Consider the following 56,319-nt stretch of genomic DNA (forward strand, 5'->3'; position numbering starts at 1 on the left):
AGCTCGGCGGCTCGCTCGACATGCGGATCAAGCAGGAGACCGCCAACATCACCGACGAGGCCGAGAAGGCGGCGAGGATCGAACAGATCACGGCCGACGTCGAGCGTTTCCGCGATCTCGTGCTGAACGCCGAGGAGAGCGTCGAGATCGAGCCGGCCAAGGGCAGCAAGCCGGCCAAGACGATCAAGAAGCCCGGCGGCCTCTATATCATCGGCTCCGAGCGGCATGAATCCCGCCGCATCGACAACCAGCTGCGCGGCCGCTCCGGCCGTCAGGGCGATCCCGGCCGTTCCAAGTTCTTCCTGTCGCTGGAAGACGACCTGATGCGGATCTTCGGTTCCGATCGCCTCGATTCCATGCTGACGCGGCTCGGCCTCAAGGAGGGCGAAGCCATCATCCATCCCTGGATCAACAAGGCGCTGGAAAAGGCGCAGCAGAAGGTCGAGGCGCGCAACTTCGACATCCGCAAGAACCTGCTGAAATTCGACAACGTCCAGAACGACCAGCGCAAGGTCATCTTCGACCAGCGCGTCGACCTCATGAAGGACGAAAGCGTCGCCGAGACCGTGGCCGACATGCGCCACGCCTTCATCGAGGACCTCGTCGCCAAGCACGTGCCCGAGCACGCCTATGCCGAGCAGTGGGACGTCACAGGCCTCAAGGAGGAACTGAAGCGGGTGCTCGACCTCGAGCTGCCGGTCGATGAATGGGCCAAGGAAGAGGGCATCGCCGAGGAAGAACTGCTGACGCGCATCGAAACGCGCGCCGACGAGCACATGGCGGCCAAGGTCGCGCAATGGGGCCCCGAGGTCATGCGCTACGTCGAGAAGACGATCCTTTTGCAGACGCTGGATCATCTCTGGCGCGAGCACCTGATCATGCTCGACCATCTGCGCCAGGTGATTGGGCTGCGCGGCTACGGCCAGCGCGATCCGCTGCAGGAATACAAGACGGAAGCCTTCAACCTCTTCCAGGAGATGAGCGCGCACCTGCGCGAGGCGGTCGCGGCCCAGCTGATGCGGGTCGAGATCGTCCCGCCGGAAGAGCAGCGGCCCGTCCTGCCGCAGATGGAGGCGCACAAGCTCGATCCGAACACCGGGGAGGACGAGATGGCGTTCGCCAGCGCCTCCCTGGTGTCGCACGCCAATCCCGCCGAGCGCGATCCCAGGAATCCCGCGACCTGGGGCAAGGTCGGCCGCAACGAGGATTGCCCCTGCGGCTCGGGCCGCAAGTACAAGCACTGCCACGGCAAGTATGCGTGAGGCGGCGGCGTCGCGTCCTTCGATCGCGACGCTCGTTCTTGGCTTGGTGCTTGGTCGATCGCGACGTGTCCCGGCGAACGCGGACACGAACATCGCGACGCCTATCGGGAATATTGGTGATGCGCGCGTGAGGTAAGGCGCAGCCGACCGACGCTGCGGTTACTTGAACGCGGAGAAGCGGCTCTCGAACGAGTTCGCGGGCACGATCGGCGCGGCGCCGGAGAGCTGCCCTTCCTTCTTGTCAGTGGTCGCGGCGGCGTTATCGGTCACCGAAGGCTTGAGTGACGGACGCGCGGCGACCTGCCTCGTCTCCGACCTGCTCGCGGCTGCGGGCCTCGATTCCGCCGGATGCGCGGCGACAACCGTCCTTGGCGCCGGCTGGGTATCGGCTGCCTTAGGCCTCGCCGGGGCGGTTGCCGCGGCCGGCTGTGAGGTGGTGGCGGTCGTATCCGCAGAGCCCAGTCCGACCTTGCGGGCGAAGCTGCTGAAGATGCTTTCGGACTGATTGCCCTGGCTCACTGCCGCAACCCGCGTGGCCGCAGCCCGCGTGCTCGGCGGGGGTGCCGTCGACGCCGCGACCGCCGGCTGATCCGGCGTCGAGAGGTCCGGCATCTTCGGTGGGTTGACGTGAGAGGGGATCGTGCCCGGCGCACGCGACATGGCGAGCAGCGACATGCCCTCGCTGCCCTCCGACAGTCCGGTGTTGCCGTTGGGAATCCTGGAGGCGAACACCTTGTTCATGCCGCCGTCGACTCCGGTATTGAGACGCGCGACCGGCGTGCCCTTGGCGACCAGCCTGGCGTATTCCACCTCGTCCTTCTGCTGCTTCTCGCGCAGCGCCTGCGCGATGTCGTCGGGAATCACGTAGGCCGGGCACTTGGCCGAAGCATCGAACACCGGATCACGCCTGGCATCTGCCGGCTTGGCCGCGTCGAAGACGTACTTCTTCTCGCAGAAGTCGACCTTCGGCTCCTGTCGCGTCACCTCGAAATGATCGTAGCCTTCCTTGATCATCTTCCAGAAAGGCATGTTCGGGTTGTTGCGGTGCTTGGCCATGTTCAGCGGCGTCATCCGGAACGGATAGGCCTGAAGCTGGAAGGCCTTCTGGCCGCCGAAGAAGGATTCGCGCCCCAGCGAATAGATCTCCGCGATCTGCTCGTCGGTCATGGCGTAGCAGCCGCGCGAGGAGCAGTCGCCGTGCACCATCAGCTGCGAGCCGGTGCGTCCGAGCGCACGGTCGAAAGCGTTGGGATAACCCGTGTTGAAGGATAGATAGTAGGCCGACTGAGGATTCATCTGCCCGGGGTTGATGGAATAGAAGCCTTCCGGCGCCTGGCGGTCGCCCTCGCGCACCTTCGGTCCGAGGTCGCCCGACCAGCGGCAGATCGGATAGGTCTTGAGCAGCGCGAACTGGCCGGAGCGGGTCTGCTTCCAGACCTCGAGTTCGGCCTCCTGCTTGAACAGGCGGACCAGGATCGGCGACTGCAGATCCATGTCCTTCTCGTTCATCTCGGCGATGAGCTTGGGCGGAACGGGCTGGTTGGCCTTGGCATTGGTCGCGAGTGAAATGTCATCGGTATTGCAGCCGGCCAGCACAATGGCGCCGGTCAGCACGACGGAAGTCAGCAGCCCGCGCGCATGCGACCTCAAATTCAAGGCAGAGCTCCAAACCCCGTCGGGCAACTGTCGCAACCCCATTCGTTCAAGCGTGATCCAACCGAAAAGCGTCTTCGTCCGGAATCACACTCCAGCGTTATGCCCTGAAGCCATTGACTAAAATCTTACTCTTTGGGTTCCTTGCCCGCAACCGGATCACGGTTGCAGAACCGGCCCCCCAAAGGGCATGGTCAACCACTGATTAAACCGCCCCCTCTGGGCCTAATTGCGGCCGAAATCGGTGGCTGCGGCCAAAATGGCCGGTGTGACGGGTGAGCTGGCCCCGAAAGGGCCCCGTCAGCTCAGTTTCCGGCCGATTTCGAGGAATTTCGCGCGCCGCTGCTTGCGGATCGCATCTGCATCCAGGCCCGCCAGCTCCTTGAACGCGTGGGCGACCGCCTCGCCGGTGGTCGCGATCATGGCGGCCGGGTCGCGATGGGCGCCGCCGACCGGCTCCTTCAGGATGACATCGATCACCCCGAAGCGCAGCATGTCCTGGGCGGTGATCTTCATGCTGTTGGCGGCCTCCTGGGCCTTGGTGCCGTCGCGCCACAGGATGGAGGAGGCGGCCTCGGGCGAGATGACGCTGTAGATCGCGTGCTCGAGCATCAGGACCCGGTTCGCCGTGGTAATGGCGATCGCCCCGCCCGACATGCCCTCGCCGGTGATGATCGCGACATTGGGCACCCCCAGCGACAGGCAGGCGTCGGTCGAACGCGCGATCGCCTCGGCCTGGCCGCGCTCTTCGGCGCCGATGCCGGGATAGGCGCCGGCCGAATCCGCCAGCGTCAGCACCGGGATGCCGAAACGTTCGGCCATTTCCATTAGCCGCACCGCCTTGCGGTAGCCTTCCGGGCGCGCCATGCCGAAATTGTGCTTGATGCGGGATTCGGTCGAATCGCCCTTTTCCTGGCCCATCACGCAGACGCTCTCGCCGCGGAAGCGGCCGAAGCCGCCGACCAGCGCCTCGTCCTCGCCGAACTTGCGGTCCCCGGCGAGCGGGGTGAAATCGGTGATCAGGCCCCTGATGAAGTCGGAAAAATGCGGCCGCTGCGGGTGCCGGGCGACCAGCGTCTTCTGCCACGGAGTCAGGTTGGCATAGAGCTCGGCGAGCGATTGCGCCGCCTTGACCTCGATGCGCGAGATCTCTTCACCGATATCGGTACCGGCGGCCGCCAGCGTGCGCAGCTCATCGAGCTTGGAGTCGAGCTCGGCGACGGGCTTTTCGAAATCGAGGTAGCTGCGCATGGGGTCCGATATCAATTCACTGTAATGAAACTCTGCTTTCGGGCGAAGCGGATTTTCAGATCATGGCAAGAAGTTCTGCTTCTTCAATGATTTGGCGCAAATCCGGCGAGGAGGCACGCCCCTTGTGGGCAGGAGAGGGCTCTTTCTGCGGAGAAGCGACGGAAGTCAAGGCGGATGCTTTCCGGGAATGATGACGGCGTCACTTCTCCGCCAGCGGATGGAGGTCGCGGACCAGGCTCTTCAGCCGTTCTTCCACCACATGGGTGTAAATCTGGGTGGTCGAGATGTCGGTATGTCCCAGCAGGGTCTGCACGATGCGCAGGTCGGCGCCGTTATGCAGCAGATGGCTGGCAAAGGCATGTCGCAGCACATGCGGTGATACCAGCCGCGGCGGCAGGCCCGCGGCAGCCGCCAGCTCCTTCAGGTCGCGCGCGAAATGCTGCCGCGTCAGGTGCCCGCTTTCGCCGAAGGACGGAAACAGCCATTTCGAGGCCGCGGTAACGTTCTTCCTGTTCCCTTTCGCGGCGTCCATGGCCGCGAGGTAATCCGCCATCGCCTGGCGCGAAGCCTCGTTCAGCGGCACCAGCCGTTCCTTGTTGCCCTTGCCCCGCACCATGATCATCCGCGCATCGCGCTGTGCCGCCGAGCGCGGCAACGACACCAGTTCGGAGACGCGCAAGCCGGTGGCGTACAGCACTTCCAGAAGACAATAGAGCCGCAACGCCCGCAGCCGCTGCGACGGCGAGGCCTCCTGTGCCTGCGTCAGTTCCTTCGCGCGGCTGAGCATGCGGTCGACATCGGCGATCGACAGCACCTTCGGCAGCGCCCGCCCGCGCTTCGGCCCTGACAGGATCGCAGCCGGATCGTCGCTGCGGATCCGTTCGTTCAGCGCGAAGCGGAACAAATGCCGGATGGCCGACAGGCGCCGCGCGACGCTGGAGGATTTGAAGCCGCGTGTATCGAGATCGGCAAGATAATCCCGCAGGTCCTGCGTCGCGGCCCTGGCAAAGCCGCTGCCCCTCTTGCCGAGAAATTCGGAGAAATCGGTGAGGTCGCGCCGGTATGCATCCAGCGTATTGCTGCCTGCCCCTTGTTCCGCCGCGAGCATGTCGAGGAACAGGTTGGTCAGCTTCGCATCTGAGGTCTTTGACCGCATGCCGGAAGGCTAGTGCCTATCTCTTGAGAAACTTGTCTGGGGGGATGGTCACCGTCATTTCACGTGGCTTCGGATTGACGAAGTTCGCCAGTGCGAAGATTGCGCCATAGGCTACCCCGGCGATCACGGCGACGACCGTCAGGAAGCGGAACAGACTGGGCATGTTCTAAGTCTCAGGCGACGAATTAACCAATCAAATCATCCAACATGTTCGCCCTTTCGTGGCAAGAGTCTCTGGCGAGCTGATCGGCGGGGGTAGTATAGGTGGCACGGAACGCCGCATTCTGCGGCCAAAGAGCGGAGAGAATGTCCGAGACCGCCCCACAGGCGCCTGCCAGTGCTCCCCCCGAAGCCGACATCGCGGCGGCCCTGGGTGCGCGCTCGATCGTGCTTGTGGGCATGATGGGCGCCGGAAAGTCCACGATCGGTCGCCGGCTGGCCGCGCGTCTGCATCTGCCCTTTGTCGACGCCGACACCGAGATCGAAGCGGCGGCCGGCATGAAGATACCGGAGATCTTCGAGCTTCATGGCGAGCCACATTTCCGCGACGGCGAGGCTCGGGTGATCGCCCGCCTGCTGGAAGGGGGCCCTGCCGTGCTCGCCACCGGCGGCGGCTCCTTCATGCGCGAGGAGACCCGCCAGCGCATCAAGGCCAAGGCGGTCTCGATCTGGCTCAGGGCGGATGCTGAGGTCATCATGCGCCGCGTGCGCCGACGGTCCGACCGCCCGCTATTGCAGACCGCCGATCCCGAAGGAACCGTCGCGCGGCTCCTGAGCGAGCGCGAGCCGGTCTACCAGAACGCCGATCTGACCATTTCCTCGCGCGATGTGCCGCATGACAAGATCGTCGAGGAATGCATCGAGGCGCTGCGCAGCCATCTCTGCGGCACCGGTGCCGCGCAAGAGCAATCCGACGTGGTGAGTGCTTCACGATGACCGTGCCCTCCAGACATGCCGAACCGGCGATCGTCGCCGTCTCGCTCGGCGATCGCGCCTACGAGATCGTCATCGGTCGTGACGTATTGCGGTCGCTCGGCGAGCGGATCGCCGAGTTGCGTCCGGGCGCACGCACCGCGATCGTCACCGACCGCAACGTCGCAAAGTACTGGCTGGAGAAGGCCGAAGCCTCGCTCGCCGCCGCCGGCATCGCTTCCTCGCGCATCATCGTCGAGGAAGGCGAGATCTCGAAAACCTATGCGGGCCTGGAGCAGGTCAGCGAGGCGCTGATCGCCGCGAAAATCGAGCGCAACGATCTCGTGGTCGCGCTCGGCGGGGGCGTCGTCGGCGACCTTGCCGGCTTCGCCGCGGCGATCCTGCGTCGCGGCGTCGATTTCGTGCAGGTGCCGACTTCGCTGCTCGCGCTGGTCGATTCATCGGTCGGCGGCAAGACCGGTATCAACTCGCCGCAGGGCAAGAATCTGCTGGGGGCTTTCCACCAGCCGGTGCTGGTCATCGCCGACACCGCGGTCCTCGACACGCTGTCGCCCCGCCACTTCCGCGCCGGCTATGCCGAAGTCGCCAAATATGGCGTGCTCGGCGACAAATCGTTTTTCTCATGGCTCGAGAAGAATCACGGCGAGGTCTTCGCGGGTGGGGCCGCGCGCGAGCATGCCATCGCGACCTCCTGCCGTGCCAAGGCCGCGATCGTGTCGCGTGACGAGCGCGAGACGGGCGAGCGCGCCCTCCTCAATCTCGGTCACACTTTCGGCCATGCGCTGGAAGCGGCGACCGGCTTTTCCGACCGCCTGTTCCATGGCGAAGGCGTTGCGATCGGCATGGTGCTGGCGGCGGAGTTCTCCGCCGAGCTCGGCATGATCGCGGATGCGGATGCGGCGCGGATCAAGCGCCACCTTGCCGAGGTTGGCCTGCCGACCCATCTGCAGGATATCGCGGGATTTGCGCAGGAAGGTCTTGCCGATGCCGACGCGCTGATGGCGCTGATGGCGCAGGACAAGAAGGTCAAGCGCGGCAAGCTCAACCTCATTTTGCTTCGTGGGATCGGCCAGGCCACGATCGTGGAAGACGTCGATCCTGCGAGCATCCGCGCCTTCCTTCAACAGAAGTTGGCGCAATGACAGCGACGTCGTGAGGGCAGCATCTCAGGGAAAGCGTCGCCCAGAGCAGTCGCGAGGCGGACATGAATTCGATCGCTGTCAATCTGTCACTGGCTATTCTTCTGCTCGCCGCCAACGCGTTCTACGTGGCGGCCGAGTTCGCCTTGGTGAAGAGCCGCGGGTTTCGCGTCAAGGCCATGGTCGAGCAGAAGCGTTTCGGCGCGCGTTTGCTGCAAGAGATGATGAGCAATATTGAAGCTTATCTCGCGTGTTGCCAGCTCGGCATAACCATGGCATCGCTCGGCCTCGGCTGGGTCGGCGAACCGACAGCTTCGGCGTTGCTCGGTCCGGTTCTCGAACCGCTCGGGTTGTCGGAGCCCGCGTTGCACTTCACGTCCTTCCTCGCCGGTTTCCTGGTGTTCTCCTCGCTGCACATCGTCATCGGCGAGCAGGTGCCGAAGACGCTCGCGATCAGAGAGCCGGTGCCGGTCTCGCAATGGATCGCGTATCCGCTTCAGGTGTCTTACCTGGTACTCTACCCGCTCAACTGGTTGCTCAACAGCGCGTCGCGCGCGATTTTGCGACTGGTCGGCGTACAAGAATCCTCGCAGCATGAAATCCTTACCGACATCGAAATCGAAGGGCTCGTGGAGGAATCGGCCGTTCACGGCAAAATCGAAAGCGGTGAGGCCGAATACATCCATAATGTCTTTCGCTTTGGTGACTTGGCCGTGTCCGACGTCATGGTCCACCGCACCGCGATGGTGATGATCAATGCCGACCTGCCGCCCGAGGAACTGGTGCGGGAGGTGTTGGCCACCGAATACACCCGGATTCCATTGTGGCGCGAAAAGCCGGAAAACATCATCGGCGTGCTGCACGCCAAGGACCTCTTGCGCGCGCTTCGTGCCAACGAGGGCGACGCGTCGAAGATCGACGTCTCGACCATCGCGCTGCCGCCATGGTTCGTGCCGGAGATGCGGCCGTTGTCAGAACAGCTCAAGGCGTTTCGCCGCCGCAAGACCCACTTTGCGCTCGTCGTGGACGAGTACGGTGAAGTCGAAGGCATGGTGACGCTGGAGGACATCCTGGAGGAGATCGTCGGCGATATCGCCGACGAGCATGACATCGTGGTGGCCGGCGTCCGCACCCAGCCCGACGGCTCGGTCGTGGTCGATGGCTCGGTGCCGATCCGCGATCTGAACCGCGCCTTGGACTGGCATCTGCCCGACGAGGAGGCGACTACGGTGGCGGGCCTGGTCATTCACGAGGCGCGCTCCATCCCCGAACGAGGTCAGAGCTTCACCTTCCATGGCTTCCGCTTCCGCGTGCTCCGCCGCGAGCGCAACCGCATCACGGCGTTGCGCATCTCGCCCGTGGCCCGCGATGCCGACATCGAGGACGCCAAGCCGAAAAGGGCTGGAACTGCGTTCTGAGCCTCATGCTCAACCCCCACGCTGAGGAGGCGCGTAAGCGCCGTCTCCGGACGTTGCTTCGCATCGCCAGTAGAACCAGGAGCGGCCTTCATTCTTCGAGACGCGCACCATGCGCTCCGCCGGAGAAGGGTCAGACCAGTGATCCGGCGCAAGTTCTTAGAACTTTCCTAGCCTTCCCCCGGCGCCTTGGCATGGATCGCCAGTGCATGTACCGAGCCGGAGAGTTCCCCCGCCAGCGCCCCATTAATCATGCGGTGGCGCTCGACTCGGCTCTTCCCTTTGAAGGCGGGCGATACGATATAAACTCGGAAATGCGTCCCGCCGCCCGGGCGATGGCCGGCGTGACCTTCATGCAAATGTGATTCATCGATCACCTCTAGGCTTTCAGGGGTGAAAGCTTCGCGCAACCTGTTCGTGATAACGTCGGTGGTGGCCATGTGCGGCCATTAACGACGCCAATCGCCTTTCGTCAATGCCGGGAGCCGCGCTATTCGCAATGTCAAGACTTGAAGCTTTTCGCATTGCGTAGTCAAAGTCAGTCATGCCGAACGATTCATCCAAGTTCTTCGACTCCATCCGCATCAAGCCGACCAAGGCGAAGCAGGACGCGCGGGTGCGCGAGACCGCCGTCAATTGCGAATGGCCCGATTGCAAGAACAAGGGCGCTCACCGTGCTCCCAAGGGGCGCACGCGGGAGTACTGGCATTTCTGCCTGGATCACGTGCGTGAATACAACCAGGCGTACAATTACTTCTCGGGCATGAATCCGGAAGCGGTCGCGCGCTATCAGAAGGATGCGCTGACCGGCCATCGTCCGACCTGGAAGATGGGCGCCAATGTCGGTTCCAAGGGCGCGGGGGCCGATATCGACGGCGCCTTCGATCCGTTCAGCATGTTCAGCGAGATCAACGGCCGCGCGCGCTGGCGCCAGGGTCCCGAGGCCCAACCCAAGCCCGAGACGCGCAAGGTGATGAACGCCGAGCGCAAGGCGCTGCAGGTGATGGGGCTGGGCCCCGACGCCACGCTGGAACAGGTCAAGATCAAGTACAAGGCCCTGGTCAAGCAGCACCATCCCGACGCCAATGGCGGAGACCGCTCGACCGAAGACCGCCTGATCGAGATCATCAAAGCGTACAATTATCTGAAGACCGTGGTGCGGGCGGGCTGAGCCCGCTTGTCCCGGCAATACCGGGACAAAGGCTTGCGCATTCCTCGCGGATCAGGCGACGCCGGGCCTTGGCCCGACATAGGAAGACTCGGCCTGATCAGCCGCCGGTGCGTTACTGCTCGACCGGCTTTGAATCTCCACCAGGCTTCCCCGGATTTTCTACTCTGAAAGGCCCGCGGCACGGCGGCGTCGGCGTCAAAAACGCGCTCGTCGGCTGGAGCGAAGTCAGCCCGAACAGCGGCTACGCTTGGAAATTTTCACGACAGCAACAGGCTTGTGCCCTGGCTAGTTCCACCGGCCCGGAAGGACAGCCATTGCGAGAAAGCCCAATCCAACCAAAATGCTTGGAAGAGCCAACATCGCTGCAAGAATGGTTGCCAGGGTTTCGTGGGCTCCGGCCCGCAACGCGAAACTCCCCCCCAGCACGCCAGCGACAACAAGAAACATCAGGAGCCAGAGACCGGAATTGTCCGAAGAAACGGAGCCATCCGATAACCCGATGACAAGAAATACAAGTAGCAAAAGCGCGACGATGAGATCGACGCCCCAGGGAATCCAGAAATACATTACGCTTTCTCTTTAAACCTGTCTCATGTGGAGAGCGAAGCTTTCAGTTCGAATTCACGGGTCAAAGAAAACAAGTGCGCGTTCATCGATGGCAAATCCCGCCTTGTTCTCGACGCACCATGCCTCAAGTTCGTCTCTAAGGACAGGCCACAAATCTCGTGCCCATTCGGGCGCCTTGTTGTGCCAGGCTTGCTCTGAAGGCAGGCATGCGGACGGCTTCCCCATGTAGAATTCGATAATGAATCTGCCGCCGCCACCAGAGCACACAAGCTCTTCCTTCCATCGCGGGTTAAATGAGAAGGTACTCATGGCTTCCTCTGAGTGAAGGGGACGTGGGAATCGAGCGACAGCGCGGTGCGCCCGGGCGCGGCCGGGTGACCAACGGCTTGTGACGGCTACTGCGTCTCGCTGGTGCGCGGGCTTACAACCTCTTTGCCATGGCGGCGACGAATGATCCATATCGCAACTCCGAAGGTCAGCGCGCCTCCGAGCACGGCAAAAATCCAGAGGTGCTTGCCGACATGCTGATCATGCGGCAGGCCGGCATAGGCATGGAGGGCGGAGACCGCTGCGACCCCCGGCAGCACATGGGCCAACGCCCACAGTACGATCGCCGGAATGTTCACGGCGTAGAAGCGCGAGGGCGGCATCCCCAGCGCGCCGGCGGTCATCGGCACGAAGGCGCGGATCGGCGGTACAAAGCGCGCGAAAAACACCGCCCAAATTCCCCAGCGACGGAAAAACGCTGCGCTCTCCGCGAGCATGCGGGGGTAGGTGGTCAGCGGCCAGCTGTTCAGGATCTGCTGTTGGCTGCGGTGGCCGGCCCAAAAAGCCGAGCCGTCCCCGAGTACCGCCCCAGCGATTGCTGCCAAAAGCACTCCCTGCAGCGCCAGTTCACCGCCCGGGACGAGCGCGCTCAGCGCCAGGATGATGGTCGAACCCGGGACGACCGACCCGACCACCGGTACGGCCTCCAGCAGCGCCGCGAGGAAGAGCACGAGATAGCCGAGCCACGCGTGTGCCGCGACGAAATTGATCAGCGGGTCGAGGAAGGAGGTCACGGAATCCCTGAACTGGCTTGGCCGGAGCTGACCCAAGCATAGCAGGACAGGGGTCGAAGATACCGCTCCGGCAGCCTATCTTGACCCGCTGGTAAATTTCGGCGCCATTTGCAGGGCAGCCTTTCAAAAATGTCGTTCCTTGCCTATCTAGATGACAAGACAACGGAACTTTGATTGGGCCGCGGGCTTCTGCCAACCGTTCGTCTCTGATAGGTTCCTTACAGCACCCAGCCGCAGCCAAAGTGCCAAAACCGGTCTCGGGACGCCCCCGAACCTCGGAGGATTGATGACGACCGCCGCAATGCCCAAAATTGAGGAAGTCGCCGGCTTGCCCGACATGAAGGTGTCTGTCCGGCAAGTGTTCGGGATCGACACCGATCTCGAGGTGCCTGCCTATTCGGAAGTTGATCCGCACGTGCCGGAGGTCGACTCCGACTACCGATTCGATCGCGCCACCACGCTCGCGATCCTGGCCGGCTTTGCCAAAAACCGCCGCGTCATGGTCACGGGCTATCACGGCACCGGAAAATCGACTCACATCGAGCAAGTCGCCGCCCGCCTCAACTGGCCCTGCGTCCGCGTCAACCTCGACAGCCACATCAGCCGCATCGATCTGGTTGGCAAGGACGCCATCGTCGTGAAGGATGGCAAGCAGGTCACCGAATTCCGCGACGGCATCCTGCCCTGGGCACTGCAGCACAACGTTGCGCTGGTGTTCGACGAATACGACGCCGGCCGTCCCGACGTGATGTTCGTGATCCAGCGCGTGCTGGAAGTCTCCGGCCGCCTGACGCTGCTCGACCAGAACAAGGTGATCAAGCCGCACCCGGCGTTCCGCCTGTTTGCGACTGCCAACACGATCGGTCTCGGCGACACGTCGGGTCTCTATCACGGCACCCAGCAGATCAACCAGGGCCAGATGGACCGCTGGTCGATCGTCACCACGCTGAACTACCTCAGCCACGACGAGGAGGTGGAGATCGTGCTGGCGAAGGCGCGCCACTATCGCACGACAGAGGGGCGCGACATCGTCAACAAGATGGTGCGTCTCGCCGATCTCACCCGCAACGCGTTTGCCAATGGCGACCTGTCCACGGTGATGAGCCCGCGCACGGTCATCACCTGGGCGGAAAATTCCGAGATCTTCGGCGACATCGGCTTTGCCTTCCGCGTTACGTTCCTCAACAAGTGCGACGAGCTGGAGCGGCCACTTGTCGCCGAGTTCTATCAGCGCTGCTTCAATGCGGAATTGCCCGAATCGGCCATTAACGTAGCGCTCAGCTGACCCATGACCTCCATCACCGTCGAGCGCAGCATCGGGAAGACCAGGAAGGCGGTGCTCGACGGACTTATCGCTTACAATACCGAGCGGATGGGGAAGCAGAAGTACAAGCGCCTCGCTGTTTCACTGCGAGAGCGCGGCCGAATCGCAGGCGGGATTGTCGGGGAGGTCTGGGCCACGGTACTGTTCATCCAGTTCTTCTGGATCGACCAGAAACTTCGCGGCAAGAACTATGGAACAAAGCTGATCGGGACGATTGAGGACGAAGCAAGACGGTTTGGTGCCACGCGCTCCTATGTGGACACGATGAGTTTCCAGGCTCCGGGCTTCTATCGCGCCTGCGGGTATACAGAGTTCGGTTCGATTGAGGGCTATCCCGGCGGCGTGACCCGCCATTGGTTTGCGAAGTCGCTATGAGCATATCCAATTCCAAGTTTCGCGGGACCAAGGAAGCGCCGACCGAGCCGTTCAAGCGCGCGGTGACCGGCTGCCTGCGTGCGATCGCAAGGGCTCCGGAGCTGGAAGTTTCGTTCGCCGCCGAGCGCCCCGGTCTTGCGCCAGGCAAGGCGCGCCTGCCGGAGCCGGCCCGCAAGATGAGCAAGCGCGATGCGGCGATCGTGCGCGGCCATTCCGATTCGATCGCGCTCAAGCTCGCCTGTCACGATCCCAAGGTTCATCGCAAGCTGATGCCGGGAAATCCGCAGGCGCGCAGCGTGTTCGAGGCGGTGGAGCAGGCCCGCGTCGAGGCGATCGGGGCGCGCCGCATGTCCGGCGTCGCCAAGAACCTCGCCGCGATGCTCGATGATCATTTCCATCGCGGCAAGTTCGACGAGATCACCGACCGGGCCGATGCCCCGCTCGGGGACGCGCTCGCCATGCTGGTGCGCGAGCGCCTGACCGGGCTTGCGCCGCCGGCCGCCGCCAAGAAGATGGTCGATCTCTGGCGCCCCATCCTGGAAGGCAAGATCGGCACGCGCCTCGACCGGCTCGATCGGCTCGTCGAGGATCAGACCCGGTTCGGCGATGCCGTGCACGACTTGCTGTCGGCACTCGATCTCGGCGATGAGCGCAACGCCGAGGCGGATGAGGACTAAAACCAGGACGACAACCGCGACGGCGATAACGACCAGTCGGGCGCCGAAGGCTCGCCCGACAGCGACGCCGCGCAGGAGATGTCCGCCGACCAGGCGCAGGCGACGACGGAGGAGATGAGCGAGAGCGCTATGGAAAGCGCGCAGGCCTCCACCAGCGACACCTTCGACGACGGCGAGCTCGGCGACGACGAGACGCCGGGCGAAGCGACCAGGCCGAACAGCCGCGGCGCCAACGAACCGCGCGGGCCGGAATATCACGCCTTTGCGCCGCGCTTCGACGAGGTCATCGCGGCCGAGGATCTGTGCGATCACGACGAGCTGGAACGGTTGCGCGCCTATCTCGACAAGCAGCTTGCGCACCTGCAGGGCATCGTCGCGCGGCTCGCCAACCGCCTGCAGCGCCGGCTCATGGCGCAGCAGAACCGTGCCTGGGAGTTCGACCTCGAGGAAGGCATTCTCGACCCGGCGCGGCTGTCGCGCGTGGTGGTCGATCCCTATCACCCGCTGTCCTTCATGCGGGAGAAGGAAGCGACTTTCCGCGATACCGTAGTTACGCTGCTGCTCGACAATTCCGGTTCGATGCGCGGACGTCCGATCACCGTGGCGGCGACCTGCGCCGATATCCTGGCGCGGACGCTCGAGCGTTGCGGCGTCAAGGTGGAGATCCTCGGCTTCACCACCCGCGCCTGGAAGGGCGGCCAGTCGCGCGAAGCCTGGCTCGCTGCCGGCAAGCCGGCCAATCCGGGACGGCTCAACGACCTGCGGCACATCATCTACAAGGCGGCGGACGCGCCGTGGCGGCGTGCGCGCAAGAATCTCGGCCTGATGATGCGCGAAGGCCTGCTCAAGGAAAACATCGACGGCGAGGCGCTGGACTGGGCGCACAAGCGCCTTCTGGCCCGCGCCGAGCAGCGCAAGATCCTGATGATGATCTCCGACGGCGCGCCGGTCGACGACTCCACGCTCTCGGTCAATGCCGGCAACTATCTGGAGCGGCACCTGCGCTTCGTCATTGAGGAGATCGAAACCCGCTCGCCGGTGGAGCTCATCGCGATCGGGATCGGTCACGACGTGACGCGCTATTATCGCCGAGCGGTGACCATCGTCGACGCCGAGGAACTCGGCGGCGCAATCACCGAAAAGCTCGCCGAACTTTTCAGCGAGACCAGCGGCGCGCCCGCGGTGAGCCGGCCGCCCCGCAAACTGCATTCGTGAACCAGCCTCATTCCCGACGCCGCTTCCTTGCCTGCGCGGCGGCGGGCCTCTCCGCGGCCGCGCTGACGCGTGTCGCTCATGCCCAGCTCGCGACCCAGCCGCCGCCGAAGCTTCCCGCGGAAGACGAGCATTCCGTCACCGCACCGGTCTCGATCGATGTCAATGCGCGCCCGATCCCGTCATTCGATCCGCGCGATCGCTCGCATGTGCGCTTTGGGGCACTCGAGTACAGAAGCGGGCTTGTGCTGACTTCCTCGTATCGGGGGTTCGGCGGCCTGTCGGGGATGAGGCTGGACAAGAACGGCGAGCGCTTCATCGCCATTTCCGACAAGGGCGGCTGGTTCACCGGGCGCATCGTCTATCGCGGCCGTGAGATGGTCGGGCTCGACGACGTCGAGGCTTCGCCCATTCTCGGTCCCGACGGCCGGCCGATCACCGCGCGCGGCTGGTACGATTCCGAATCCATCGCGCTCGACGGCTCCTTCGTCTATGTCGGGCTCGAGCGCGTCAACCAGCTCCTGCGCTTCGATTTCGCCAAAGGCTTTACCCGGGCGCGCGGCGAGCTGATGACATTGCCGTCGGCCGCCAGGCGCCTTCCCAACAACAAGGGGCTGGAAGGGCTCGTCGTCGTGCCGAAAGGTTTGTCGCTCGCCGGCACGCTGATCGCATTCTCCGAGCGCGGGCTCGACCGCGACGGCAACCTGATCGCCTTTTTGATCGGCGGGCCGCGAGCGGGCCAGTTCGCTATTCGCCGCAGCGAGAATTTCGATGTCGCCGACGCCGTGCTCCTGCCCTCCGGCGAGCTGTTGATCCTGGAGCGGAAGTTTTCCTGGCTCGGCGGCGTCGCCATCCGCATTCGCTCGCTGCCGCTCAAATCGGTCGCGCCCGGCGCGATCGTCGACGGGCCAGCAATCTTCCATGCCGATCTCGGCCAGGAGATCGACAACATGGAGGGCATCGACGCACATGTGAGCGCGGATGGCGAGACCGTGCTGACGCTCGTTTCCGACGACAATTTCTCGATGCTCCAGCGGACCCTGCTGTTGCAGTTCGCGCTCGTGGACTGACTTGACCTCTTGATGGGCTTTGCCATGACAACCATCGAGTTGCATGGCGAGGCGCGGGGCTATGCCAAGGCGGCGGCTAGCAATTTCCATTGCGCCGACTAAGCTTCTTTTCTCGTCCCTGTCGCATTCATCCCCGGAACTCGCATGAGCGCCCTGTTTTCTCCGATCGAATTGCGCGGCCTGAAGCTGAAGAACCGCATCATGGTATCGCCGATGTGCCAGTACTCGGCCGTCGACGGCGTCGCTAACGACTGGCACTTCACCCACATCAATTCGCTGGCGCTGTCCGGCGCCGCGATGTTCTGCATCGAGGCCACCCATGTGGAAGCCATCGGCCGCATCACGCCCGGCTGCCTCGGGCTCTACGACGACGCCTGCGAGGCGGCGCTCCGGCCCATCATCGCTTCGGCGCGAAAGCATTCCAAATCGGCGATCGCGATGCAGCTGGCCCATGCCGGCCGCAAGGCTTCCAGTGCGCGGCCCTGGGAGGGCGGGCAGCTGATCCCGCCGGACAAGGGCGGCTGGCAACCGCAGGCGCCGAGCGCGATCCCGCACAAGGAGGACGAGCCGCCGCCGACCGCGCTCGATGCCGCGGGGCTGAGGCGCATCCGCGACGCCTTTGTCGACAGCGCCCGGCGCGCCGAACGGCTCGGGCTCGATGCGCTGGAGATCCATTCCGCCCACGGCTATCTGCTCCATCAATTTCTCTCCCCGATCGCAAACCGACGCACCGATGCCTATGGCGGCTCCCTGGCGAACCGCATGCGCTTTCCGCTCGAAGTGTTCGAGGCGGTGCGCGCCGCGTTCCCGGATCACAGGCCGGTCGGCGTCCGCGTCTCCGCGACGGACTGGGTCGAGGGCGGCTGGGACCTGGCGCAGACCATCGAATACGCCCGCGAGTTGAAAAAGCGCGGCGTCGACTGGATCGATGCCTCCTCCGGCGGCGTGTCGCCGAAACAAAGAATCGCGCTCGCGCCCGGCTACCAGGTGCCGTTCGCGGAAAGCCTCAGGCGCGAGGTCGGCGTCACCACCATCGCGGTCGGCCTGATCACAGAGGCCGCGCAGGCCGAAGAGATCGTCGCCTCCGGCAAGGCCGACATGGTCGCGCTCGCCCGCGGCATGCTCTACGATCCGCGCTGGCCCTGGCACGCGGCGGCCGAGCTTGGCGGCCATGTCGATGTCCCGCCGCAATACTGGCGCTCGCAGCCTTCGACCCACAAGGACCTGTTCGGCACCACCACTTTCGGCGCGCGCTAGCTTCCTCTGACGTCGGCCGAAACAATGCGCGGCGAACCGCGACCGCCTCGGGGAATTCACCTGGCTTTCGCCCCATCGCGAAATGCCCTAACCTGATCGCCTTGGAACGAAGCGGGGGACGCCATGCAGTTACGTGTCAGGAAGACCGCCCATCTGTTCGAGCGTTCGGGCCTTGCGCTGGCCGGGGCGGCCTGCGGACTGTTCGTGGGCGCCTATGTCGGCTCGAGCATCAACGCGCTCACCACGCAGGGCTTTCTGCTCGCGATGATGCTGGCCGGCGCCGCCGGTTTCTACCTCGGCATCGACACGCCGCCGCTTCCCTTCTCCGAGGATAGCGCCGATCCCGGCGACACCCGCATCGATGCCGCGGAATTCCTCAGCGCGGTCGGCACCCTCCTGGCAACGCTCACCGCTTTCGTGTCCGTCGGCGTGATCGTGCTGCGCGAGGAGCCGCATATGTTCTGGACCTGGCTCGTCCTGTTCGGCTGGGTCGGCGGCGTCGCCATGCAGATCCTCGCCGGCGCCAAGGCGCGGATGCGCAAGTAGCGGGCTACACCGGCCGCCGTAAGCAGAAATTAGCGATTTGTTGCCCATGTTGAGCGATGCGGCCCGATCGGGCCGGAGCGGGCAGGGCGCATGGAGCTGTTGGCGGCCTATTGGTCGAAGGCGGAGCTGATCACGAACGGCGTGTTGCTGCTGCACCTGATCGGCGCGGCCCTCGTCGGGCTCCTGCTCGGCTATGAGCGCTCCTTTCACGGCCGCGCCGCCGGCATGCGCACCTACGCGCTGGTCTGCGCCGCCTCGACGCTGCTCACCGCCATCAACGGCTTTCCCGCCCACTGGTATGGCGGCATGGCGCCGACGCCCTCGGCCGCGGATCCGACCCGCGTGATCCAGGGCATCATGACCGGCATCGGCTTTCTCGGCGCCGGCGTCATCATCAAGGACGGCTTCGCCATCCGCGGCGTCTCCACCGCGGCCTCGATCTGGATGACGGCGGCGATCGGCGTCATCATCGGCGTCGGCTTCTACGGCGCCGCGATCAGCGCCACTGCGCTCTCGCTCGTCGCCATGACCATTCTCGGCCGCGTCGAGAAGTGGCTGCCGCATCAGACCACGCTGCATCTGTCGCTGGTCTATCCGCGCACCATGGTGCCGACCGCGGAAGAGCTTGCCGAATGCATGAAGGCCTACGGCTTCACCATCCTCGACTGGTCCTACGAATACAGCGAGGCCAGGCGCCAGTTCCATTTCGAACTGGTGCTGCAGGCTAACGGCCATCACGAGACCGCGCTGATGGCGCGCGACCTCTCCAGCGCGCAGGACGTCATCGAGTTTCGCCTGTCGCCCTCGCGCGCGTGAGGCTCCTGCCTCTTACCCGCCCCTGGAGAAGAGGGTGGTCAGCGCTTCGCGCGCCCTAGAACGCGACGCCCATGCGCGGGCCCTTCCGCCACACCACCCGGCAGCGCTTGCGCGTCTTGCCGTGCAGCAGCTCGAAGCGATCGGGGATCGTCACATGGCCACGGAAGTCGATGCAGGCCCCGCCGGGGGAAAAGTCGACCAGCGTGCAGTGGAGCAGGGGCGCCTTCGGGCCGAGGATGATCGAGGCACTGCTGGAGACCAGCCCGTGCGGCCTGACGCGGGCAAAGCGACGAGGATGGTCGACCATGGCCTGTGCTCCAATGGAAATGCGCCGGCCAGAATGTCGGCGGTCCGCTTCCACGCGGCTAATATGAGCCGAAGAATTTTAAGGAATTGTTATGATCCTGCTCTTGGCAACGCTTTGCACGTGCCCTGCCGGCTCTTGAAATTCGATTTTCAAACAACGGAAGGCATGAGGACGCGTTCTCGCGGCACGGATCGCGCCCGAGCTTTGCTGTCTCCATCACCCTCCTTGTGCAAGTCCTTGTGCAAGAGGGCGCAGGGAAGACCGGGTGCCCGCTGCACCCGCGGTCTCGTGTGCGTATTGCGCAAAAGAAGCTGCACACGAGCATACAGGTACAGCCGACGACACCCGGCCTTCCCTGCGCAGTGGCTTTACGGCTTATGCCGTGCTCTCCCCGGCGACGAATTCCTTTTTGTCACCGTCGCTCCGCAGATTGACGACGCCTCACGCCCGGTTGGGCCAAAAACGCCTCTGCGGAACTTGACTGCAGCAACGGTAGCCAGGACCACACGGTTTTGCCGCACGCGATCCGTCTTCGCCTGAAGGCTTCGCCGGACTTGCGTCCGCCACGCCGTCAGGAAAGATGGAGAACAACGTCGTTCGTCCTGCGCGGGGCAAACCACTCACGAAAATCGCCCTGTGGTTCACATCTCGCGCCGACGCTGCCGCGTCCACCGCATCTTCATCCCACGTTCGTGACGATCGCGACCCGCCCCTCTTGCCGGGATGAGACGGCAATGCATATACGCTCCTTTTTGATTCGGAAAAAGCGAAATATTTTTGCGGCGGGGGATTGACGGGTTTCGCAGTGATTTGCCCGCCGGGCGCGGTGAGTCCCCCCTCACCGGCGATGCGAGCCGACCTCTCCCCGCGAGCGGGGCGAGGTGGAGTGGGCGCGCTGCGCACGCATCCCGGGATGACGGGAGGTGTGATTGGCAGCGGCGAGGCACGCTTTCTCTCTCTGGGAGCGAGCGGCAGCAATCCTCGCATTCCGCGCTGCCGGCCGTCAGCTCACCCTGCGCTCGCCCTTGGCGAACGTGCTCAGGCCCAGCCACGCCTGCATGGAACGGGCGATGGCCTTGTCGCCGTCGACCTCGATGTGGCCGGCGTCGAGCTCGCTGTTGAGGTTGGAGATCCCCATCCACACCGCCGTCATGCTGCGCAGCGAACCGCGCACATAGAGATCGACCTCGTAGCCGGGATCGATCAGGCAGAGATCGACCTTCACGCCGTCGACGACGAGCCACCACGACCGCCGGTCGGGCGCCAGCTCCGGATAGATGAACTTGATGGTGCAGCGGCGCGGCGGCAGGGGATTGGGCTTGAGATTGCGCCGCATGTCCCACATCAGCAGCGACGGATCGAGGTTCTTCAGCGACAGCGATGATTCGATCCAGCGTTGTCCCCAGAAGCCCAGGTTCTCGATGACGCCGCGCAGGTCCTCGCCCGCCGGCGTCAGCCTGTACTCCATCACGCCCGCCTGCGCGCTGGGGGTGGCGCTGACGATGCCCGCCTCTTCGAGTTCCTTGAGCCGTTTCGAGAGCAGCGACGGCGACATTCGCGGCACACCGCGGCGCAGGTCGTTGAAGCGCGTCGAACCGCACAGCAATTCCCGCAGCACCAGCGCCGTCCAGCGGTTGCAGACGATCTCCGCCGCGAGCGATACCGGGCAGAACTGTCCGTAGGTTCCAGTTTCGAATTTGTCAGGCACGAGGTTGCTCCTTTCTCGAGGAGGCGTCGCGGCAGTACAGAAAATATACCACCTGCGCATGCCAGTGCCAAATCGTCGCGCCGAAACTTCAGCAATCACGAAGACTTGCGCGGGCCGGCTGCGCAGGTTCCTGCGGCAGTACAGTTTCCGAACTGGAGAGCCGCGACCGCACGGGACTATGCTCTTTCCCATCAACGATGACGAATGAGGAGGAAATGATGAGCATCAACACAGCCTTTTCCATCGATGCAACGACGCCGCCGAGTGCGGTCGACATCGCGCGCGAGCTCGGACCCGTGTTTGCCAAACGCGCCGAACAGACGACCGACGAAGATCGCTTCGTCGCCGAGAACTACGCCGATTTGAAAGCGTCGGGGCTGGTCGAGGCCGGCGTTCCCGTCGAGCTCGGCGGCGGCGGCGCCGATGTCGACGAGCTGGCGGAGATGCTGCGGACCCTCGCCCGGCACTGCTCTTCGACGGCGCTCGCGTTCTCGATGCACACCCACCAGGTCGCGATTCCCGCCTGGCGCTGGCGGCACCAGAAGGCGACCGCCGCCGAACCGCTGCTCAGGCGGATCGCGCAGGAGCGCATTATCCTGCTCTCGAGCGGCGGCTCGGACTGGATCGGCGGCTCCGGCAAGGCCGAGAAGGTCGAGGGCGGCTATCGCATCACCGCGCGCAAGGTCTTTTCGTCGGGCTCGCCGGCGGGCGACCTCATGATGACCGCTGCGGTGCTGGAAGAGGAGGACGAGCCGCCCACCGTGCTGCACTTCGGCGTGCCGATGAAATCGCCGCAGGTGAAGATCCTCGACACCTGGCGCGTGCTCGGCATGCGTTCGACCGGCTCGAACGACGTCATGATCGACGGTCACGTCGTGCCCGAGGGCGCGGTGTCCGCGCGTCGCAAGGCCGGCGAATGGCATCCGCTGTTCCAGATTATCGCGACCATCGCCTTCCCGCTGATCTACTCGGTCTATCTCGGCGTTGCCGAGAGCGCGCGCGACATCGCGCTTGCGACCGCCAGACGCAAGCAGCCGGATCAGCATGCGATCCAGCTTGCCGGACGCATGGACACCGAGCTTGCCGGTGCGCGCCTGGCGCAGGAGTCGATGCTGGCCGTGGTCCGCCGCAACGCGCCGTCGGCGGAAACGGTGAACGAGGTGATGATCGGCCGCAACCTGGTCGCCCGTCATGCCATCGCCGCCGTCGAATTGGCGATGGAGCTTGCCGGCGGCGCCGGCTTCTACCGCGCCACGGGTCTGGAGCGGCGCTTCCGCGACATCCAGGCCGCCCGCTATCATCCGATGCAGTCCGGTCCGCAGGCGCAATACGCCGGCGCGATGGCGTTCGGATTGCCGGTCGACAGGATCTACTGAGGAGAGAATCGCCGACGCCCCGCGACGGCGCAACCGCCACTGTTGATCGTCTTTGCGGGGCGCGGCAAGCGACGAAGCAATCCGGCCCGTGGCCGCGGAAGCATTCCGGATTGCTTCGCTTCTGTTTAGCCCGGGGACATGACTGACGGGTGTTCGGGGACATGGTTGACACATCATCATGGCGCTGCTCGGCAGCTCGAACGACGCGGCCAATCCGTACGGCGTCAGCACCTGTCGCCGCCCGACCTCCTGGGAGCGACCGCGTCCGGGCTTGTGCGCAACCGAAGACAGCGCGAGTGGAACATACAGCCGACTTGTCAGCTTCGGTTCAGCTTCGCTCGCGACAATCCGAATCGAACTTTAGAGGTAACAGCGATTGCTGCGGCGGTGACTCGATCGCCACGTCAAGCACAAAAAATCGGCTTCCGGAGCGGTAAAAACGCGAGTTCCCGGGATGACAAACCGGGCCGAAATAGGCGAAAGTGCGCCAAATCCTTTAGAGACGTGGCTATCGTCAATGTCATCGGTGATTCAATCACGATCCACCGCGCTGTGGCTTGCCGCGGCTGCTGCAGTCTTCCTGCTGCAGCCGTCGTGCGCGCAGGCGCAATGGTGGAAGCGTGCGCCCGCCGATTTCGAGGAATGCGCCGAAGCAGCGGAGAAGGCGGCCAGCAAGCAGGAGAAGACGGCGGCGCTCGCCGAATGCAACGCCAAGTTCGCCGGCCGCCGCAAGCCGGGCGGCGGCTACACCTATTACGACTTCCTGCAGGATCGTACCTTCGATATCGCGGGACCCAATCCGACTCCTGAGGAGCAGAAGAAGATCGACGAGCAATACGCGGTCTATCTTGCCAAGGAGCGCCAGAACAACATCGCGGCCGAGGCCGCTGCAAAGCAGCATCAGGAGCAACTGCACCGGGTTTCGCTGCGAACCGAACCTGAACGCGTGCCGGTGCCGCCGGGGCGGCGGGCCAAGCCGCAGGCGGCTACGCCCCAGACCGCAACCCAGACCACAACGCTCGATACGCGGCCGCGTCCCAAGCCGGGCTGCGCCAAGAATTCATTCTCCTGCAACTGGCCGCGCCTTTCGGAAGGCTTGAACGATCTGAAGAAGCTGTTCAGCTCCTCTTCGAGCAAGGCCAAGAAGGGCTGATCCCCACCGGTGTCATTCCCCGCGAAAGCGGGCAGGAGAGCAAAGACGCGCGAGCGCAGTGCCCACCGCCGCGCCACGAATCGTGTCGACACGTGGGCACGCTTCGCTTTGCCCGATCTGAATGACGGCCGAGTTCAATCCGTGATCACCATTGCCCAGAACATTCGATAGGGCGAGTTCGGGTTCTTCACGGAGGCGACCCCGACGCGACGGGCACCGGCCATCAGCAGGTTCTCGCGGTGACCGCGTGAATCCTGCCACTGCTTGAGCATCTCGGCGAAGGTGAGAAAGCCGGCGCCGATATTCTCGGCCGCACGCGACTTGCGCAAGACAGCAACCCGGCTCGCAAAGCTGCCGGCGACGGTGTGGCTGATGGTGCCGCTCGCCGCCATCCCCTGCGCCTGCTTGAGCGCCACGGCATCGAGCCGCGCGTCCGGCTTGACCACAGATAGTCCGTGCGCACGCCGATACGTGCTGATCGCACCGGCATAATCGGCCGCCGACGCCGTGCCGTCGAAGCCAAGGCTCATCATCAGCACAACGACGGCAGGCAACAGTTTCACAACGCGCATCAATGCCTGCTCTTCCGCTTCGCATGGCGGTGCACGACCGGCGGATTGGCAGGCGTGGCCGGTGTGGTCCTGGCGTGGGAAGCCGCCCTTTGCTCCTGCAGCCGCGCATCATAGCCCGGCGACGGGACGACGGTAGGCGGTGCGGCATGTGCCGCCGCAGCGCAGCCGGCGAACACGGCAAGGGCGACCAGCGTGGTGCGACCAAGTCTCATCATTCTGCTCCTCGTCCCGGCGGCAATCGACGCGCAAGCGGCGGGACCGTGCGTCGGAGTGCCCGCAGCTTCCTGTCTGATCAGCGCAACAATGCGGCGCGACGGCGGCACGTCAAGCCATCAAGGTCGACGAGGGTCGGCGCCTTGTAACCGTCATGGCCGACCAATATGTTCCGGAACCGGGGCACACCAGCGCAGGAGAGCAGCATGGGCTTACTCGACGTCCTCAACGGCATGCAGCACGGCCCACGCGGCCCATCTACGCCGAGCTCACAATCCTCATCCTCCGGCGGCATGTCGCCGCTCACCATGGCCATCCTCGGCCTGTTGGCCTGGAAGGCCTTCAAGCACTTCACCGCCAACCAGTCCGGCACGGCGCCACAACCTGCACCGGCGCCCGCACCTTCGCCTTCGACGGGGAGCGGCGGTGGACTTGGCGATATTCTCAAGGGCGGACTCGGCGGACTGCTGGCCGGCGGTGCCGCCGGGAGCGTCATCAGCGGAGGACTTGGCGACCTGCTTCGCCAGTTGGAGCAAAGCGGACAGGGCGACACCGCGAATTCCTGGGTCGGCAAGGGTCCGAACAAGCCGATCTCACCTGGCGACCTCGCCAACGCCCTCGGTGCCGATCAACTCGACCAGCTCTCGAGGCAAAGCGGCCTGTCGCGCGACGAAATGCTGAACGGTCTCAGCCAGTCTCTGCCGCAAGTGGTCGATCACCTGACACCCGAGGGACGGCTGCCCACTGAAGCGGAGCTATCGGATCGGATCTGATTTCGCCTCAAGCCTTGATTCTTGCGGAAGGGGACCACGGCCATGAGCGGTATCTTGTACATCATCGTGGTCGGCTTCATCGCCGGCATCATCGCACGGCTGCTGGCGCCGGGGCCGAACAATCCTAACGGCTTCATCCTGACCACGGTGCTCGGCATCGCCGGCGCGTTTGTCGCGACCTGGATCGGCCAGGCCATCGGCCATTATGGCCCCGACCAGGGCGCGGGCTTCATCGCCGCCACCATCGGCGCCGTGGTGGTGCTGTTCGTCTGGCACCGCTCGGTGTCGAGCGGGTACCTCAGGAGCTGACGGCGCCAGCGCGTGTACTCACAAATCGTCACGTCCGCTTTGCTCTCGGAAGGCGACGTTGAAGCCGACATGGCGCATGTCGGCCTTGGCCACAAGCGGACCTACTGGAGCGTAGAAAACAGACTTTGGCAGCAGCGCAGCCGGACGTAGACGATCTTGGTCGGTCATCTATATTGGTTTGGCACCCGACCCAATTATGAACTTGAAGCTCGTTGTGAAGCCATCGCCGGCTTCAAACTGCTTCAGACATTCATGAACGTCGCCCAAGCTCCGTTTGCGAGCTTGAGCGGGGATGGTTCCTGTTCCTCTAGGGATTGTCTCGCGATCTCGGTCACGCTGAAGCTGATTCCGCCGTCACCACGATAATGGCCGCGCATAGCAACGCCCCTTTACGGCGGTAACTGTGCGGATGAGCGCAATCGAAATACATCGAGTCGCCCTGGCCGAGCGTGAAGTCCTCTCCCTCCAGGTTCACGACGAGCTCGCCATCCAAAACGTAGATGATCTCCGCGCCGGGATGCTCGTGCGGCTCCGACTGCTCGTCTTCCTCCCCAAACTCAACGTAATAGCCGTTGAGCTTGCGGTCGCTGACCGGATAGTCGAGCGACTCGAAGCGGTAGGCGGGCGAAGTCCGTCCCGCCTTCTCCGGAAGACGAATGCGGTCCGCCTTGCGCACCACGGCGTGAACCGGCCGGTCGCTGTCCTCTCTGAAAAAGTGATCGAGCCCGACGCCGAACACCAAAGCGATCCGCAACAAGGTCGGTAGCGTCGGAAACAGATGCCCGCGTTCAATTTTCGACAGCATCGCCGGTGAGAGACCGGTGTGCTCGCTTAGCTGGACCAGCCCCAGCTTTTTGCGCAGCCGCAGCCGGCGGATCTTCGGGCCGATGGCATAGCCCTCAAGGGCCGTAATCAACGTCTCCGACAGCATGGTTCCGGTCTCATTTTCATCCCAGTTCAAAGACGGGGAGTGTTTTTCTCTCTACGAAAACGACTTTTCATATCACGTCAACGTGCTCTTGAAGAAAATCAGTTTTAGTACCATTCAAAAAGGCGCGAGGCAAAACACGTTCTCCCCTTCCTCGAAGCCGGAACGCGGGCCAAGCCGGCCCCATCAAGTCACAGGAGCTAAAGATGAGCAGAGTAGGTATTGCGTCGAAGACCGCGGTCGTTCTGGCCGTGGTAGGTTTGGCGATCAGCGGCACTTTCGCGCGCGCCAGCAATCAGGACATTGTCGACACGGCGGTCGGTGCCGGCCAGTTCAAGACGCTGGCGGCGGCGCTCAAGGCGGCGGATCTGGTTGCTACCCTGAAAGGTCCCGGACCGTTCACGGTGTTCGCACCGACAGACGAGGCATTTGCCAAGTTGCCGGCCGGCACGGTGGAGAGCCTGCTGAAGCCCGAGAACAAAGCGAAGCTGACGGCCATCCTCACCTACCACGTGGTGCCGGGCGCGGTGAAAGCTGAGCAGGTAACTAAGCTGGACCAGGCCAAGACCGTCAACGGCGCAATGGTGAAGGTCACGACCAAAGGAGGCAAGGTGACGATCAACGACGCCACCGTCGTAAAAGCTGATACCACGGCCTCGAACGGAATCATTCACGTCATCGACAAGGTCATCCTGCCGCCCCAGAGCTGATCGGCCATATATCCCCACAAGCGATCGACCGCCGGTCCGCTTTGCTCCAAAGCGGACCGGCACCTTCTCGACAAGGCACCCCCACAGGAGATGCGATCGCTGCTGCTCATCCGAGACAAGAGAACCACTGACATTCTTTTGCCGAACAACAGCGACGAAGACCCATTCGAATGAAAATGCGCGCGGCCGAACTCGGCAGTTTAGTCTTGTTTGTTGCGCTCGTTCTGGGTGGCGGCCTTATCATCGGTTTCGCTACCGCCCCCGGTGCATGGTATGCGGCGCTAAGCAAGCCGCCTTTCAGTCCGCCGAACTGGATCTTTGCCCCGGTTTGGAGCACGCTTTATATCATCATCGCGATCGCTGGGTGGCGTGTTTGGAGAGAGGGCCGCAACAACCCACCAATGAAGCTATGGTGGGGACAGCTCGCTCTGAATTTCGTTTGGTCGCCCATCTTCTTCTCAGGCCATCGCATCAATATCGCCCTTGGCGTAATCGTGCTGCTCCTGATCACGATCATTGGCTTCATCATGAGATCCTGGCGACAGGATAAGCTTGCATCTCTCCTGTTCGCGCCCTACGCCGCGTGGGTGGCGTTCGCTTCGGTTCTGAACGGCGCAATCTGGCTGTTGAACTGACTGGAGGCCGGATGCGCCGCCGCATCGTGATGGTCAGCGATAAAATGCAGAGAGGCTATCGCTATGTATTGTCTGCGCCGGCCGGGCGCGATTTCGACCCGCAATTCCGGCCCGATTTGACGCCCAAGCAGATGCTCGAACTCGGCGTGTTCTGCGGCAAATACCTCACCGATTGTCGTGACGAGTTTCCCGCGAGTTGGTTCGCGCGGGCGAAGCTCTCGCCTTCTGGCCGCGACTGCCTCTGCAACTATTTCGGCGTGGACGCGAGCCAACGCTTGTCGGAATGGCGAAGAAAGGGCTGGATACATCCGAATGATCCGCGCGGCTGGTTCCAGTGGTATTGTCGGTACTACCTAGGCCGGCGCTTGCCTGAGGAGGACGCGCGACAGATCGGGCGCTGGAAGGCCATGAGGCGACACGTCTCACAAATCAGGAAGCATTGCGAACCGGGCGACCCGACTTGCCGGCCGCGGCAGCGCCAGGCGTTGTTACATTGGGCCTACGACAGCCGTAGAATTTAGACGTCACGTCGTCACTGCCGCCCCGCACAGGGCGGCACCTCAACCTATGCGCGGTAATTGTCGGGAGTTGTTGCTCGACTTCCGTTTTGGGTCATAAGCGTCGATGACGACCAAGCGGGGCGACTGCCGCTTTACATCGGAAGCCGACGTTTATGGATACACGCCCTGCTCATGATCGAGAAAGAGGTAGCGCGCTCCGTTATGTCCGGGCTTGTCCCCGGGCATCCACGTCCTTCTCCGCAAGCGGGAAGCCGTGGATGGCCCGGACAAGGCCCGGCCATGACGCTGAGACAGAGGGAGCGACTTCGTCTTGTCACCCCAGATGCATTCCGGCATCCATGCGCACGAGCTCGCCGGTCATGTTGCTCGAGGCCGGCGTCGCCAGGAAACACACCAGCTGCGCGATGTCGTCGGCTGAGGAAGCGAGCTTCAGCGGCACCTTGGCGATGACCATATCGCGGACCTGTTTCGCGCCTTCCTCACCGCGGCCCTTGGTGAACCAGGGTGTATCGATATAGCCGGGACATACCGCATTGACGCGGATCAGCGGCGCGAGCGCCCGCGCCAGCGCCAGCGTCATGGTATTGAGCCCGCCCTTGCTCGCCGCGTAGGCCACCGAGGAGCCGACGCCGCTGATGCCGGCCACGGAAGACACGTTTACCACCGCCGACGCCCGCCCGGACGCCTTGGCTGCCGCCTCCAGGAGGCTGCGGGCCGCGCGGATCATCTGGAACGGACCGATGGTGTTGACGCCATACAGGCGCTGAAAATCCTCCGCCGACAGGCCGTCGAGATTGCCATGCGCGACGTGCTTGGTGGTGCCGGCATTGTTGATCAGCGCGTCCAGCCGCCCCCAGGGAGCCGCGGCCGCAACGATCTTCCGGCAATCCTCGTCGCGCGAGACGTCACCCTGCACGACCGCGACCTCGGCGGCGCCGGCGTTGCGGCAAGCTTCCGCGGTCTGTTCGGCTTCTTTCTGGCTGGACGAATAGTTGATCACGAGCCTCGCGCCGCCCTTCGCCAGGATGGCCGCGGTAGCGGCTCCGAGACCCGAAGCAGACCCTGTCACGATTGCGCACAAGCCGTCCTTCGCCATCCGCGTTTCCTCTCTTTTATGGCATGCTACCTCCTGTTTAGCGGAGTTCGCCACGGCTGCAAATCGGCCAAACTCCGTTGCGTGGAATTAAAGTACCGCGCGACGGCCACGGACGAGTTTCGAAGAGTCTGGGCCGCGCCTTGTGCAAGCGGCCCTGCGACCAGCGCTTGTCAGAGCCATGGCTTTTCCTGATCATCCGGTGCAAGACAACAGGCGCACTCCGCCCCGTTCTTTGCCGCGCGGAAGGTGCCAATTCGAAGACGAGGAACGCCGTGCCGGAGAGTGACAATATCGTCGTCGAGACTGCGGAAAGGATTTTCGCCGATCTCGCCGACCCGCAGGAAGTCAACCGCGACAACAAGGGCGACTGGAAAGCGCCGCTGTGGAAGGCGCTGAGCGAAGCCGGCCTGCCGCTGGCCTGGGTCGGGGAGGATTGCGGCGGATCGGGCGCGAGCCTCGCGGACGGATTTGGCGTCCTGGCCGCCGCCGGCCGCTTTGCCGTCGCGGTGCCGCTGGCCGAGACCATGCTCGCCGGATGGCTCTTGTCGCAGGCGAAGATCCCCTCTCCTGACGGCGAGATGACGGTGGCGCCGGCCAGCCCCAAGGACCGCATCACCCAGAATGCCGACGGCACCCTGTCGGGCCGGGCGCGCGCCGTGCCCTTTGCCAAATCGGCGAGGCACATCGCGGTGCTCGCCACGGGAACGAACGGCTGCTCCATTGCGCTGGTCGAGGCAGTCGCCTGCCGGATCGAGGCCGGCCTCAACCTCGGGGGCGACCACAGCGATGCCGTAACCTTCGATCGCGTGCAGCCGCTTGTCATCAAGTCGGCGCCAAAGGGCTTCGACCAGACCAGCCTGATGCTGATGGGTGGCGTCACCCGCAGCCTGCAGATCGCCGGAGCGCTGGAATCGCTGCTCGACATCAGCGTGAAGTATTCCAACGAGCGCGTCGCGTTCGAGAAGAAGATTTCGAAGTTCCAGGCCGTGCAGCACAACCTGGCAAGGCTCGCCGGCGAGTCGGCGGCGGCACAGGCCGCGGCGACGTCGGCTGCCGACACGCTGGCGAACGCCAAAGCGTGGGACGATGCCATGTTCCTCGAAGCGGTGTCGGCGAAGATCCGCTGCTCGGAAGCCGCCGAGAAGGGCGGCGCGATCGCCCACCAGGTGCATGGCGCGATCGGCTTCACGATCGAGCACATCCTGCATCGCTATTCGCTGCGGGCGCTGTCATGGCGCGACGACTTCGGCTCCGAGAGCTACTGGGCCGTCGAGCTCGGCAAACGCATCGCCGCGCGCGGCGCCGACGAGCTGTGGCCGCTGGTCGCCTCGCGCTGAACGTCAACCAAGATCGCCTGCCTCAATCGAGACCTGACATGACCGCAGCACTCCGTTTCGATCCGATCCGCCTGCCGCCCAAATGCGAAGAGCTGCGCCGCGAAGTGCGCGCCTTCCTGGCCGAGGAAATCGCCCGCGGCACCTTCGACCCGTACCAGCCCAACCGCGAGGACACCGACGCGCCGGAATTCTCCCGCCGCGTCGGCGAGCGCGGCTGGATCGGCATGACCTGGCCGAAGAAATATGGCGGCCACGAGCGCACCTTCCTCGAGCGTTACGTGGTCACCGAGGAGATGCGCGTCGCCAACGCGCCGACGCGGCGTTTCTTCGTCGCCGACCGGCAGAGCGGCCCGGTCCTGCTCAAATACGCGCCGGAGCACGTCAAGATGGACATCCTGCCGCGCATCTGCCGCGGCGAGGTGTGCTTTGCCATCGGCATGAGCGAGCCGAACTCCGGTTCCGACCTGTTCGCGGCAAAGACGCGGGCGACCAAGACCGACGGCGGCTACCTGATCAACGGCACCAAGATCTGGACCTCCTCGGCCCACATCGCCGACTACATGATCGCGATCTTCCGCACCTCGCCGCCGACCAAGGAGAACCGCCGCCACGGCCTGACCCAGTTCCTGGTCAAGATGAAGCAGCCCGGCATCCAGGTGAATCCGATCGGCCAGATCACCGGCCAGTTCGAATTCAACGAGGTGGTGTTCACCGACTATTTCGTCCCCGACGACCATGTGCTCGGCGAGATCGACGGCGCCTGGAAGCAGGCGACCAGCGAACTCGCCTTTGAACGCTCTGGCCCGGAACGGTTCCTCGAGACCTATTACGTGCTCACCGAACTCGTCCGCGCCGTTGGCCCGACCCCCGATACGCGCAGCGCCGAGGGCATCGGACGGCTGGTGGCGCAGCTTCACACCATGCGGCGCATGTCGGTCTCGGTCGCCGGCATGCTCCAGGCCGGCAAGGAGCCGGTGGTGGAGGCCTCGATCGTCAAGGACATGGGCACGGTGTGGGAGCAGCAGCTGCCGCACCGGGTCCGCGACCTTGCCGCCTTTGTCGAAGAGAATGCCTCCAACCGCGAGACGCTGGAAAACCAGCTCTCGTTCGCGATCAAGACCGCACCCAAGCTCACCATCCAGGGCGGCACCACCGAAGTGCTGCGCGGCATCATCGCCCGCGGGCTCGGCTTGCGCTAACCCATTCACTCGAGGATCACCATGGGAACCTACAAGGACATCGCCATCGAGAAGGTCGGACACGTCGGCACGATCGAGATTCGCCGGCCGCCGCTGAACTTCTTCGACATTTCACTGATCAACCAGATCGCGGACGCGCTGGAAGAATTCGACCGCGACATCGAGATCCGCAGCTCGGTGCTGTGCGCACAGGGCAAGGCGTTCTGCGCCGGCGCCAATTTCAGCGATCCGGCGCGACAGGCGCAGGAAGCGCAGGAGGCCAAAGGTGATCCCGCCGACAGTCTCGGCTCGATCAATCATCTCTATATCCAGGCGGTGCGGATCTTCCGCGCCAAGAAGCCGATCGTCGCTGCGGTGCATGGCGCCGCGATCGGCGGCGGGCTGGGCCTTGCGGTGTCGGCCGATTTCCGCGTCACCTGCCCCGAGGCGCGCTTCTCCGCCAACTTCACCCGGCTCGGCTTCCATCCCGGCTTCGGCCTGACGCTCACGCTGCCCGAGCTGATCGGCAGGAACAACGCCGAGTTGATGTTCTATACCAGCCGCCGTGTCACCGGCGAGGAAGCCTATCGCTGGGGTCTCGCCAACGAACTGGTGCCGCAGGACGAGGTCCGCTCCGCCGCCATGAAGCTCGCCGGCGAGATCGCCGAATGCTCGCCGCTCGGTCTGGTCTCGACCCGCGCCACCATGCGCGCCGGCCTTGCCGACCGCGTGCTCGCCGCAACCAACCATGAGCTCGGCGAACAGAACCGGCTTCGCAAGACCGAAGACTTCAAGGAAGGCGTCAAGGCCACCGAGGAGCGCCGCGTGCCGAACTTCAAGGGGCGGTAACCGTCATTCCGGGGCGCGCGCCAGCGCGAGCCCGGAATCCATAACCACAGGCGTTGGTTGCGAGCTGGATCTCGGCCCGCATTGTCGCAAAAGAACTGCATCCTGTGGTTATGGGTCCCCGCCTGCGCGGGGACGACAGCTGCAGTTACGGCGGCGCCGGAAAGCAATGACGCAAAGAGAAGCTCGCGGCGCTACTTCCTCTTCACGACCAACGCATCCACGATGGTGACGCCCTGTCCTTGCGCGTGCACCAGCGCCGGATTGAGCTCGATCTCGGCGATCTCGTTGGCGTGCCGCGCGGCGAGCACCGAGACGTCCGCAATCAGGTTTGAAAGCGCGGCAACGTCCGCTTTCGGCGCCCCGCGAAAACCGTCCAGCAATGGCGCGGCCTTCAGCCTGCGCAGCATCCGTTCCGCCTCCTCGGCGCTGACCGGCGCGGGCCGATAAACGACGTCGCGGAACAGTTCGGTGGTGATGCCGCCGAAGCCGGCCATGACCATCGGTCCGAAGGTCTTGTCCTGCAGGGTGCCGATGATGATCTCGACGCCCTTCTTCGCCATCGGCGCCAGCAGCACGCCCTGGATCGCCGCCGCGGGACGGTGCCGGCGCACGCCCGCGAGCAGCGCGGCGAAGGCAGCGGATGCTTCGCCCTTACTCGCGATGTCGAGCCGCACGCCGCTGACCTCGCTCTTGTGCGGGATGTCGGGCGACTGGATTTTCATCACGAGCGGAAATCCGACCCGGGCGACCGCGGCGTCGAGCCCCCCTTCGTCCGTCACCAGCACTTCGTCAGGGGCCGCGATGCCGGCCGCGCGCAACAGCGCCTTGCTGTCGGCTTCCGACAGGACGGGCGAAGTGAGAAACGCGGAGAGATCGAGCGCTGGCGGGCGCGTCCCCTCGGCCGGCGGGGCAAGCGCAAAGTTCGCGTAATCGACGAGCTGGCGCATCGCAACGCCGACATGCCCAAGGCCCGCCAGCACCACCGCGCCGGACGCGGCAAGCTCTTTTCGCGCGAAATCGGACGGCAGCGTGTAGCTGTAGAAGACGACCGGCTTGTGCCGGGCCCCGAGCACCCGCTTGAGCTCGGCCTGTTTGAACGGCATCCGCACATCGCTTGACAGCGACAGCACCACCAGGATCGCGTCCACTTCGTCGGAAGCAGAGAGCAGGTCGATGCTCCGCTGCAGCCCACCCGAGTTGACGCCTTGCGCGGTGACGTCGATCGGGTTGCGCGCAGTCCCGTAGGAGGGAATCAGCTCCTTGATCCCGCCCTGGATCGTTTCCGACAGCTCGGGCACCTGCAATCCCCCGAGCGCGACCGCATCGGCGCCCCAGATGCCGGCGCCGCCCGAGACCGTGAGGATGGCGACCCGGTCGCCCCTGGGCAGCGGATTGGTGGTCAACACCGCGGCGATGGTCATCGCCTCGTCGAGATCGTTCGATACGATGAAGCCGTATCTGGCGAACACGGCATCATAGGCCGCCGACCAGCCCGCCATGCTGGCGGTGTGCGAGGCGGCGGCGCGCCCGCCGGCGCCGGAGCGGCCGACCTTGGTGACGATGACGGGCTTCCTGCGCTCGGCCGCGCGGCGCGCCGCGGCGAGGAACTTGTCGACGTCCCTGATGCCTTCGATGAACAGGAGGATCACGTCGGTGGCGGGGTCCTGCACCATGTAGTCGAGAAATTCGCCGGCGCCGAGGTCGGCCTCGTTGCCGGTGCTGACCACGTAGCTCACCGCGAGCCCGAGGGCCTTGGCACGGTTGTAATAGGCAAAGCCGATGCCGCCGCTCTGCGCGACGATGCCGATGCGCCGCTCGCTGGCAACCAGCGGCACCACGCCGGGCTTGACGTCGACCGCGGGGCTGAAGGTCGCCGCCACGCGCTGAATCTGGCTCAGGAAGCCTTCGGCGTTCGGACCGGAAATCCGCAGGCCGGTGCGTTTGGCCAGCGCGGCGATCGCGTCCTGCATCGCCGCGCTGTCCCCGCCCTCCTCGGCAAAGCCCGACGAAATGATCACCGCGTTCTTCACCCTGCACGCGGCGCACTGTTCGAGCGCATCCAGCACCGCACGCGCCGGGATGACGATGACCGCGAGATCGACCGGCGCGCCGATGTCGGCGATCCGCTTGTAGCATTGGATGCCGTCGATCTCGGCGTAGTTCGGATTGACGGGATAGATCTTGCCCGGATACTCGTTCTTGCGCAGCATGGAGAGCAGCCGACCCGGGATCTTCTCGTGATCGCGCGAGGCGCCGATCAGCGCGATGCTGTTCGGCGCGAAGAAACTGTCGAGCGGGTGCGGCATTCACGTTTCCTTTTCTTGTGGTTGGCGATCCGTCATCCTGAGGAGGCCGCAACGCGGCCGTCTCGAAGGATGAACGGCCACCAGCCCCGGCCGCTCATCCTTCGAGGCTCGCTCCGCGAGCACCTCACGATGACGGTTCATGCAGCAACGCGGAACGTCACCCCGCCGAGCGGAAACGCATTGCCGGACATGGCACAGCCCCGCTTCTTCGCGGCCTCGCAGACGGCGGCTACGTCGGCGACCTTGAACTCGAGCCCGCTCATGATCTCGGCCGCGCCCTTGGTGAAGCGGAAGCGGCAGTTCGGCAGCTTCAGCTCGGCGCCCTCGCCGGTCGCGATCGCGCCGATACCGATGATCCTGCCCCAGTGCTCGGCCAGTCCAAAAGGATCCGGGCTCTGCATCTCCACGCCCGTCAACGCCTGCGTCACATCTCTGCGGATGAATTTCTGCCAGTCGGGACCGGCGGGCGGATAGGCGCCGAGGATGTCGTCGCTGCCCGCGCTATGGTTGAATTCGATGAAGGCCGCACGGCAATCGCGCGGATGCAGCTGCACGCCGTGATAGGGTGCATGGTCGATCACATTGGCGGTACGCACGCCGATCGCGTTGGCTTGCCTGCCACGCTCATCCGGATCGTCGCAGCAGAAGATCGCCATATAGCCGCCGCGACCGCCCGTCTTGTCGAGGAAGCGTCCCGCCGCGGTACCGGCCGCGATCGGAGCGACGACCTCAAGGAGAATGGTGCCGACGGGCAGAAGCGCGTTCTCCAGGCCGTATTTCGCGACGTTGCCGTCACGATAGCAGACGGCGACCCCCATGATTTCGGCGATGTCGGAAATCACGGGCTCGAGATGCGGCGCGACCAGGCAGATCTGCCGCAGCCTGATGTAGCTCCCCATGTCTAGTGCCCCTTGAATTCGGCCTTGCGTTTCTCGACGAAGGCCTTGGAGGCCTCCTTGTGGTCGTCGGTGTCGCCGCAGCGGGTGTGATGGATCGCCTCGGCGTCGAAACAGGCCTCCAGCGACATGGTCTCGGCGTTATTGATGTTGCGTTTGATGTAGCCGAGCGTCACCGTTGGACCCTGCGCCAGCGATAGCGCGAATTCTCGCGCGGCCGCGTCGACTTCCGCATCGGGCACGACCTTGGTCACCATGCCGAGGTCGCAGGCCTCCTTCGCCGTCAGCACCGGCGAGGTCAAATAGAGCTCGCGCGCCTTGGCGCTGCCGAGCAGCTGGGTGAGAAAGAAGGTGCCGCCGTAATCGCCGGAGTAGCCGACCTTGGCGAACGCGGTGGTGATCTTGCACGATTCAGAGGCGACGCGCAGATCGCAGGCCAGCGCCATCGACAGGCCGGCGCCGGCCGCTGCGCCGTCGAGCTGCGCCACTACGGGCTTGGGCATCTGGTGGAGAATGCGCGAGACCTCCATGCCGCGGCGCAAGGCCTGTACCTTGGCCTCGAACGGCAGTGCGGTGCGCCCTTCGGCCATCGACTTGACGTCGCCGCCGACGCAGAACGTGCCCCCCGCGCCCTTCAAGAGCACGGCGCGCACCTCATAGTCCTCCGCCGCGCGGCGCGCCGCTTCGACGAGGCCGCGCACCATGTCCGGGTTCAGCGCGTTGCGGCGATCGGGGCGGTTCATGGTGATGGTGAGCAGCCCGCTTTCGAGTTGTTGCAGGACCATGTCGTTTGCGCTCATGGGATCTTGCTTTCGTTGTTGTTGGTTGGGTTCGTCATTGCGAGCGAAGCGAAGCAATCCAGACTTTTGCCGTGGAGACGATCTGGATTGCTTCGTCGATCTCGCTCCTCGCAATGACGGGCTTTCGCTTATTTCTTCACCAGCGGGCAGCGCGACTGGTCGAGCGGCTGGAAGGCGTCGTTACCCGGCACCGTCGCCAGCAGCTTGTAGTCGTCCCAGCGGCCCTTGGATTCCGACGGCTTCTTGACCTCGAAGAGGTATATGTCGTGCACCATGCGGCCGTCCGCACGGATCTTGCCGTTCTTGGCGAAGAAGTCGTTGACGGGCGTCTCCTTCATCACCTTCATGACCGCGGCGGCGTCGGTGGTGCCGGCCGCCTTCACCGCTTTCAGGTAATGCGTAACCGAGGAGTAGACGGCGGCCTGCGCCGAGGTCGGCGGCCGCTTGACGCGCTCCATGAAGCGTTTTGAAAACGCGCGGGTCTCGTCATTCAGGTCCCAGTAGAACGCCTCGGCAAGTAGCAGGCCCTGCGCCGTTTCCAGCCCGATGCTGTCGATGTCGGTCACGAACACCAGCAGCGGCGACAGTCTCTGGCCGCCTTTGACGAGGCCGAATTCGGCGGCCTGCTTGATCGCGTTGACGGTGTCGCCGCCGGCATTGGCAAGGCCGATCACCTTGGCCTTGGAGGCCTGCGCCTGCAAAAGGAACGAGGAGAAGTCCGATGTGTTGAGCGGATGGCGCACGCCGCCCAGCACCTTGCCGCCGCTCTTCACCACCACATTAGTGGTGTCCTTTTCCAGCGCCTGCCCGAAGGCATAGTCCGCGGTCAGGAAGAACCAAGTGTCGAGCCCCTGCTTCACGGTCGCAAGCCCGGTGACGTTCGCCTGTGCGAAAGTGTCATAGGCATAATGCACGGTGTAGAGACCGCAGGCTTCGTTGGTGAGCGCAACCGTGCCGGGTCCGTTGAAGATCACGATCTTGTTGCGCGCTTTCGCGATCTCGCCCGCAGCGAGCGCGGTCGCGGACGCAGCGACGTCGTAGATCATCTCGACGCCCTGATTGTCGAGCATGTCACGGGCAATGTTGGCGGCGAGGTCCGCCTTGTTGAGATGGTCGGCGGCAATGATCTCGATCTTGCGGCCCAGCACTTCGCCGCCGAAATCTTCCGCCGCCATCTTGGCGGCGGTCTCGCTGCCGGGCCCGGTGATATCGGCATAGAGGCTGGACATGTCGAGAATGCCGCCGAGCTTCAGGGGCGGCTTGCCCTGTGCGAGCGCGGGGCTCGCGCTCGCGGCCAGAAGGGCTGCGAAAACGCCGGACAGGATGCGGTTCATCGGAAAACCTCCCTTATCGCCGCGCTTGTTCGGCGGCTTGATGTCGTTGATCGGCACAATCATGCCGCATGCGCCTGAGCGCAGCAAGGCGCGCCCCGGCGCATCTTCAAGGCGAAAACCGCCGGCGAACGACCCGTTTTCCGCAAAGCGGAATGAGGGCGCGCATCCTATGGCCGACATTGCGAGCGAAGCGAAGCAATCCAGGAATGGATCCGCGGCGGCAGACTCGATTGCTTCGTCGCTACCGCTCCTGGCGATGACGAGCCTTCTTACGCCAAGAGTCCCTTGCCCGGCACGTGGTTGATCTCGAGCCGGATGCCGTCGGGATCCTCGAACAACATCGAATAATACCCTGGCGCCCACTGATCTTCGCGCGGTGGGCGAACGATCTTCACGCCAAGCGTAAGTACGAAACGGTGCAGTTCGTCGACGTCGGCACGCTCGCGGGCACGGAAGCACAGGTGATGAAGACCGACGCGCTTCTGCTCGAAAGGCCCGCCCGCATGCTCCGCCGACGGAGCGCTGATGCCCACCGCGGTGCGGCCGCCGACGCAGTAGAAGGTCGTCTCAGTATCGATGACCGGCTTCAGCCCCAGGAACGGCAGCAGCTTGCGATAGAATTCGCGCGAGCGTTCGAAATTCGACGCGGTGAGAAAAATATGCGCGATCCCGTTAATCTCCATCGCCTGCCTCTTCGTTGTCGCTCGTGTTTCGGATAAGAATTGAGCACAGGCAACCGCGGCGGACAACGTGAACAGCAAGGTCCCCTTCTTCGTGCCTATCGTAGTATGCGTCGCACTGGTCGCGGCCATGCCGGAGCTGGCGCGCGCCGCGGGATGTGCTTTCGACATGCTGGGCGAAGGAAGGGTGGCCGAGGTCGTCGACGCGCGCAGCTTCCGTCTCGAGGACGGGCGCGAGGTTCGTCTCCTCGGGATCGAGCCGGCTTCGACTGCGAACGCCAAGCAGGCGCTTGCTGCGCTCGTCACAGGGCGCGAAGTGAGCTTGCATGGCGAGGACGATGCGCCCGACCGCTACGGCCGTCAGCGCGCCGTCGTGTTCCTGGCAGGTTCCAACACTTCAGTGCAGAGCCTGCTGTTGTCTCAGGGACAGGCGCTGGTTTCGACCGAGATTGCCGACAAGGATTGTTCCGCTACCCTGCTTTCCGCCGAGGGCGAGGCGCGGCGGGCGGGAAAAGGAACCTGGGCCGGCCCCGCCGTCATAAAAAACGCGAAAAGTCCTGACGATATTTTGTCCGGGATTGGGCGTTTTACGCTAGTCGAGGGCAAGGTACTGTCCGTCCGGCAAGCAGGGGCAACGACTTACCTGAACTTCGGACACAACTGGACACAGGACTTTGCTGTGACTATTTCAAGGCGCATGATGCCGGCGTTCGAATCCGCCGGACTTGCCCTTAAGTCGCTGGAGAAGAAGCGGATTCGGGTTCGTGGCTGGGTCGAGGGACGACCATCGCCGCGGATTGAGGTGGTCCGGGTGGGACAGATTGAGTTGCTTGGGGCAGATTTGCCGCTACACGCGAGTGACTGAAGTGGATGAGTTTGCGGGACGGCGCGACAGGGGAATGAGCCGCCGCCATTGGGTTGCGCCGGCGTTGCTTTGCCTCGGCCTTACTCTGGCTGCCTGCGGCGACATGGGCCGGTTCCAGACCGCGGCGCCGACCGTGGCCCTGCCCAGGCCAAAACCGGCAGTTGCGCAGACCCCCGCCAGTGAGCGCGAGCACGAGCGCATTCTCGCCGCGTACGGCGGCACCTATGACGATCCGAAACTGGAAGCCCTGATCGGCAAGACGGTCGACCGCCTGGTTGCGGTCTCCGATCGCCCCGATCAAGGCTACAAGGTCACGATTCTCAATTCGGGCGCGGTGAATGCGTTCGCGCTGCCCAGCGGACAACTCTACGTCACGCGCGGCCTGATCGCGCTGGCGAGCGACACCTCGGAACTGTCCTCCGTGCTCAGCCATGAGATGGCGCATGTGCTGTCGAAACATGCCGCGATCCGCGAGGACCAGGCTCGGCAGGCGGCGATCGTCACCCGCGTCGTCACCGACATGGGCAACGATCCCGAACTCACCGCGCTTGCGCTCGCCAAGACCAAGCTGACGATGGCGAGCTTCTCGCGCCACCAGGAATTCGAGGCCGACGGCATTGGCGTCGGAATTTCGGCACGCGCGCATTTCGACCCGTACGGCGCGGCGCGCTTCCTCGCCGCGATGGAGCGCAATGCCGAGCTGAAGGCCGGCAAGGCCTCGCTCAATCCGCGCGCGCAGGATTTCTTGTCCTCGCATCCGGCAACGCCGGAACGGGTGCGGAATGCGCAGTCCATTGCGCGGCAATACACTTCGCCCGAAGGAGCCGAGCGCGACCGCGAGACCTATTTGTCCGCCCTCGACAACATCGTCTACGGCGAAGACCCGAGCGAGGGTTTCGTGCGCGGGCGGCGCTTCCTGCATCCCAAGCTCGGTTTCACCTTTGCGGCGCCCGAGAACTTTACGCTCGACAACACCGCTCAGGCGGTGATCGGCGTGCGAGAAGGCGGCTCGCAGGCGATGCGTTTCGACGTGGTGCGCGTGCCGGCGGAGCAGTCCCTCGGCGAGTACCTCAATTCCGGGTGGATGGAAGGCGTCGACAAGGCCTCGACCGAAGACCTGACGATCAATGGCTTCCCGGCGGCGGCGGCGACCGCCAAGGGCGACCAGTGGCAGTTCAAGGTCTACGCGCTGCGGTTCGGGAGCGACGTATACCGCTTCATTTTTGCCAGCCGGCAGAAAACCACTGAGAGCGAGCGCAACGCGCGGGAGACCGTCAACTCGTTCCGGCGCCTGACGCTGGAGGAGATCCAGGCCGCGCGTCCCCTGCGCATCAAGGTGATAACGGTGCAGCCGGGCGACACGGTGGAATCGCTGTCTCACCGCATGACAGGCGTTGATCGTCCGGTCGAGCGCTTCCGCGTGCTCAACGGTCTCGACAAACACGCCCAGGTCAAAGTCCGCGACCGCGTCAAGATCGTGGTGGATTGACGCGCCGCTCAGTTACCTCACCCCGCGCTTGCGGGGAGAGGTCGAAATCTTGAATTTCGGGTGAGGGGGACTCTCCACGAACGCCCCTGTGGAGACTCCCCTCACCCCGCAAGGGGGCGAGGGAGCAGGATGGCCGCTCCGATTTCCCACTTCACGCCGAACGCAATTCCCGGTCATGCCGCGTCATCCCTTCCCGGCATTTCGGACACAGCGCGACGAGTGCGGGTAAGTCGGTGATGCGAATGATCGGGCTCTTGCGCGTCGTCATGGTGATCATGCCGCGGCGCTGAAGTTCACCCAGCATTCGCGACATGGTCTCGCTCGTCATCGCCAGATGGTTGGCGATGTCCCTGCGCTGGAGCGGTATATGCAGGTCCAGCGGACCAGAATCCGCTGATATCGCAAGCTTTGGCGCATGCCGTCTTGCCCACCAAAGCAGAAAATCCGCCAATCGCTCGAGCACCGAGAGATGGGCGAGCGAGACGTGATGCCAGAGCGCGGCATTGATCTGGGACTGAAGCCGCCGATTGATGCTTATCAGGTCCGTTCTGGTCGCATTGTCGCTCGAACAGGCAACCTTGCGGGCCGTTACGGGCGTCAGTGTTCGCGCCTTGCAGAGATGATGGCCGTCGGCGGAGAAGCCGAAATAGTCGCCCTTGCCAAGGATGGCGACGATCTGGTTGGCGCTGCCCAGGGTTGGAATGGAAAGCTGCACGTAACCATTGACGATCTGGAATACGGAATCCGCGTCCCCGCCGGATTCATGGATGGTATGTCTGGCGGGAAAATCCACGGACGCGTTGGGCCGGGAGGAGGTCTGTTCTTGCGGGTCGAGCCCGCCATCCGGCGAAATGGCGTGACCACGCACTTTGTCCGGAGCCTTGAAGCCGATGAGGCGGGAGCCTTTCGAGCGGCTGAGGGTCGTATGCATGAAGTCTTTCCTGCGATCGACGGCGGCTTGAAGGAACGAAGCGCCCGTCACTGAAGATGTCTGTTGCCGAGGCTGACGGCCCGAATGGCGGATTGCGGGGCTTCAGCCGCGTTACGAAAGGGTGGGCCATGCGGGCCGCGATGCGTCGGCAGATCGGCGCGTGCCGAGGCACGGTTCCGAGGCGTTCGTCAGTCTGCCGTGCGATCGGAGGCTGCGAGGCGCCGTTGCCATCGCGCCGCTGTCGGCGGCACGAAGCAGCTACCCGACCAACAGGTGCGGAGGTGCGCGGGGCCAGGCCTGCGAGGAGTATGAGCGCGCCGCCGCCGGGAGGGCGGATGGCGGCAGCTGGCGCAGCTCAAGCCGTTGCGCAGGCGCGGAGACGTTGATGCCGCCCGCAAGCGCGACATCGCCATGCATCAGCGGCAGGCAGAAGACGCAGGTGGGCGCGAGCGCGGCAGCAGGATCGTCGGCCGGAGCGCGGGTTGCGGAACTGCCGTCCGCGGGGACGGCGAGCGGCCCGGCAGCCGTACAAACGATGGTCCAGCCGCTACCGCGCGTTTCCGCTGCGACGGTTGCGCGGGCGGTTCCGAGCGAAAGCACAACACCGCACAGGACATTGAACAGGAGAGCGATCGAGCAGAACGAAACCGCCAGCATCCGGCGAAGCTCGCCGTGCCTCGTTTCGATCGACGCGTCGTATCGCTGTCTCACCTGCGCTCGCTAAGCAATAGGATCATCGAGTCCAACCTAGACGGGGCTGGGCCGAATCTCTTTTGATCCATATCAACTTGCCCCTGCGACATAGGGGCGAGGCATTACCCAAAAGGCTGATGCCGAGGTAAATCAGCGAGGCGGAAGGCGGAGGCTGCCAGGTTCCCTTGAAGCGGGGCGGCAGCCTTGATGGTCACGCGGCTCGCCGCTGAGGCGCCTGATATTTGCGCCCGGGCCGGGCCTGCGGCACCGAGGCCGCCGGTCGCTCTTTGGCGAAGGCGTCGGAACCCGTCAGGATCACCAGGCCGACGAGTCCGCAGGCCGTCCCAAACAGCGCGAACGTGATCACGAAGGGATAGCCGAAGGCGTAGACCAGCACGCCGAACAGGACCGCGATGTTGAAGATGAAGAAATACTTGGCTTCCTCGGAGCCGTGGACGGCATCCTTGGCCATCCAGCCGATTACCGGGACATTGTAGAAAGACAGGCTCGATACTTTCAAAAGTTGGCTCCTTGCATAGGTCATTCGGACGGTCGCATCGCCTGAATTGGCGAGATCGATCATCGCTGGTGGTCTGATAAGGCAGCCGAACTATTTTGCAACTAACAATCATTCCGCATATTGCCGGTCTTGTGGGCAGGGGCGAACGCCGGCACCTCAAGCGCAGCGCGCGAAGTCATGCGCCGGGAACAGGCGGGCGGCCCAGCAAAAAAGCCCGGTCGCAGGGACCGGGCTCTTGAATGGCTGGAGCTGATCGAGGCCGCTTACGCCGCTTCGTCCGCAACGCTGGTATCGTCGCCTTCGGCGTCGTCGACGTCGCCCTCCGCGTCGGCATCGCCCTCCGACTCGGACTCCGCCTTGGCGGCCCCGCGGCGCGGGCTCTTGGCGAGCTGGGCTTCGATCTCCTTGATCGCCTCGGTCTCGGTCGAGTGCTGCACGACGGCGATCTCGCGCGACAGGCGGTCGAGCGCCGCTTCATAGAGCTGGCGTTCGCTGTAGGACTGCTCGGGCTGCGACTCGGAACGGTAGAGATCGCGCACGACCTCGGCGATCGCGACGATGTCGCCCGAATTGATCTTGGCTTCGTATTCCTGGGCGCGGCGCGACCACATCGTGCGCTTGACGCGGGCGCGGCCCTTCAGCGTCTCCAGCGCCTTCTTGACCAGAACCGGTTCGGAAAGCTTGCGCATGCCGACATTGGCGACCTTGGCGGTCGGAACGCGGAGCGTCATCTTGTCCTTGATGAAGTTGATGACGAAGAGTTCCAGCCTGGCGCCGGCGATCTCCTGCTCCTCGATGGCCAGGATCTGGCCGACACCGTGGGCGGGATAGACGACGAATTCGTTGGTCTTGAACCCCTGGCGCTGGGTCAGAACCTTCTTCTCCTCGACCTTGGGCGCAGCAGCGGCCGGCTTGACCGGAGCCTTGGCGACGGGCTTGGGAGCGGGGGCGGCAGCGGGAGCCTTCGCAGCAGGCTTAAGGACAGGCTTGGGGGCAGGCTTGGCAGCGGCTTTCGGAGCAGTCTTCGAAACCGTCGCCTTCGCGGCAGTCTTGGCAGTCTTGCTGGGCATTGCGCTTCTTTTGTTCTTGGAGGACTTTGCAGCCGCTGCCTTGCTGGCGGCTCGGGTATCCTTTACAGGCGCCCGGGCACGGCTCTTGGATGCGCTACGGCTGGCCGCGGCGACTTTCTTGGAATCCTTAGCTGAAGTACTCTTTTTACGCGTTTTATGTGACACAGCCTGCGCGCGGAATCTGCCACGCCCCTGTTTTTCAACGGTTTTCACTGGAACCCAGAGGGGCCAAGCGGGCTGACGGGGTTCGGCTTGAATGTGTTATATATAACACATTCTCCGCGAAAATCAATGATTTACAGGCTTTCAGGCCCGGGTTTTCGGTATTCAGACGCCGTTAGGGTTAAGCCGGCGGAAGTGATCAGTCGCCGTTGCCCGGCTTGGCAGAAAAGTACTTCTCGAACTTGCCATCCATCCCCTCGAATTCCTTGGCGTCGACGGGGGCCTCTTTCTTCTGGGTGATGTTCGGCCAGGTCTTGGCGTAGTCAGCGTTCACGGAGAGCCACTTCTCCAGCCCCGGCTCGGTATCCGGCTTGATGGCGTCGGCCGGGCACTCAGGCTCGCACACACCGCAATCGATGCATTCATCCGGGTGGATGACCAGCATGTTCTCGCCCTCGTAGAAGCAGTCTACCGGGCAGACCTCGACGCAATCGGTGTACTTGCACTTGATGCAGGCTTCAGTGACGACGTAAGTCATCCAGGGCGGCTCCGAAACGGATCGATTTTAGCGGCCTTGCACTAGCGCAGTCGGTGCACCGTCGCAAGTGAACTCGGCTCAAGAATTGAACCGGCGTTGATCTTCGGTCGTGCCGCTCCGTAATTCTTCGTACAGCACGCGCGCCGAATCGGCATCGCCGCGCCGCTCGGCGAAGGCGACGATCCTGAGCACCCGCACGCCGCGGTCGAGGCCGATGGTCAGCACGTCGCCGATCTTCACGAAATGGCCGGGCGCGGTCTCGCGCGCGCCGTTGATGCGGACACGGCCCGCCTCGACCAGAGCGGCGGCCGAGCTGCGGGCCTTCACCACCCGCGCATGCCACAGCCATTTATCGAGACGCTGGCGCTCCAATCAGGTTCCTCGCACGAGCAAGCCGCCTTTGCCGGCGCGATCCTTCCGACACCTCTCCCTGCTTGTGGGGAGAGCTCGGATCGCGTCGTCAGATGCGATCCGGGTGAGGGGGACTCTCCACAGGGGCAGTCGTGGAGACTCCCCCTCACCCCAACCCTCTGCCCGCAAGCGGGGAGAGGGGGAGAATAGCGCGCTCCACGCGGCTTGAAGCAACTAGTCCTTGCGGTTGCCGGCGAGCTGTTCCTTCAGCGCGGCCAGCTTGGCAAACGGCGAATTCGGATCGATCGGGCGCTCGCGCTCGCGCGGGGATGCGCTCGACGCATAGGGACGAAGCGACGGCCCGGACTCGCGGCGGTCACGCCCCTTGTCGCGCCCGCGATGCTCGCGCGGACCGCTGTCGCGGTCACGCTCGCCGAACTTGCCCTTCTTGTCGCGTTCCTTGCCTTCGAAGCGCGGACGCTGCTCGCCCCCTTCGCGGGCGGGCGCGCCATCGGTGCCCTCGCGACCCTTGCGGAAATCCTTCTTGTCGCGACGGCCGTGGCCGTGGCGATGACGCTGCTCGCGCGGCTCGCCTTCGGTCGCGGCGGCGGCTTCGCCCTGGGCCGCGGCGGGCGCGGCGGGCGCGGCTTCGCCGGCGCGCGGATGGTGGTGATGACGGTGGCGATGGCGCTCGTGACGTGGCTTGCGATCCTCGTGGCGACCGCCGGGCCGCCAGACCTCGATCAGCTCGGGTTCGGCCGGGGTCACCGGGGCAGCAGTGGCCTCGCCGGCTTCCACGGCAGCCGGCACTTCGCCTGGCGCGACCGGCGCAACGCCCGCCGCGGCAAGGGTCGGCTCTTCCGTGGCGGCTTCCGTCACCGCTTCAGGCGCCGCCGTGTCATGCGATGGCGATGCCGGTGCGGCCACCGCCTCCGCCGACATTTCCGGCATCGACGGCTGCTCGGGCATATCAGGCATTTCGGGCGTCGCGGCCGAGGCATCGATCGCCGGCTGCGGCTCCAGCGCGTCATGCGCCTCGACGAGGCCGGGCGCATCTTCCGGCGTCACGGGCGCGGGCGCCGCCTCGAGCGCAGCTTCGCTCGGCTCGAGCTGATCGGACGCCGGCAGACCGGCGACGCTCGCAGCAGTGGTTTCGCTCGAGGTTTCCGCGGTGCCTTCCACCGGCGGCGTCTCGGGCGTCACCGTCTCGGCGACCGGCTTGGGCGGCGGGGGCGGACGCTTCTCCATGCGATAGCCGAGCGCGCGCAGGACGGAGGCGAAATCCTCGCCCGCCGATCCCGTGAGCGAGGTCATGGCCTGCGTCACGACAAAACCGCGGCCGTCGAAGGCCCCTTGCGGCTTGTCGCCGGGAGCGCCGTCGCGCCAGGCCAGCGCGGGGCGGATCAGGTCGGCGAGCCGCTCCAGGATGTCGACGCGCACCGCGCGCTCGCCGCACTGCTTGTAGCCGAGCACGCGATAGGCATCGCGCGGCAGGCTCTGATCAACCGGGAACGAGGTGCGGCCCGATCCTGCCATCTGCTGCGCGCCGGCCAGCGCCGACAGATCGACATTGTCCTGCTTGTGCGCCCACAGCAGCGCGGCGATGGCGCGCGCGGCGGGCTTCAGGAGCGAGGGGAAATAGATGTGGTAGGCGCCGAAGCGGACGCCGTATTTGCGCAAGGTTGCGCGCGAGGGCTGGTCGAGATCCTTCATCTCGGCGGCGATCTTCGGACGTTCCAGGACGCCGAGCGCCTCGACGAGCTGGAAGGCGATGCCGCGCGCGATGCCGGAGACGTCCTCGGCCTTGGCGAGCTCGAACAGCGGCCCGAGCAGCTTCTCGATATGGGTCTTCAGCCACAGCTCGAGCCGGGCCTGCACCTTCTCGCGCGGGGCGCCGGTGAGGCGTTCGTCCGAAATGATACGCAATCGCGGATGCAGCGCGTCCTCGGTGGCGATCACCTTCGCTACCGCATCCCCGGTCCAGCGCACGGTGCCGTCGGAGGTGAGTACGAAATGCTCGTCGGGCGCAGCGGACAGCTTCTCGGCGCGCGCGGTGATCTCGCCGGCGAGCACTTGCTGGGCCGCCGCCTGCAGGGCCTTGGCCTCGGAACCTGCTTCGGCCGCCTCTGGTGCGAAGGTGAATCCATCAAGACGGCCGATGGTGTGGCCTTCGACGATGACTTCGCCGGTCTTGCCGATTTCCGTATTCAAGCTCGTGTTCTCCCGCAGGCGCCGCATCAATACACTGGTACGGCGATCAACGAAACGCTCCGTGAGCCGTTCATGCAGCGCATCGGATAATTTATTTTCGACCTCGCGGGTAATTTCCTGCCAGTGCTCGGGGGTCGCCAGCCAGTCGGGCCGATTGGCGATGAAGGTCCAGGTTCGGATTTGCGCTATCCGCCCCGACAGCGTGTCGATGTCGCCGTCGGTGCGATCGGCCTGGTCGACCTGGGCGGCAAACCAGCCGTCGGGAATGCGGCCCCGCTCCATCAGGAAGCCGTACAGGGTGGTGACCAGCTCGGCATGCGCCGCGGGCGACAATTTGCGGTAGTCCGGAATCTGGCACGCATCCCACAGCCGCTCCACCGCGGCCTTGCCATGCGCCTTCTCACGCACCTCGCCATCGCGCGCGGCGTGATCGAGCACGCGGAGGTCCTCGGCGATCGGGGCGCGGGTCAGCGCCTCATGGCTAGGGGCCAGGGCGAGGGAGACCTGCAAGCTGCCGAGCGAGGAGAAATCGAGTTTCGAATTGCGCCATTGCAGCACCTTGACGCTATCGAAGGTGTGGTTCTGCAGCGCGTTGACGAGCTCGGGCTCGAACGGCGGGCAGCGGCCCGTGGTGCCGAAGGTGCCGTTGCGGGTGGCCCTGCCGGCGCGGCCGGCGATCTGGGCGAACTCGGCCGGGGTGAGCCGGCGGAACTGATAACCGTCGTACTTGCGGTCGGAGGCAAAGGCGACGTGGTCGACGTCGAGGTTGAGGCCCATGCCGATGGCGTCGGTCGCGACGAGATAATCGACCTCGCCGTTCTGGAACATCGCCACTTGTGCGTTGCGGGTGCGAGGACTGAGCGAGCCGAGCACCACCGCGGCGCCGCCGTGCTGGCGCCTAATCAGTTCGGCGATGGCGTAGACCTCGTCCGCCGAGAAGGCGACGATGGCGGTGCGGCGCGGCTGGCGCGTGATCTTGCGATCGCCGGCATATTCGAGCGTCGACAGGCGCGGCCGCGTGATCATGGAAACGCCCGGCAACAGGCGCTCGATGATCGGGCGCATGGTGGCGGCGCCCAGCAGCAGCGTCTCGTCGCGGCCTCTCCGGTTGAGGATGCGGTCGGTGAAGACGTGGCCGCGCTCGAGATCGGCGGCGATCTGGATCTCGTCGACGGCGAGGAACGACACGTCGATGTCGCGCGGCATCGCTTCCATGGTCGACACCCAGTAGCGCGGCGACTTCGGCTTGATCTTCTCCTCGCCGGTGATCAGCGCGACGGAAGCCTCCCCGGCGCGAGCGGCGATCTTGTTGTAGACCTCGCGCGCCAAAAGGCGCAGCGGCAGGCCGATCATGCCGGACGAATGCGCCAGCATGCGCTCGATGGCGAGATGCGTCTTGCCGGTGTTGGTCGGTCCCAGCACCGCCGTGACGCCCGCGCCCGGGGCGCGTTCGGTGGCAAGGGAGGAAGGAGAAAAGGCCATATGGTGAAGTAGTGCTCGCTGTGCAGTTTGTCAGTGGCGGATCGGGTCGCGTGAGCGGAGCACGCCGCGAGTAAGGCTCTCGCCCGTCATCCTGATGAGGAGCTTGCGAAGCAGGCGTCTCGAAGGATGAACGGCCCGGCTGCACCCACGCATTCGTCTTGTGTCGGCAGCCGGGCCCGTCGCCCTTCGAGACGGCCGCTGCGCGGCCTCCTCAGGATGACGGGATGAAGAGAGTACATGCTGGCCTTCATGCGCCCCGTCTTTCGCCTGCAACTGTCTCATAATGCGACGCTTTTTTTGCGGCGCTTAAGCTTTGGAACGAGTCCAGAACGAATCGCGGCCGAATCGCTGACTCCGGTATTCTTCCGCATTCGTTCGCTCAACATGTGGCGCGCAGACCGCTTGCGCAGCACTAGATGGGGTTTGGAACCGGCCATGGCGACCTCGCTCGGCATGCCGGACCTTAAGGTTTTTGCCCCGCCGGAGTCGAATCAGAATCGAGCGAGAGTCAACGGGATTCGCGGTGGCGCGCCGTCATCCTGGAGGCGCTCGCGAAGCGAGCCTCGAAGGATGCACGGCCCCCGCGGGATCAGCATGTTTCCCTGCCGCAGCAGCCGGGCCGTAGCCCTTCGAGACGGCCGCTTCGCGGCCCCTAAGAGGGTGTGAATCTTTTGAGGTTGCGACGTTCCAACCCTCATGGTGAGGAGCGTCGAAGGCGCGTCTCGAACCATGAGGCCCGGACCCGGGCCTTCATCCTTCGAGACGCTTGCTTCGCAAGCTCCTCAGGATGAGGAGATACGGCTCGCCCCTCAGGGGTTGACGGTCAAACAGCGTCGCCGCGCCTGTTACTGCGTCTTGGCGACGCGCGGCGGGGTGGCGGTGGTGACGAAGGTGGTGGCTTCCAGCATCGCGGGCCCGAGCGGGGTCGGCACCTTCATCCAGAACGGCACCAGGATGCGCGTCCCGGCGATCGGCGCGAACGCGATCTCGATGTTGCGCTGGGCGGTGAGATACTTGATCACCGGGCGATCGGGGATGTAGCCCGCGATCGGCACGAAATAGATGGCGCAGACCACGACCGGGCCGTGATAGCCCCGCTCCGCCTTCACCGTCTCCATGCGCTTGAAATCGAGCTTGAGGTCATAGCGCATGCGGCCGTCGAACACAGGCGCTCCGGTGCGGCAGGCCTCGGGCGTGAGCACTTCGCCGCTGCCCGGCACGCGCAGCAGCGAAGCCGTCATCGGATCGTAGACTCCCTTGCGGTGCGCGTCCGTCACCGGGATGCGGTCGGGATCGACCGGCGGCTCGGGCGAAATGCCGAACTCCTTCACATTGCCGTTCGCAAGGATGATGCGGATGTCCTCGGTCTTTTTCCCGGCGGTGGTGGAGGCGGTGTAGTTGGTCGCGACCGGCGTGCCGTTCACGACGCGGCCCTGCGACGCGCCGCTGCCGGAACCGCCGGTGAAGCTCTTGAGCAGCCCCGACGTGCCGCCGGCCGCCGCGGCCGAAAACTGATCGTCCTGGATGTCGATGTTCCAGGAGCCCTTGCCGACCGGGATGCCGGTCAGCGTCGCCTCGTACTGCGCCTCGAGCTTGCCCTGGGCCGCGGCCGGCTGAAGCTGAAGCAGCAAGGCCCCGGCAAAAAGGCCAGCCCACGCCCAGGGGCCGGCAACCGGCCGGGGCGGAATGGTGGGGAACTTGCTCACTTCTGATCCAATCGAGGCGCTTGAAGGCTTGTTACTTACGTTAAAATCCGCGGCAAGCAATCGGCCGGCGCCGAGCCGCCAAAACTGGCGATATGGCTAACATCGCGGCCGCCGGGAACTGCCCGTCCTCATGGCTTCCGAATGCGCCCTTTATGTGATGGTAACATCTTCGGAAACTTGCAATTTTAAGGAGTGGGCAGGCTTTTCGGATGAAGGCCGCCGCCGCACGGGCGGCCCGCTCCCTCGCCCCGTTTGCGGGCCCGGTTCACCTCTCCCGCTTGCGGGGCCACTCGGGGGAGAACTCGCGCAACGCGGGCGGTGCGCCCCCTCTCCCGCTTGCGGGGGAGGGCTGGGGGTGGGGGTGCCGCCACAGGCACAGCTCCCGGGTGGAGCCCCCCCGCCGCGCTTGCGCGCGACGACCTCCCCGCACGCGGGAGAGGCGAACCGAGCCTGCGGCGGCGAGCTCCCTGCCCGCAAGCGGGAGAGGCGATCGGAAGCCTGCGACCGCCCCCTAAAACCTTGACGGAAAGCGCCTTCCCCCCTATACGTCCGGCCGCTCCAACCCATGGACAACAGATTTTCGACCCCCGCGGCGCCCCCAGGATGGCGGCCGCAAGGTAGGCGGGGATGGAAAGGATTTTTGAAGATGTCACGCCGCTGCGAACTGACGGCCAAGGGCCCCCAGACCGGCCACAAGGTCAGCCACTCCAACATCAAGACCAAGCGGCGCTTCCTGCCGAACCTGTGCAACGTGACCTTTATTTCCGATGCACTCGGCCGCAACGTGCGCCTGCGCGTCTCGACCAACGCGATCAAGAGCGTCGACCACAACGGCGGCCTCGACGCCTTCCTGCTCAAGGCCAAGGCGGACGCCCTCTCCCCGCGCGCGCTCGACCTGAAGCGCCAGATCCAGAAGAAGGTCGGCACCGCGCAGCCGGAGCAGAAGGCGAGCTAAGGGTTTTACGGACTGGGCTGGGGGCAGTACCAGTCGCGTAAGATTATGAGTTGAGTTTGTGGCGGCCGGGTCGAAAGACCCGGCCGTTTTTGTTGGGGTCGCGCAAATGAAAGTTGTATGAACTCTTGTCCTCTTGCTGAGGATGAATTACCCGTTATGATCGTGAATCGGGGCCTCAACTAGGGGGAAGAGTTGGCCGTCAATGTCAGCCAACTGCGGGCACTCGCGGGTCAACGTGATCGATATCAGACTCAGCTGAAACGCCTCAAAGCGGGGGGCAAGCAGACGTCGTGTATCGAAGCGGCAGTTTCTAGCGCATGTAACACGCTGAATAGCGGTACAACATCTTTCGTCATCTACGGAGAACCGCAAAGCGGCAAGACGGAGATGATGATTTGCCTTACCGCTAAGCTTCTCGATGATGGGCATCGAGTCGTCATCCATCTACTAAACGATAGCGTCCAACTGCTTCAGCAGAACCTAGATCGCTTTCAGAGATCGAAGCTTTCGCCCGCAGCCCGCAACTTCTCCGACGTGATTGACCCCGAATACTCCCTCTCCACGGGATACCACGTCATTTTTTGCAAGAAGAACGCGAGCGACCTGACCAAACTGAATCAAAAGCTGGAGAAAATCCACGACAAAGTCATCATCGATGATGAAGCTGATTTTGCGACACCAAACGCTCTTATTAACAAAGGTGACGTGACCCGCATAAACGCGCTCATAAAGAAGCTGATCGGCCACGATGGAATCTACATCGGCGTTACGGCGACACCAGCCCGTCTGGATCTTAATAATACTTTCGATAACGACAACGAAAAATGGGTCAATTTCCCGCCGCATGAGGCCTACACAGGCCAGGACGTCTTTTTTCCTTTAGATACAGAGGCGCCATTCTCGCTGCACACCTTGCCTGATACCGACGATAGCCCGAAGTATCTACGCGAAGCGATTTTCCGATTCCTCGTGCGGGTGGCGGCCCTCAACCTTGCAAACGGCACTGACGAGAATTTCTCGATGCTTATCCACACAAGTGGAAAAAAGCTCGATCACAGGTCGGATAAGAAGCCAATTGATGATGTGATGAACGCGCTAGCTGACGTTCATTCCAAGAAATTCGAATCGTATACACACGAGCTAGATAAGATTGCTGCCAAGCTGTATGGCGTTGAACAAGCAAGCGGCATCCTGGCCTACATAGTGAGGAATTGTGACCAGACCACAACGATCATAATGAACAGCGAACGAGATAAGAACGTTGACTTCAAGTCAGCGACATCTCCGGCCGCCATGTTCACGTTCATCATAGGCGGCAATATCGTCTCACGCGGCGTCACATTCGACAATCTGTTGTCGATGTTTTTCACCCGCGATTCAAAACACAAGATTCAGCAGGATACATACATTCAAAGAGCTCGGATGTTCGGATCGAGGAAGAAGCACCTTGCTCACTTTGAACTCACTATCCCGGAGCAATTGTATCTCGATTGGCATCGCTGCTTCGTCTTTCACAAGTTAGCGCTCGAGGCGATCAAGACCAAGAAAGGGTCGCCGGTGTGGCTAGCAGACCAACGCATAGCAGCTGTAGCATCGAGCGGCATCGATAAAGCAAACGTGCTGCTTGATAAGGGCGAAATGTCCTTTCCGATTTTTGATTATTCGCCCGAGCTTGAGCGCATCATTCACGGTTCAAACGATCCTCTTGCCACCCTCCGGCAGCTACAAACAAAAATCGGAAGCGACGCATTGCCTGACTACTTGATCAGGTATGTGCAGCGAGTCCTTCCCAATGGGCCCGGTTCGATTGCGCTTCATCCTTCAAGCACGATAGAACGCATGAAGGATGCAGATAGGGAACAGATCGAACGTACCAAAGGCCTGTTTGGTCAGGCCAAACGCGACTTTCCTGATGCCACTCATCACTTCAAGATCTTCTACAATGCACAGAACAAGGCGAGATTGATCTATCGGTTCAACGGCAACATCAGTTTCTTGAAGAATGTAAAAAATGCTGGATGACTACGAATTCTATCAAGGCGTTGTACTGCGACAACTCGCAGTGGGTAACGAGTACTCCGTTTCAATGTCCTTCCGTCCATTCGTCCGTGAGGGGCGCATCAATGCGTTCGTGGTGAACGGGCGTGTGGGCGTTTACATAAAGCACTCATCTAAGAGGATGTCGCCTTGGCGCTTCACCTTCACGATAGAGCAGGCAGCAGACCTTCTGGACCTTGAGCACAAATTTCCGGATGCATTCGTTGTTTTCGTTTGCGGGACAGATGGCCTCGTAACACTGTCGTTTGCGGACCTGCACGACATAGTCAGCTTTCAGGAGAGCGAGAACGCATGGGTAAGCATATCTAGACCACCGCGCACACAGTATGAGCTTGCTGGAAATCGCGGGGAGTTAAAAAACAAGGTCACTCGCGGCATAGGTCCGATTCCCGAAACTCTCAAAGTGCGCGTGCGAGAGCGATATGCCGCAGGTTAGCGGCGAACGATCGCGTAGTTAGTCGACTGCATTGCTTCCCTTCATTCCGCCTGAGCGCGACGGCGCACCATGAGCAAGACTTATTCTAAAACGATCCACGAAGCCCTTGGACGTGACCCAGTTCACCCATTCCCTGCCCGAATGGCTCCGGGAATTGCTCTCGATATCCTGTCCGGCGAGACAGATAGAATTCGAGTGCTCGATCCGATGATGGGTTCGGGGACGGTGCTGGCTGTCGCACGCGCGAGCGGTCATTGTGCCATCGGCATAGATATTGATCCGCTCGCCGTTCTTCTCGCACGTGTATGGACGACGGCGGTGGAGATCGAGGACGTTAGAACTAAGGCGGCAGAGATATTGGAACGCGCAAAGGACGATTTTTCTTCCCGGCCGGCGAGCGAGGCGTATCCGCGACATGGCGATGCGGAAACCCGTCATTTTGTTCGCTATTGGTTTGACAGCTATTCGCGACGGCAACTCGCCTGCCTCGCGGAAGCGATTCATGGCGTCAGAAATGACCCCGTCAGAGATGCGCTCTGGTGCGCTTTCTCGCGTCTCATCATCACAAAGCAGGCAGGGGCATCGTTGGCTATGGATCTATCTCATAGCCGACCACACAAAGCCTTTCAGCGCGCCCCCATAAAGCCGTTCAACAAATTTCTTGCCGCAGTCGACCACGTCCTCAAGAATTGCCTTTCCAAGAAGCAACCGGACCGGGGCCCGGCAACTCAGGTCTCACTCGGCGACGCTCGAAACCTACTAATCGCAAGTGGCACCATTGATCTCGTTCTAACCTCTCCGCCATACCTCAATGCAATTGACTACATGCGTTGCAGTAAGTTCTCTCTGATCTGGATGGGATACACAGTAGGAGAACTTGGGGGCATTAGAACCGAGAGCGTTGGCACCGAATGCAGCGATCACGAGTCGCTCGAGAATACGGTGATCCAAGAAATTATCTCGAACTTGCGATTGCGCCCCAAACTTGGCACTCGACAAGAGGCCATTCTCGCTCACTATATTGATGATATGAGGCGCGCTGTTGCAGAGGCCGCTCGGGTACTTTCTCCAGGTGGCAGGGCGGTCTACGTCGTCGGAGAGAACACAGTTCGCGGCACATTCATCCCGAACGCGAATATTGTCGCAGCGGTTGCGGAGCGGGCCGGTTTATCGATGGAGCATAAACGGTCGCGCAATCTACCCGCAAATCGTCGCTATCTTCCGCCACCCAAAGCTCGAAACGGAACCGATGGGCTTCACGGAAGGATGCGACGCGAGGTAATTCTGTCGTTTTCAAAGTAAGCACTTTCTTGGTAGCTTTTCCGGAGCCTAATTCGCCACAGAGATACGCTTGGTGAGCAAGGGATCCGCTACTGAGCGTCCGAAGCTTATAGTTTGAGATCTTTCCAAAAAGCCCTGACTATCGATACAAACCGTCGAGCTGCCGCAGTGAGTTCTGCCTGCTCATTGGTATATTGCTTGAGGGTTACGCTTCCCTTCAATCAATTCTCCGCCCTTGTACATCCGAAAGATCCTGAGGTGGATGGGAGATGAAAGAGAGCAGTTGTCCGGGTCCGGCCGAACGAGCAGACCATGGGCAGCAAAATTTCGGAGCTCTCGAAGCATCAATTGCTGTCCGAAGCTTGTCCGCATAAGGACTGAATGGACCCTTGACGTTCAGCTGTGTCTCTACCTTATCCGCGCGCTTCTGCGCGTCTTGCGTGAACGAAAGATCTAACCATGCGTATTGCTCGAAACTCGCTGCTTCAAGAATTATCTCGGCCAGAAACCATTCGACTTTCGCGAAAGCCAACAAAGTCGCCCCGCGCATCGTAGAGCTTCGCAACATACGCACTTGCTTCTGGACTCAGCTCTTGCATTGGCTCTCTCTTGCCCAAGCCCATGGGGGCGTATGGTTGCAGACATACAGCCCCCGAGGGGCTTCGTGCTACTGGTCAGTCGCGATGTAGTAGAGCAGGTTTGAATGTGTCCACCCGATCGCAACGTCACCCGCCAGCTGTCCGCGCAGCTTGTAGTCAAATCCCTTGTTGGTCACTCGCCCTATGAGTACCTGCGCGTCAAAGATCCTAAAATCCTCAGGATGGTTCACGTCCCACGAATATGCAGCTGCTGAAGCGACAACAACAGGTGCGCCCCGCAGCTCTTGAGGAAATGTCACGCGTCCCGACATTTTCAGGTCTTCGCGGCCCGAAATTACAATCTTCTTTGGCGTTTCAACCACAATTTTTCTCCTCAAAATGAATTTGCCCGATTGGGCAAACACAT

Annotated in this window: 55 protein-coding genes and 1 pseudogene; 28 read left to right on the forward strand and 28 right to left on the reverse strand. The window is 63.5% G+C overall.

Annotation, left to right across the window (positions count from 1 at the left end; translation table 11 throughout):
* The coding region (locus HY852_RS04400; RefSeq protein WP_291602931.1) for an SEC-C metal-binding domain-containing protein at positions 1-1,262 on the forward strand (1,262 nt) is incomplete at its 5' end.
* A gap of 159 nt (positions 1,263-1,421) precedes the next feature.
* On the opposite strand, the gene HY852_RS04405 is transcribed toward HY852_RS04400, so the two are convergent.
* The 4 genes from HY852_RS04405 to HY852_RS04420 form a co-directional block, all read right to left on the reverse strand.
* A complete protein-coding gene (locus tag HY852_RS04405; RefSeq protein ID WP_291602932.1) occupies positions 1,422-2,918 on the reverse strand; it encodes a murein L,D-transpeptidase family protein in 1,497 nt (498 codons plus the stop codon).
* A 297-nt stretch (positions 2,919-3,215) separates the two neighbouring features.
* Positions 3,216-4,178, reverse strand: coding sequence for an acetyl-CoA carboxylase carboxyltransferase subunit alpha (locus HY852_RS04410; RefSeq protein WP_291602997.1), 963 nt, complete (start codon positions 4,176-4,178; stop codon positions 3,216-3,218).
* 187 nt (positions 4,179-4,365) lie between these two features.
* Positions 4,366-5,322: a site-specific tyrosine recombinase XerD gene (gene xerD / locus HY852_RS04415; protein WP_291602933.1), complete on the reverse strand. Its 957-nt coding sequence runs from the start codon at positions 5,320-5,322 to the stop codon at positions 4,366-4,368.
* Between the two features lie 16 nt (positions 5,323-5,338).
* Complete coding sequence (locus HY852_RS04420) at positions 5,339-5,485, reverse strand: histidine kinase (RefSeq protein ID WP_291602934.1); 147 nt, start codon at positions 5,483-5,485, stop codon at positions 5,339-5,341.
* Positions 5,486-5,628: 143 nt separating this feature from the next.
* On the opposite strand from HY852_RS04420, the gene HY852_RS04425 reads away from it, so the two are divergent.
* The 3 genes from HY852_RS04425 to HY852_RS04435 all read left to right on the forward strand — a co-directional run bounded on the left by HY852_RS04425 (position 5,629) and on the right by HY852_RS04435 (position 8,812).
* Entirely contained in the window at positions 5,629-6,258 is a 630-nt protein-coding gene (locus HY852_RS04425; protein ID WP_291602935.1) for a shikimate kinase, read from the forward strand.
* Complete coding sequence (gene aroB, locus HY852_RS04430) at positions 6,255-7,397, forward strand: 3-dehydroquinate synthase (RefSeq protein WP_291602936.1); 1,143 nt, start codon at positions 6,255-6,257, stop codon at positions 7,395-7,397. Before HY852_RS04425 ends, aroB begins: the two co-directional genes overlap by 4 nt.
* Positions 7,398-7,459: 62 nt before the next feature.
* Positions 7,460-8,812, forward strand: a complete 1,353-nt coding sequence (locus HY852_RS04435) for a hemolysin family protein (protein WP_291602938.1) — start codon at positions 7,460-7,462, stop codon at positions 8,810-8,812.
* Between the two features lie 167 nt (positions 8,813-8,979).
* Here HY852_RS04435 and HY852_RS04440 read toward each other — a convergent pair whose 3' ends face one another.
* Entirely contained in the window at positions 8,980-9,249 is a 270-nt protein-coding gene (locus HY852_RS04440) for a BolA family transcriptional regulator (RefSeq protein WP_291602939.1), read from the reverse strand.
* A gap of 104 nt (positions 9,250-9,353) precedes the next feature.
* On the opposite strand from HY852_RS04440, the gene HY852_RS04445 reads away from it, so the two are divergent.
* Complete coding sequence (locus HY852_RS04445) at positions 9,354-9,980, forward strand: DnaJ domain-containing protein (RefSeq protein WP_291602940.1); 627 nt, start codon at positions 9,354-9,356, stop codon at positions 9,978-9,980.
* A gap of 285 nt (positions 9,981-10,265) precedes the next feature.
* Here the strand turns inward: HY852_RS04445 and HY852_RS04450 are convergent, their stop codons facing one another.
* The 3 genes from HY852_RS04450 to HY852_RS04460 form a co-directional block, all read right to left on the reverse strand.
* On the reverse strand, positions 10,266-10,547 hold the full coding sequence (locus HY852_RS04450) for a hypothetical protein (RefSeq protein ID WP_291602941.1): 282 nt from the start codon (positions 10,545-10,547) through the stop codon (positions 10,266-10,268).
* Positions 10,548-10,601: 54 nt separating this feature from the next.
* Positions 10,602-10,856: a hypothetical protein gene (locus HY852_RS04455; RefSeq protein WP_291602942.1), complete on the reverse strand. Its 255-nt coding sequence runs from the start codon at positions 10,854-10,856 to the stop codon at positions 10,602-10,604.
* An 86-nt stretch (positions 10,857-10,942) separates the two neighbouring features.
* Entirely contained in the window at positions 10,943-11,608 is a 666-nt protein-coding gene (locus HY852_RS04460) for a DedA family protein (RefSeq protein ID WP_291602943.1), read from the reverse strand.
* A 286-nt stretch (positions 11,609-11,894) separates the two neighbouring features.
* Between HY852_RS04460 and cobS the strand changes: the two genes are divergently transcribed.
* The 7 genes and pseudogenes from cobS (at position 11,895) to HY852_RS04495 (ending at position 18,885) form a co-directional block, all read left to right on the forward strand.
* Positions 11,895-12,893 carry a cobaltochelatase subunit CobS gene (gene cobS / locus HY852_RS04465; protein ID WP_291602944.1) on the forward strand — a complete coding sequence of 333 codons (999 nt, stop codon included), beginning with the start codon at positions 11,895-11,897 and terminating at the stop codon, positions 12,891-12,893.
* 3 nt (positions 12,894-12,896) lie between these two features.
* Positions 12,897-13,307 carry a GNAT family N-acetyltransferase gene (locus HY852_RS04470; RefSeq protein ID WP_291602945.1) on the forward strand — a complete coding sequence of 137 codons (411 nt, stop codon included), beginning with the start codon at positions 12,897-12,899 and terminating at the stop codon, positions 13,305-13,307.
* Positions 13,304-15,199: pseudogene (cobT, locus tag HY852_RS04475) on the forward strand (cobaltochelatase subunit CobT). The gene HY852_RS04470 and the pseudogene cobT overlap by 4 nt, the downstream one beginning before the upstream one ends.
* Positions 15,196-16,266: an esterase-like activity of phytase family protein gene (locus HY852_RS04480; protein ID WP_291602946.1), complete on the forward strand. Its 1,071-nt coding sequence runs from the start codon at positions 15,196-15,198 to the stop codon at positions 16,264-16,266. Before cobT ends, HY852_RS04480 begins: the two are co-directional and overlap by 4 nt.
* Positions 16,267-16,410: 144 nt before the next feature.
* Positions 16,411-17,523 carry an NADH:flavin oxidoreductase/NADH oxidase gene (locus tag HY852_RS04485; protein ID WP_291602947.1) on the forward strand — a complete coding sequence of 371 codons (1,113 nt, stop codon included), beginning with the start codon at positions 16,411-16,413 and terminating at the stop codon, positions 17,521-17,523.
* 123 nt (positions 17,524-17,646) lie between these two features.
* Positions 17,647-18,069: a hypothetical protein gene (locus HY852_RS04490; RefSeq protein ID WP_291602948.1), complete on the forward strand. Its 423-nt coding sequence runs from the start codon at positions 17,647-17,649 to the stop codon at positions 18,067-18,069.
* A 90-nt stretch (positions 18,070-18,159) separates the two neighbouring features.
* Positions 18,160-18,885, forward strand: a complete 726-nt coding sequence (locus HY852_RS04495; RefSeq protein WP_291602949.1) for an MgtC/SapB family protein — start codon at positions 18,160-18,162, stop codon at positions 18,883-18,885.
* A gap of 55 nt (positions 18,886-18,940) precedes the next feature.
* Here HY852_RS04495 and HY852_RS04500 read toward each other — a convergent pair whose 3' ends face one another.
* Together HY852_RS04500 and HY852_RS04505 are read right to left on the reverse strand one after the other, a co-directional pair.
* Positions 18,941-19,192 (reverse strand): PilZ domain-containing protein, encoded by a 252-nt coding sequence (locus tag HY852_RS04500; RefSeq protein ID WP_291602950.1) that lies wholly within the window; start codon positions 19,190-19,192, stop codon positions 18,941-18,943.
* 1,003 nt (positions 19,193-20,195) lie between these two features.
* Positions 20,196-20,900 carry a helix-turn-helix domain-containing protein gene (locus HY852_RS04505; protein ID WP_291602951.1) on the reverse strand — a complete coding sequence of 235 codons (705 nt, stop codon included), beginning with the start codon at positions 20,898-20,900 and terminating at the stop codon, positions 20,196-20,198.
* 218 nt (positions 20,901-21,118) lie between these two features.
* On the opposite strand from HY852_RS04505, the gene HY852_RS04510 reads away from it, so the two are divergent.
* Positions 21,119-22,276 (forward strand): acyl-CoA dehydrogenase family protein, encoded by a 1,158-nt coding sequence (locus HY852_RS04510; protein ID WP_291602952.1) that lies wholly within the window; start codon positions 21,119-21,121, stop codon positions 22,274-22,276.
* A 517-nt stretch (positions 22,277-22,793) separates the two neighbouring features.
* On the forward strand, positions 22,794-23,429 hold the full coding sequence (locus HY852_RS04515) for a hypothetical protein (protein WP_291602954.1): 636 nt from the start codon (positions 22,794-22,796) through the stop codon (positions 23,427-23,429).
* Between the two features lie 134 nt (positions 23,430-23,563).
* Here HY852_RS04515 and HY852_RS04520 read toward each other — a convergent pair whose 3' ends face one another.
* Together HY852_RS04520 and HY852_RS04525 are read right to left on the reverse strand one after the other, a co-directional pair.
* Positions 23,564-24,001, reverse strand: coding sequence for a CAP domain-containing protein (locus HY852_RS04520; protein ID WP_291602955.1), 438 nt, complete (start codon positions 23,999-24,001; stop codon positions 23,564-23,566).
* Positions 24,001-24,216 carry a hypothetical protein gene (locus HY852_RS04525; protein WP_291602957.1) on the reverse strand — a complete coding sequence of 72 codons (216 nt, stop codon included), beginning with the start codon at positions 24,214-24,216 and terminating at the stop codon, positions 24,001-24,003. Before HY852_RS04525 ends, HY852_RS04520 begins: the two co-directional genes overlap by 1 nt.
* 204 nt (positions 24,217-24,420) lie before the next feature.
* Between HY852_RS04525 and HY852_RS04530 the strand changes: the two genes are divergently transcribed.
* Together HY852_RS04530 and HY852_RS04535 are read left to right on the forward strand one after the other, a co-directional pair.
* Complete coding sequence (locus HY852_RS04530) at positions 24,421-24,987, forward strand: YidB family protein (RefSeq protein WP_291602958.1); 567 nt, start codon at positions 24,421-24,423, stop codon at positions 24,985-24,987.
* A 42-nt stretch (positions 24,988-25,029) separates the two neighbouring features.
* Positions 25,030-25,296: a GlsB/YeaQ/YmgE family stress response membrane protein gene (locus HY852_RS04535; RefSeq protein ID WP_291602959.1), complete on the forward strand. Its 267-nt coding sequence runs from the start codon at positions 25,030-25,032 to the stop codon at positions 25,294-25,296.
* 331 nt (positions 25,297-25,627) lie between these two features.
* Here the strand turns inward: HY852_RS04535 and HY852_RS04540 are convergent, their stop codons facing one another.
* Entirely contained in the window at positions 25,628-26,227 is a 600-nt protein-coding gene (locus tag HY852_RS04540; RefSeq protein WP_291602960.1) for a cupin domain-containing protein, read from the reverse strand.
* Positions 26,228-26,430: 203 nt separating this feature from the next.
* On the opposite strand from HY852_RS04540, the gene HY852_RS04545 reads away from it, so the two are divergent.
* The 3 genes from HY852_RS04545 (at position 26,431) to HY852_RS04555 (ending at position 28,090) form a co-directional block, all read left to right on the forward strand.
* Positions 26,431-26,934, forward strand: coding sequence for a fasciclin domain-containing protein (locus HY852_RS04545; protein ID WP_291602961.1), 504 nt, complete (start codon positions 26,431-26,433; stop codon positions 26,932-26,934).
* A gap of 170 nt (positions 26,935-27,104) precedes the next feature.
* A complete protein-coding gene (locus tag HY852_RS04550) occupies positions 27,105-27,569 on the forward strand; it encodes a TspO/MBR family protein (protein ID WP_291602962.1) in 465 nt (154 codons plus the stop codon).
* An 11-nt stretch (positions 27,570-27,580) separates the two neighbouring features.
* The gene (locus tag HY852_RS04555; protein ID WP_291602963.1) at positions 27,581-28,090 is read left to right on the forward strand and encodes a hypothetical protein; all 510 of its coding nucleotides are present in this window, start codon (positions 27,581-27,583) and stop codon (positions 28,088-28,090) included.
* 313 nt (positions 28,091-28,403) lie between these two features.
* Here the strand turns inward: HY852_RS04555 and HY852_RS04560 are convergent, their stop codons facing one another.
* Positions 28,404-29,186, reverse strand: coding sequence for an SDR family oxidoreductase (locus HY852_RS04560; protein ID WP_291602964.1), 783 nt, complete (start codon positions 29,184-29,186; stop codon positions 28,404-28,406).
* 272 nt (positions 29,187-29,458) lie between these two features.
* On the opposite strand from HY852_RS04560, the gene HY852_RS04565 reads away from it, so the two are divergent.
* From HY852_RS04565 to HY852_RS04575, 3 genes are read left to right on the forward strand one after another with little or no spacing between them, the layout of a single operon-like run.
* Positions 29,459-30,523, forward strand: a complete 1,065-nt coding sequence (locus tag HY852_RS04565; RefSeq protein ID WP_291602965.1) for an acyl-CoA dehydrogenase family protein — start codon at positions 29,459-29,461, stop codon at positions 30,521-30,523.
* Between the two features lie 38 nt (positions 30,524-30,561).
* A complete protein-coding gene (locus tag HY852_RS04570; RefSeq protein WP_291602966.1) occupies positions 30,562-31,722 on the forward strand; it encodes an acyl-CoA dehydrogenase family protein in 1,161 nt (386 codons plus the stop codon).
* Between the two features lie 21 nt (positions 31,723-31,743).
* Positions 31,744-32,550 carry an enoyl-CoA hydratase/isomerase family protein gene (locus HY852_RS04575; protein WP_291602967.1) on the forward strand — a complete coding sequence of 269 codons (807 nt, stop codon included), beginning with the start codon at positions 31,744-31,746 and terminating at the stop codon, positions 32,548-32,550.
* A gap of 191 nt (positions 32,551-32,741) precedes the next feature.
* On the opposite strand, the gene HY852_RS04580 is transcribed toward HY852_RS04575, so the two are convergent.
* From HY852_RS04580 to HY852_RS04600, 5 genes are all read right to left on the reverse strand, one after another.
* Positions 32,742-34,856: an acetate--CoA ligase family protein gene (locus HY852_RS04580; protein WP_291602968.1), complete on the reverse strand. Its 2,115-nt coding sequence runs from the start codon at positions 34,854-34,856 to the stop codon at positions 32,742-32,744.
* A gap of 137 nt (positions 34,857-34,993) precedes the next feature.
* The gene (locus HY852_RS04585) at positions 34,994-35,755 is read right to left on the reverse strand and encodes a hypothetical protein (RefSeq protein WP_291602969.1); all 762 of its coding nucleotides are present in this window, start codon (positions 35,753-35,755) and stop codon (positions 34,994-34,996) included.
* A gap of 2 nt (positions 35,756-35,757) precedes the next feature.
* Entirely contained in the window at positions 35,758-36,552 is a 795-nt protein-coding gene (locus HY852_RS04590; RefSeq protein ID WP_291602970.1) for an enoyl-CoA hydratase, read from the reverse strand.
* A gap of 128 nt (positions 36,553-36,680) precedes the next feature.
* A complete protein-coding gene (locus HY852_RS04595) occupies positions 36,681-37,886 on the reverse strand; it encodes an ABC transporter substrate-binding protein (RefSeq protein WP_291602998.1) in 1,206 nt (401 codons plus the stop codon).
* A 269-nt stretch (positions 37,887-38,155) separates the two neighbouring features.
* On the reverse strand, positions 38,156-38,569 hold the full coding sequence (locus HY852_RS04600) for a VOC family protein (RefSeq protein WP_291602971.1): 414 nt from the start codon (positions 38,567-38,569) through the stop codon (positions 38,156-38,158).
* A 127-nt stretch (positions 38,570-38,696) separates the two neighbouring features.
* Between HY852_RS04600 and HY852_RS04605 the strand changes: the two genes are divergently transcribed.
* Together HY852_RS04605 and HY852_RS04610 are read left to right on the forward strand one after the other, a co-directional pair.
* Positions 38,697-39,431, forward strand: a complete 735-nt coding sequence (locus HY852_RS04605; protein ID WP_291602999.1) for a thermonuclease family protein — start codon at positions 38,697-38,699, stop codon at positions 39,429-39,431.
* A 103-nt stretch (positions 39,432-39,534) separates the two neighbouring features.
* The gene (locus tag HY852_RS04610; protein ID WP_291603000.1) at positions 39,535-40,920 is read left to right on the forward strand and encodes a M48 family metalloprotease; all 1,386 of its coding nucleotides are present in this window, start codon (positions 39,535-39,537) and stop codon (positions 40,918-40,920) included.
* Positions 40,921-41,071: 151 nt separating this feature from the next.
* Here the strand turns inward: HY852_RS04610 and HY852_RS04615 are convergent, their stop codons facing one another.
* The 8 genes from HY852_RS04615 to HY852_RS04650 all read right to left on the reverse strand — a co-directional run bounded on the left by HY852_RS04615 (position 41,072) and on the right by HY852_RS04650 (position 50,509).
* Positions 41,072-41,851, reverse strand: coding sequence for a Crp/Fnr family transcriptional regulator (locus HY852_RS04615; RefSeq protein WP_291602972.1), 780 nt, complete (start codon positions 41,849-41,851; stop codon positions 41,072-41,074).
* Positions 41,852-42,109: 258 nt separating this feature from the next.
* Positions 42,110-42,562 (reverse strand): DUF2946 family protein, encoded by a 453-nt coding sequence (locus HY852_RS04620; RefSeq protein ID WP_291602973.1) that lies wholly within the window; start codon positions 42,560-42,562, stop codon positions 42,110-42,112.
* A gap of 193 nt (positions 42,563-42,755) precedes the next feature.
* The gene (locus HY852_RS04625; protein ID WP_291602974.1) at positions 42,756-43,064 is read right to left on the reverse strand and encodes a hypothetical protein; all 309 of its coding nucleotides are present in this window, start codon (positions 43,062-43,064) and stop codon (positions 42,756-42,758) included.
* A gap of 263 nt (positions 43,065-43,327) precedes the next feature.
* A complete protein-coding gene (locus HY852_RS04630) occupies positions 43,328-44,347 on the reverse strand; it encodes a CarD family transcriptional regulator (RefSeq protein WP_291602975.1) in 1,020 nt (339 codons plus the stop codon).
* 148 nt (positions 44,348-44,495) lie between these two features.
* Positions 44,496-44,834 (reverse strand): ferredoxin FdxA, encoded by a 339-nt coding sequence (gene fdxA, locus HY852_RS04635; protein ID WP_291602976.1) that lies wholly within the window; start codon positions 44,832-44,834, stop codon positions 44,496-44,498.
* Between the two features lie 78 nt (positions 44,835-44,912).
* The gene (locus HY852_RS04640; RefSeq protein WP_291602977.1) at positions 44,913-45,206 is read right to left on the reverse strand and encodes an RNA-binding S4 domain-containing protein; all 294 of its coding nucleotides are present in this window, start codon (positions 45,204-45,206) and stop codon (positions 44,913-44,915) included.
* Between the two features lie 213 nt (positions 45,207-45,419).
* Complete coding sequence (locus HY852_RS04645) at positions 45,420-48,878, reverse strand: helicase-related protein (protein ID WP_291602978.1); 3,459 nt, start codon at positions 48,876-48,878, stop codon at positions 45,420-45,422.
* A gap of 845 nt (positions 48,879-49,723) precedes the next feature.
* Positions 49,724-50,509: a DUF3108 domain-containing protein gene (locus HY852_RS04650; RefSeq protein ID WP_291603001.1), complete on the reverse strand. Its 786-nt coding sequence runs from the start codon at positions 50,507-50,509 to the stop codon at positions 49,724-49,726.
* A 721-nt stretch (positions 50,510-51,230) separates the two neighbouring features.
* Between HY852_RS04650 and rpmB the strand changes: the two genes are divergently transcribed.
* The 4 genes from rpmB (at position 51,231) to HY852_RS04670 (ending at position 55,335) form a co-directional block, all read left to right on the forward strand.
* Positions 51,231-51,539, forward strand: a complete 309-nt coding sequence (gene rpmB / locus HY852_RS04655; protein ID WP_291602979.1) for a 50S ribosomal protein L28 — start codon at positions 51,231-51,233, stop codon at positions 51,537-51,539.
* Positions 51,540-51,731: 192 nt separating this feature from the next.
* Positions 51,732-53,561, forward strand: a complete 1,830-nt coding sequence (locus HY852_RS04660) for a Z1 domain-containing protein (protein WP_291602980.1) — start codon at positions 51,732-51,734, stop codon at positions 53,559-53,561.
* Positions 53,551-54,033 (forward strand): hypothetical protein, encoded by a 483-nt coding sequence (locus HY852_RS04665; protein WP_291602981.1) that lies wholly within the window; start codon positions 53,551-53,553, stop codon positions 54,031-54,033. The genes HY852_RS04660 and HY852_RS04665 overlap by 11 nt, the downstream gene beginning before the upstream one ends.
* 69 nt (positions 54,034-54,102) lie before the next feature.
* Complete coding sequence (locus HY852_RS04670; RefSeq protein WP_291602982.1) at positions 54,103-55,335, forward strand: hypothetical protein; 1,233 nt, start codon at positions 54,103-54,105, stop codon at positions 55,333-55,335.
* Between the two features lie 646 nt (positions 55,336-55,981).
* Here the strand turns inward: HY852_RS04670 and HY852_RS04675 are convergent.
* Positions 55,982-56,275, reverse strand: a complete 294-nt coding sequence (locus HY852_RS04675; protein ID WP_291602983.1) for a hypothetical protein — start codon at positions 56,273-56,275, stop codon at positions 55,982-55,984.
* Between the last annotated feature and the right edge of the window lie 44 nt (positions 56,276-56,319).

The organism is Bradyrhizobium sp., from assembly GCF_016213215.1.
Lineage (GTDB): Bacteria > Pseudomonadota > Alphaproteobacteria > Rhizobiales > Xanthobacteraceae > Bradyrhizobium.

Bases quoted from the DNA above. Each gene is read 5' to 3' on its own strand.
- HY852_RS04495 (WP_291602949.1), top strand. From the start codon at position 18,160: ATGGAGCTGTTGGCGGCCTATTGGTCGAAGGCGGAGCTGATCACGAAC.
- aroB (WP_291602936.1), top strand. From the start codon at position 6,255: ATGACCGTGCCCTCCAGACATGCCGAACCGGCGATCGTCGCCGTCTCG.
- cobS (WP_291602944.1), top strand. From the start codon at position 11,895: ATGACGACCGCCGCAATGCCCAAAATTGAGGAAGTCGCCGGCTTGCCC.
- HY852_RS04530 (WP_291602958.1), top strand. From the start codon at position 24,421: ATGGGCTTACTCGACGTCCTCAACGGCATGCAGCACGGCCCACGCGGC.
- HY852_RS04485 (WP_291602947.1), top strand. From the start codon at position 16,411: ATGAGCGCCCTGTTTTCTCCGATCGAATTGCGCGGCCTGAAGCTGAAG.
- HY852_RS04610 (WP_291603000.1), top strand. From the start codon at position 39,535: ATGGGCCGGTTCCAGACCGCGGCGCCGACCGTGGCCCTGCCCAGGCCA.
- HY852_RS04545 (WP_291602961.1), top strand. From the start codon at position 26,431: ATGAGCAGAGTAGGTATTGCGTCGAAGACCGCGGTCGTTCTGGCCGTG.
- HY852_RS04665 (WP_291602981.1), top strand. From the start codon at position 53,551: ATGCTGGATGACTACGAATTCTATCAAGGCGTTGTACTGCGACAACTC.
- HY852_RS04550 (WP_291602962.1), top strand. From the start codon at position 27,105: ATGAAAATGCGCGCGGCCGAACTCGGCAGTTTAGTCTTGTTTGTTGCG.
- HY852_RS04420 (WP_291602934.1), bottom strand. From the start codon at position 5,485: ATGCCCAGTCTGTTCCGCTTCCTGACGGTCGTCGCCGTGATCGCCGGG.
- HY852_RS04605 (WP_291602999.1), top strand. From the start codon at position 38,697: ATGCCGGAGCTGGCGCGCGCCGCGGGATGTGCTTTCGACATGCTGGGC.
- HY852_RS04670 (WP_291602982.1), top strand. From the start codon at position 54,103: ATGAGCAAGACTTATTCTAAAACGATCCACGAAGCCCTTGGACGTGAC.
- HY852_RS04590 (WP_291602970.1), bottom strand. From the start codon at position 36,552: ATGAGCGCAAACGACATGGTCCTGCAACAACTCGAAAGCGGGCTGCTC.
- HY852_RS04450 (WP_291602941.1), bottom strand. From the start codon at position 10,547: ATGTATTTCTGGATTCCCTGGGGCGTCGATCTCATCGTCGCGCTTTTG.
- HY852_RS04560 (WP_291602964.1), bottom strand. From the start codon at position 29,186: ATGGCGAAGGACGGCTTGTGCGCAATCGTGACAGGGTCTGCTTCGGGT.
- HY852_RS04615 (WP_291602972.1), bottom strand. From the start codon at position 41,851: ATGCATACGACCCTCAGCCGCTCGAAAGGCTCCCGCCTCATCGGCTTC.
- HY852_RS04425 (WP_291602935.1), top strand. From the start codon at position 5,629: ATGTCCGAGACCGCCCCACAGGCGCCTGCCAGTGCTCCCCCCGAAGCC.
- xerD (WP_291602933.1), bottom strand. From the start codon at position 5,322: ATGCGGTCAAAGACCTCAGATGCGAAGCTGACCAACCTGTTCCTCGAC.
- HY852_RS04435 (WP_291602938.1), top strand. From the start codon at position 7,460: ATGAATTCGATCGCTGTCAATCTGTCACTGGCTATTCTTCTGCTCGCC.
- HY852_RS04525 (WP_291602957.1), bottom strand. From the start codon at position 24,216: ATGATGAGACTTGGTCGCACCACGCTGGTCGCCCTTGCCGTGTTCGCC.
- HY852_RS04510 (WP_291602952.1), top strand. From the start codon at position 21,119: ATGAGCATCAACACAGCCTTTTCCATCGATGCAACGACGCCGCCGAGT.
- HY852_RS04580 (WP_291602968.1), bottom strand. From the start codon at position 34,856: ATGCCGCACCCGCTCGACAGTTTCTTCGCGCCGAACAGCATCGCGCTG.
- HY852_RS04500 (WP_291602950.1), bottom strand. From the start codon at position 19,192: ATGGTCGACCATCCTCGTCGCTTTGCCCGCGTCAGGCCGCACGGGCTG.
- HY852_RS04540 (WP_291602960.1), bottom strand. From the start codon at position 26,227: ATGCTGTCGGAGACGTTGATTACGGCCCTTGAGGGCTATGCCATCGGC.
- HY852_RS04570 (WP_291602966.1), top strand. From the start codon at position 30,562: ATGACCGCAGCACTCCGTTTCGATCCGATCCGCCTGCCGCCCAAATGC.
- rpmB (WP_291602979.1), top strand. From the start codon at position 51,231: ATGTCACGCCGCTGCGAACTGACGGCCAAGGGCCCCCAGACCGGCCAC.
- HY852_RS04600 (WP_291602971.1), bottom strand. From the start codon at position 38,569: ATGGAGATTAACGGGATCGCGCATATTTTTCTCACCGCGTCGAATTTC.
- HY852_RS04445 (WP_291602940.1), top strand. From the start codon at position 9,354: ATGCCGAACGATTCATCCAAGTTCTTCGACTCCATCCGCATCAAGCCG.
- HY852_RS04490 (WP_291602948.1), top strand. From the start codon at position 17,647: ATGCAGTTACGTGTCAGGAAGACCGCCCATCTGTTCGAGCGTTCGGGC.
- HY852_RS04440 (WP_291602939.1), bottom strand. From the start codon at position 9,249: ATGGCCACCACCGACGTTATCACGAACAGGTTGCGCGAAGCTTTCACC.
- HY852_RS04455 (WP_291602942.1), bottom strand. From the start codon at position 10,856: ATGAGTACCTTCTCATTTAACCCGCGATGGAAGGAAGAGCTTGTGTGC.
- HY852_RS04520 (WP_291602955.1), bottom strand. From the start codon at position 24,001: ATGCGCGTTGTGAAACTGTTGCCTGCCGTCGTTGTGCTGATGATGAGC.
- HY852_RS04535 (WP_291602959.1), top strand. From the start codon at position 25,030: ATGAGCGGTATCTTGTACATCATCGTGGTCGGCTTCATCGCCGGCATC.
- HY852_RS04645 (WP_291602978.1), bottom strand. From the start codon at position 48,878: ATGGCCTTTTCTCCTTCCTCCCTTGCCACCGAACGCGCCCCGGGCGCG.
- fdxA (WP_291602976.1), bottom strand. From the start codon at position 44,834: ATGACTTACGTCGTCACTGAAGCCTGCATCAAGTGCAAGTACACCGAT.
- HY852_RS04585 (WP_291602969.1), bottom strand. From the start codon at position 35,755: ATGGGGAGCTACATCAGGCTGCGGCAGATCTGCCTGGTCGCGCCGCAT.
- HY852_RS04575 (WP_291602967.1), top strand. From the start codon at position 31,744: ATGGGAACCTACAAGGACATCGCCATCGAGAAGGTCGGACACGTCGGC.
- HY852_RS04470 (WP_291602945.1), top strand. From the start codon at position 12,897: ATGACCTCCATCACCGTCGAGCGCAGCATCGGGAAGACCAGGAAGGCG.
- HY852_RS04595 (WP_291602998.1), bottom strand. From the start codon at position 37,886: ATGAACCGCATCCTGTCCGGCGTTTTCGCAGCCCTTCTGGCCGCGAGC.
- HY852_RS04515 (WP_291602954.1), top strand. From the start codon at position 22,794: ATGTCATCGGTGATTCAATCACGATCCACCGCGCTGTGGCTTGCCGCG.
- HY852_RS04555 (WP_291602963.1), top strand. From the start codon at position 27,581: ATGCGCCGCCGCATCGTGATGGTCAGCGATAAAATGCAGAGAGGCTAT.